The organism is Fundidesulfovibrio putealis DSM 16056, assembly GCF_000429325.1.
In the GTDB taxonomy this organism is placed as follows: domain Bacteria; phylum Desulfobacterota; class Desulfovibrionia; order Desulfovibrionales; family Desulfovibrionaceae; genus Fundidesulfovibrio; species Fundidesulfovibrio putealis.
In genome coordinates this window covers 278967-328320 of sequence record NZ_AUBQ01000006.1, presented here as the reverse complement: position 1 = coordinate 328320, position 49354 = coordinate 278967, and the positions used below count along the sequence as shown (strand labels likewise).

The following is a 49354-nucleotide window of genomic DNA, read 5'->3' as shown; positions in this document are numbered from 1 at the left end:
GGATGAGGATTTCCATGATCTGATCGCGGAGCGGTACGAGCGGTGCCCGACGATCATCACCAGCAATCTGGACTTCTCCGAATGGGGAGAAGCCTTCAACAACAAGCTCTTGGGGGCCGCGACCCTGGATCGCTTGCGGCACGGAGCATACAAGGTGGTCCTCGAAGGTCGAAGTTTCCGAAGCTCCAGGGAAGAGGCCATGATCAAAAACTGCGTTGCCGGTGCAGGGGAAAACAACTAGATGTTTAACACGTCCGAAGCCCGGAAACGCTGATCCAAGTGGCTCCATTAGGGGCGGACATGGGTGGCTCCATTAGGGCGGTCAATGACATTATCCGACATTTGGGATTCTCGAAGGGGAGTCGGCGGAAGAACCCCGCCGAACCCCGCCGAAATTGTTCTTAAGAACAAAAAGGAGGTCGGCACTGGTGGACACCCTTGGAGCTGACCTCAGTAATCCTTATGACAGAGGTAAAAACGGCGATATGACGTCTTTGAACAATTCCAGCTAGTTATGACCCAGGAATTTACGGGGTAGTCGGGGGGATGTCAAAACTAACTATGAGATAGCTTTGAACAATTCCAGCTAGTTACGGCTTCGGGGTTGCCGTAGGTGCTATCCGGCTGCCCAAGTCAAACTAGGGCCGGGGCTTCCTACCTCCCCACTCTGGAGGGATGGTGAAGTTTGGTCATCGCAGGGCAACCTGAAGAATTCTTCAGTTCCAAATGGGTTATTTACGCAGTGGAAACGGGATTGGAGATGTCCAAGTTGGGCATCTCCTAGTCCGAGGCGTTCAGGACTGATTCCCTGGAACTCTTCGCTAATAGGTGAAAAGAAGAAGGCAACCCCGAACCCCCGAAATGGAGATTATGCGGAGTTGCCTTCTGTGGGTTGGGGGTCAAGGGGAAGGAATTCCCAATACTGACAGCCGGGGGAAGGGACAGAGTTATGAGGGAATATGTTTCTTAGCCCTATATATAAGAAGAAGATATATTAATAGGGGTAAGAAACATAAACCCCCACGGGGTTATTGTAAGAACACATCCCCCTTCCTCAGTTTTGGGAACACTCGTTTTAGGGCCTCATACTCCCCCAAGCCCTTCGGGCGTTTCCCACGTTTCCCCCCTCTCTCATGTTCGGGTAGTTGGGTCTGGGTCTTTAGCATATCCCGAACTTCCATCCACTGCTTCCTGTCCAGGGAAAAGACCTCTTCATTCTTCATACCCTGCTTGATGCTATCCGCCAATTCAGGTTCAAACATTTCCCAATCATCCCCCGAAAGCCCACCTTTGATATGGACATTCAGGGCCTTAGCAAACTCCATAGTCATACATTTGTAGAGGTTAGCCCAAGGGAGGAGCCTGTTCACGGCCTTGTGTTTCTCGCTTCCATCCCCCCGATGATCCCCCGGTACAGGTGCAGTTATGCTGGGGCATCCTATGAACTCTCCAAAGTTCCACGCTCTCGTACAACTTACCAGCACCTTACGAGACAGTGAACCCCGAACACGTTGAACTCCCTGGTACTGCTCATCAATCCCCCATTTGCGAGCTATGCCTTCCCGCTTTTCAGGGGGGATGTTTAACGCCTCGCACAAGTCAACCGTGCCATTCGGATTCAGTATGTAATCTCCAATGTGTATAACAGCTTCGTAAGCCTCATACTTGTTAATTCCACGGGAGTTACCACACCAGACAATACCCCACTCAATTCCCTTAAATTCCTCTTCCGCAGTCAATTCCCGAAAGTCTTTCACATTGTCCTTCAGGCAGAGCAAGACTATCTTTGTGGGATTCTCCATATTCAACCTGACCTGTTCCAAGGATGATCGGAGAAGCAGCCGCAAATACTCCCGCCCTTTCATGAGCAAGTTGCTCTTTGTTGTCACGGCGGGTATATGAATCATCGGGCCTTGCCAACGTACCTTTAGGCGGACTTCATTAACATCCCCGAACATAGCCCTGTACTCATCCAGACAACCAGACCCATCAAGGATGAACTTCACACACCCCGGCAACCTGTCTTTGACTTTATTCTCGAATATGTGAAAAGACACACTGCCATTTCCCTGAAGTTTTGCATATGCAGAACACCTATTTTCGCTGTCACCTATGCCGAAGGCTAGGCGTAGAAACTTCAAGGCTTGGGGGTTGATTCTGTTTTGCTGCAATACTATACTCAAGGTACTTTGGACTTTCTTGTTTGGATTCTCCAGAACCAAAGCCCACAAACTCACATACATCTTCAAATATTCGTATTCTTCCTCATCCAAGTTAATGAACTGAAGGAAGGACACGCCTTTGTGCTTATCTTCGAGGGTTTCAGGTGCATGTGTGGCATAGAAACGAGTTTCCATATGCATGGATTCAGTAATCCCACCAGCTTTATCACGCTCAAAGCGTTCGTGTTGACCGTTGGATAGCTCTTTGAACCTGAAGGCAATCTTGTCTGCAATAGCCCTAAGCTTTTCCCAATCAATACGCCTTCCAGTATCACAACCGATGTCCTCAAACTTCTTGTCCTCTTCTGAAAGAATCCATACATCTGCGCTAGAAATCAGGGGGTCAATGTGTGTGAAAATGCCATCTGATATACTGACTTGATTCTTCCATTTGTTCGAAGGATTAAGGCATCCAGTAATATCACTAACACGCATTTTCTGCTCTTGGTAAAACGCCTTCTTTGGGTCTTCGTCTATGAACCAGAGATCAACCCCTTTTACCAAGCGGGGCATGGTTGCCATATGGGCATGAGTCATTAAAATAACCCCATGCTCTTTCCCTTTCAATTTCCCAAACTGCTTGAAGTAGTCACAGTTACTTGTACGATCACAGTGAGAACACCTTAAAGCTCTACCATTCCACCCTTTGCTGTAGTCCTCATTGATTAGCGAATGGAGCACACAATTCTTGTCACCACGGCTACGAAGGATGAAAAGGAAATCATCTCTAACCCCTTCGACTCCTGACAGGGCCTCTCTGAATCGCACTTCCATTTCATCCCGCATGTCATTTGTCGGGACAGAGTACACAACCAGACCGCCAGAAGCCCCCACCTCAATGGCCTTAGCAATCCCACCGTGAGACTTGCCCGCGCCACAAGAAATGTTGATGAACCATGTTTCCAAAGAGTCCAGGGCGCGGCGTAGCTCTTCCCGGCACTCTTCCAAGCTGATGAACGGACACGCGGGGGGGATATGATCCGCCTCTGCTCTTCTCATTTCCCTAGGAGGGTTGTACGCCAAGCCCCATTCATGCGGCCAAAGGGGGGTATTTGCGCGGCACTCAGTATAGAAGCAACTGAGCCTCCCCAGAGAGTCAACAGCCGCGCCGGAAGTCATCTTCTTGTGGTCTGGACATTCGGGACATTCGGGAAGTCTCAAAATCTCCATGCCGTTAGCGGTTGTATGCTTCGTGAACACCCCGCACTTACGCTCTACAGCCTCTTCGAGACTGTCAGACACAGGGGGAAGGATGTGTGATCCCGGCTGTCTTTCTACCCTGCGACTCTGCTTCTTTCCTATCTCAGAGAACACATAACCAAGGTTGCCCAAGTCCCTAATGACCTCATGCCACCTGTCAGACGCAAAACGCCCATCAGGTAGAACTTGCCAGAGCTTTAGAAACAGCCTGTCGAGGTCTGGTTCAGCGTAGACAAGCCTCTCGTACTCCTCTGAACTCAAGTTCAAAACGTCTTCGGCCTTATCCAGCCAGGTAAAGCAGCGGGGGCGACCGTCTTTGAGCTTTGTCACGGCTCCCTCTTGTTCCTGATATCCTGTTCTCATCGCAAACCGCATGGGCATACGGTTTTTCAAAGGGCTTTTGTCTGTCCCTGGAAGCAGGATGTCAAAATCAGGACTTTTGAGCATCTGAGCAAACGAACTCTCATGGGAGGGATGCACTAAGTAGGGGAAGACGAAGCGGCCACCACTCCCAGACAACCCAATCTGTAAGCCTTCGGCAAGGCTTCTCTCTTTTAGCCAGAGGTAAAAGTTCTTCATGGCCTTGATGTTGTCGGTAAGCCCCGCATGGTGGGTTGCGAAGTCCTCAACATCGAACATGAGCCAGTAAGCCCCATTCCCACCGTCTAGGCGTACAGTGCTCGATAGCCACACTCCTTCGTCACCCTTTAGGAATCGGGAACGGTCTAGTCCGGGGATTCTTACCGTTTCAGGCGTACCCCAATCAGTATCAGGAGGAAAGTAGCTACTGCCAATACCGAGCAAGTAATAAGCTAGCTGCGTTTTTGTTTGATAATTCCAGTTCTCGCCACGACTTCCGATTATTCGTTTTGATACAAACTGAAAGCTGTTATCGTTGAGCGCAGGAAAAGAAGAGGTATCAGTCATACAGGACACCTCTAGTTTAGACTAATGATGCGGGTTTCGAGAAGGTAGGACACAAAAGATTGAAGCATAAGACTCCTCCAAGGCGTTAGGGTTAAGGGCTGGACACCTCCCTTGTAAAAAACTCTAGGCTGGCTGGGGGAAAACGAGACGGACCACCAGCACGGCCCACTATGTGAACCAACTGGCGGAATCCTATATTATGCAGGGGGAATAGTCAAGACCAAATGCAGCTATGGTGAACGTCAATTCCTAGGGTCTTTTTCAAAAGCTGTCAACCAAAAATATATAAAAATCTGAAATTGAACTTGAGAACAATTTTCCGCTGCTCCGCAAAACCCCGCAAAATGCTCTCTGATTCATCGTCCATATCGAGGGCTGCGGCTTCCTCAGCCTTACGCCTCTCCTCAGCCTCAATTCGCTTCTGTTCTGCCCGCTGCTTGCGCTCCTGCTCTGCTTGGGCTTTTTGTGCTGCCTCTTCTTTCAGACGATTGGCTTCGAGGCGGGCTGCTTCTGCCTTGGCTTTTTGACGCTCTCCTCTAGCACGTAGACGGGCAGTTTGGGCTTCTGTGAGTTCTTCACGAAGAACAATCATTGAACTGGCTACAGCCTCAAGAGACCACCCCTTTCCCAGAAATTTGGAAATTAGCGAGGCACTTACGCCCTCCTCCCTCCAAATAGCAAAGGTGTTAGAGGGTACGTCCTCAATTTTTAGCATCAGGTAACAACCTGATGCTTCCGAAGTAGACTCGTACTTATCCAGCAAGTCATTCAGGAAATTGGCTGCACTGAAAACGGCTTCGTTAATGGTGGCGGGCGTTGCTGACCAATCGGACATATTTTCAGCGGCCATCACTTCCGGGGCTTGGTTGTTCCGACCAGCTTCCCTTGAGCATTGTAAATCCGGCTTGAACCATCTGGGCGTTGTACACTCCTCCCCTCAAATTTGCCGTCCTTTGAATAGGCCCTTGTCTCGCCTTTGGGCCTCTCAACAGTGTAGCCCTTATATGAGCCATCCTTCCCGTAAATTCTGGAAGACTCGGCAGCATGGGCAACAGAGGCCAGAAGAAGTAGGAAAAAAACTGTCCGCATTTGCTGGCTCCTTTTGAACTCAAGATCAACCCAAGTCGGGAAGTCCGGCGATAGCTGCGACCTTATTCTTATCAATCACATGCTGGTAGGTGTTCAAGGTCAAAGTGGGGGTAGAGTGTCCCACCATCTGAGAAACCGACTTGAGATCACCACCAGCCCCAAGGGCAGAGGTAACGAAGTAATGCCTGAGATCATACGGGCGAAGTCTTCTCGTGATCCCGGCCTTCCTCTTGGTCGATTCCCAAGCGCGTTTAACGTGCGAGACGGGCTTACCTCTAAAGTGAATAATGAACTGGCCTTCCCCGTCTTGGGCTTTCCATGCCTTCAGCAATTCCAGTAAGCGGGGATGGATCGGGACTGAGCGAACTTTAAGCCCGCCCTTCTTTGCTGATTTTACGAATATAGCGTTTTGATTCCAGTCTATTTGGTCCCATTTGAGACAATATAACTCGATAGGTCCGGGGCGTATTCCTGTATATGAAGCAAGCGCAATAGCCCTCTTCAAATGCTCTGGCGCATGTTCTAGTAATGCTTTGGCCTCATCAAGAGAGGGGGGCATAATCAGATCAGCATCGCTTTTAAGCTTATCCCAGGGAATCAAGTTCTTAACATATCCGCGCTTAAAGGCATACTTCATAATTGCTACAACAATATCCATGCGTCTGTTTATTGAAGAGTTCTTGCTAGACTTCTTAAATATGCCTGTATCTATCAGCTTGCCACTTTCTTTGTCTTTGCGAAACACTTTCCTAGTAGGCTTTTGGTACTCGCTTACTATCTTCCAAAAGTGATTTTCATTCATATCTCTAACATGAACCCCGCCAATGATAGGAATTATCACGTCATTTAAGTAAAACATATCAGTAATAACACCGGGGGAAGATTCCCCCCGCTTTTGTAGGTATTCTATAGCCACCTGTTTGAACGTCAAATCAGACGCAATCGGTCTAGTCCGTCTGGTCGGATTAGTCTTCTTGTCGTAATTGAACTGAGCTTGAAATAGTTCTGCCTCTTCCTTATTTTTGAAGAGGTGCTTTTCGCTCTTGCCTTCGGGAAGGCGGACACTGACCACCCACTTGTTGCCATGCTGGTATGCCATGCCCGGACACTATGACTGAGGCACAGGGAGGTCAATGGTTTTGTGGCACAATACTGCCTAAAATAGCCCGGAAATGGCTATTTCCGTACCACAATTTAGCATCTAAGCCATTGAAATTATTGACTGGACCAAAGCGTTCGCAACGCTGAGGTCGTGAGTTCGATCCTCATCGCCTCCACCAAGAGAACAGGGGTCACAGTGAAAAACACTGTGACCCCTTTTTCATTTCCGACTCTGTTCCGGCTTAATCTCCAGGTCTCCCGACAATCGCTCGCATCACGAGCCCGGCTGAGATGGCGAAACATGGACGAGTGGCTGCCGCCATTGCTTGTGGCGTCCTCCATGCCTTACCTTTTTACCCATCACCCAATCGACTGCCTCATCGCGCGCCTTCTCATAAGCCCAGACACGGCGAATATCAGCATCACGTCTTCTCCATGGTCCGGTCGCGTTTTGCGCGGGCCTCCTCCTCGAGTTTGTAGGCCACGTAATACTTGAAGATATTGCGCACGTACCGCACGGGTTCCTGCCCCACCGTCTTGGCCACCACCAACTCCACGTTGTTGAACCAGACCGAGGGATCGAGCCCCTCTGCTTCCGCGCGCTTGCGGGCGCGGGCAATCCTGTCAGGCCCTGCGTTGTAGCTGGCGAAAGCGAACAAGGTCCGATTCGTCTCGTTGAACGGAGTGCTTTTGAAGTGCTCATCCATCATCCTGGCCACATATTTGGCTCCGCCATGGATGTTGGGCTCCACCTGGCGGATGTCGCCCACCCGGAGCTCCCTGCCCGTGGAGGGCATGATCTGCATTACGCCGATGGCTCCCATGGGGCTCCTGGCGTTCTGATCCAGCCCGGACTCCTGGTAGCCCTGGGCCATGAGCAACAAGCTGTCGAAACCGTATTGGCTCCCGTACTTCTTGAACAGGCCGACCAGCGACTCGAAGCGGCGCATATCCGCACCGTCGCGGGCGTTGCGCATCTTTTGGGCATCCCGCGCGAACTGCTCATAGATGGCCTTCTGGAGCCCCTTGCCGGTGGAGTGAGGGATGATCTCGTCAAGGACGGCCTTGAGTTTCGGGCTGTCCTTGCGGATGGCCCAGGCGATGACGCCGTCCGTGCGCACCACAAGGTCAGGACGCGGGGTAATGTGCGGCAGGAAGTCCTTCCAGAGGTTCACCAGCCGGTCGTCCTTGACAGTCACCTGGATCAGTCCCGCATTCAGCATGTCCAGCACGTCTTCGTCCTGGAGCTCGTCCGGCAACAGGACGATGTTCACGGGTTCCCTGCCTTCACGAGCAAAACGCTCGTTCAGGGTATCGAGGCTCTGCCGGTAGCTCGTGGCTGCCCTCACATGAACCTCCCGACCGGACAGATCGTCCAGGCTTCCAATCTGCGGAGCACCGGGTCCTGTTACCACGATCTCGTTCATGGAGTCCGTTACGGGCACGGTGAAATCGACTGATTCGAGCCGTTCCCCGGTCACGGTGATGTTCCCGGCGGCGATGTCCGCCCTGCCCTCAAGCAAAGAGGGCAGGAGCCTGTCGAAGGTCATGGGAGTGACGACCACCGACAGGAATCGTCTACGCGGCAGGTGCTTGACCAGGCGGCGCTCCAGTTCGCGGATGGCGTCTGCCGCCAGCCCGCACTGACGCCCCTTGTTGTAGAAGAATTGGGTACGGCTGAAAGGCACGGCCACGCGCAGGACTCGCCGCTCGAGGATCTCGTCGAAATCGCCGGTGTAGGTCCCGGTATCGGTTTTGAATCCCCCCTTGGCGGCCTGCGCGGGCATGCCGGAAAACGCCAGGACGAACGCCAGGACGGCTATGACACGACCAAGTCTTTTCATACGGCCCCCGGATGAAAGGAATCGGCACACCTGCGGACGCGAACAGGATCCTGGTTCCAATAGCAAAACCAATGGAGTGATGGCGAGAGGCAAAACGAAGGCCGCAGCCCGGCTATCACAAGAGGAAAGACATTAGGGTCACGTATTGTTTTACGATTATTATGTTGCCAGATTCCAACAGATGTGAGACTATTGAAAGATCACGATTCCCAGGCAGCCCGCTGACTTCGTGTGCAATCATCAATACATGGACCGGATTTGGAGTTATTTTCATGAGTAAGAAACGGGACCAGAAAATTCACACTACTAACAAAGAAAACGTCGTTCCCGCAGATGCGCAGAAAACTGCTTTGGCGGCCAACCCCAAGTCATCATTCCCGATAGTCGGCATTGGCGCCTCGGCAGGGGGTCTGGCCGCCTTCGAAGCGTTCTTCTCCGGCATGCCCGCCGACGCCGACCCCGGAATGGCCTTCGTCCTGGTGCAGCACCTGGCCCCGGACCACAACAGCATCCTCACGGACCTCGTGCGGCGTTACACCCGCATGCAGGTCTTCGAGGTCGAGGACGGGATGGCGGTGCAGCCCAACTGCGCCTACATCATCCCGCCCAATCATGACATGGCGTTCCTGAACGGAACGCTCCAACTGCTGGCTCCCGCCGCCCCACGCGGGCAGCGACTGCCCATAGACTTCTTCTTTCGCTCCCTGGCCCAGGACCAGCACGAGCGAGCCATCGGCGTGGTGCTCTCCGGCACGGGCAGCGACGGCACCCAGGGGGTTCGGGCCATCAAGGGCGAGGGCGGCATGATCATGGTCCAGAATCCGGAGTCCACGGAATACGACGGCATGCCGCGCAGCGCCATCGCCACGGGGTTGGTGGATTTCGAACTGCCCCCAGCCGAGATGCCCACGCAGATCATTTCCTACGTGGCCCACGCCTTCGGCAAGCCCCCGCACCCCGCCGCCGCCCCGCCCCACAAGGCGGAGAGCGCGCTGAAAAAGATTTTCGTCCTGCTGCGGGCCCAGACCGGGCACGATTTTTCCATGTACAAGCCAAGCACCATCCATCGCCGCATTGATCGGCGCATGGCTGTCCATCAGATTGAAACGCTGAACGATTACGTCAAATACCTCCAGCAGAATCCGGTTGAAGTGGAAGCGCTCTTTCGCGACCTGCTTATCGGAGTGACATCCTTCTTCCGTGATCCCGAAGCCTTCAAGGCGCTTGAGGAGCACGTGATCCCCAAGCTGTTCGCGGGAAAACCGGCCGGAGCCAGTGTCCGTGTCTGGTCGACTGGGTGCTCCACCGGGGAGGAGGCCTATTCCCTGGCCATCCTCCTTCAGGAACGCCTGGAGACGCTGAAGCAGAGTATCAATGTTCAGATCTTCGCCACGGACATCGACAGCATGGCCATCGCCACGGCCCGCGCCGGACTGTATCCGGCCAGCATCGCCGCCGACATCTCGCCCGAGCGCCTTGGACGCTTTTTCCTGGCCGAGTCCGACGGCAGCATGTACCGCATCCACAAAGGCATCCGGGACATGCTGGTATTTTCCGAGCACGACCTGGTCCGCGACCCGCCCTTCTCCAGGCTCGACCTCATCAGCTGCCGCAACCTCATGATCTACATGGGCGGCGAACTGCAGAAGAAGCTCATCCCCATCTTTCATTACGCGCTGAATCCGGGAGGCTTCATGTTCCTGGGGACCTCGGAAACCGTGGGGGAATTCGGGGACATGTTCGCGACGTTGGACCGCAAGCTGAAGCTGTACCAGCGCAAGGACGATATCCACGGCACACGTCGCACGGCCCTGGGCCACTTCCTCCCGTTCACGTCGATGGAAGGGAAAGCCAGCCAGACTTCCGGCAAGACGCCCGCAGCAGGGAAGCTGCCGCTGCGCGAGCTGACCGAACAGGCGATCCTCAACCAGATCACCCTGGCCGGCGTGCTTGTGAACGCCCAGGGAGTCATACTGTATCTTCATGGCCGCACGGGCATGTATCTGGAACCGGTTCCAGGCGAAGCAGGCGTGAACAACATCCTGAAGATGGCCAGGGAAGGCTTGCGGCGCGACCTGACCACTGCCCTGCACAAGGCCACAGTGACCAAGGAAACCGTCCGTTGCGAGGGGTTGCGCATCAAAACCAACGGCCACTTCACCATGGCCAACCTGATCGTCTGTCCGGTATTGACGAACATCAACTCGACGCTCGAGGACACCTTATTCCTGGTCATTCTGGAAGAAACGTCAAACGCAGACACCCCGGTCGCGACCGGAAGCGCTGTGCCACCCCTCGGGATTGATTGCGACGCAGATGCGAATGTCGACGCGCGCATCACGGCACTCAAGCAGGAACTGCGGGCCAAGGAGGAGTATCTCCAGACCACCAATGAGGAGCTGGAGACATCCAACGAGGAGCTCAAGTCCTCCAACGAAGAGATGCAGTCCATCAACGAGGAGCTGCAATCATCGAACGAGGAGCTGGAGACGTCCAAGGAAGAGCTGCAATCAGTCAACGAGGAGCTCGCCACAGTCAATGCGGAATTGCAGACCAAAGTCGCGGACCTGTCGCAGGCCAACAACGACATGAACAACCTGCTGGCAGGCACGGGCATCGCCACCATATTTGTGGACCATCAGTTGCGCATCCTCCGGTTCACCCCCGCAGCCACCCAGATCATAAACATGATCCTCTCGGACGTGGGGCGGCCCGTGCGCCACATCGTGTCCAACCTGGTCGGCTACGACAGCCTGGTCGCGGACGCGCAGGCGGTGCTGGACACCCTGACCCCGAAAGAGGTCGAAGTGGAGACGACGGAAGGCAAGTGGTACACCATGCGCATCCGCCCCTATCGCACCCTCGACAACGTGATCGAGGGAGCGGTGATCACATTCTTCGACATTACTGCGACAAAGAATGCACAGGAAATGCTGAAACGGGCCAACGAGCAGCTCCGGCTGGCCATCGTTGTCCGCGACGCACAGGACGCCATCCTCATGCTCGACCTGGACGGACGCATCATGGCCTGGAACGTATCCGCGCAGAAGATGTTCGGATGGAGCGAGGCCGAGGCGCTGTCCATGAACATCCGGGACATGCTGCCCGCTGAGCTGCGCGACCAGGAACTGGACAATCTCCTGAGTGTCGCCAAGGTCGATGCCCAGGCGCCCTACGCCACAAAACGAATGAACAAGGACGGACGAACTATCGATGTTTGGCTGACCGCCACGGCAATGCTCGACAATGCCGGGCGGGTCTACGCCATTGCGACCACCGAGCGGGCTGGCCTTGTGAGAGGTGACCCATGAACGCCTCACTGCGCCAACGGGCCGAAGAGCTTGCCAGGACGGGCAAAGCTCCGGGTGTCCCGGCGTTGTCACCCCAAGAGATGCAGGAGAAGCTCCACGAGCTTCTCGTGCATCAGATAGAACTGGAAATGCAGAACGAAGAGTTGCGCCAGGCCCAGGAAGATCTGGAAGCCGTGCGCGCCCGATACTTCGACCTCTACGACATGGCCCCCATCGGCTACGTCACCCTCAGCGAACAGGGCCTGATCCTCGAAGCCAACACCACCATCGCCACCATGCTGGGGTTGCAGCGCAGTCTGCTTGTCAACCAGCCCATCAGCCGGTTCATCTTCAAAGAGGACCAGGATCGCTATTACCGGCACCGCAAGCATCTCGTCGCATCAGGCGAGCCGCAGGCGTGCACCCAGCATGGATGCGAACTGAGACTCATGAACCAGGATGGAGTTGTATTCTGGGCGCAGATCGAAACGCAATCCGCCCAGGAAGCAGACGGGGAAATGGTGCAGCTCACCACGGTCAGCGACATCTCCGCGCGCAAACAGGCGGAACAGGAGATGATCAGGGCGCAAGAATACCTCGCCAACATCCTGAACTCCATGCCCTCCATCATGATCGGGATCGACCTCAATTGCGTGGTGACGCACTGGAACAAGGCAGCGGAAGACGCCGCCGGGATTCCCGCCCGGATTGCCCTTGGCCGCCCCCTGGAAGAAGCGTTCCCCAGGCTGGCCACCCAGATGGACACCATCAGGGCTGCGCTACGCGACAGGACCCCCCAGGACACGAAACGCGACGTGTTCATACGGAACGGCGTGAGGAGCTACCAGGACGTGACGATCTACCCCCTGATCACCGAGGACATTGTGGGAGCGGTGGTCCGGGTGGACGACGTCACCCGGCGGGTCCAGATTGATGAGATGATGGTGCAGTCCGAAAAGATGATGTCGGTGGGCGGCCTCGCCGCAGGCATGGCCCATGAGATCAACAATCCCTTGAGCGGTATTCTCCAGAGCGCGCAGGTGGTGATCTCCCACCTCCAGCCGGATGTACCGGCCAACAGGATCGCTGCCGAAGCGAGCGGATGCACCATGGACAGCATCCAGACCTACTTGAATAAACGACAGATTCCCGGGTTTATGGACGCCATATGCCAGTCCGGCGCACGAGCAGCCGCTATCGTTTCCAACATGCTGGAATTCTGCCGCAAGGGAGAAGTGCGCCACCTGGCTGTGGATATCAACGCCTTGCTGGACAAGGCAGTGGAGCTGTCCAGCTTCGACTATGACTTGAAAAGAAAGTTCGACTTCAAAAACATCCGCATCGTTCGAGAGTATGCTCCGGACCTGCCGGAAGTGTACTGCACCAGCGCCGAGATAGAGCAGGTGATCCTGAACCTGCTCAAGAACGCGGCCCAGGCCGTGGTGGATCGAAACAAGACGGAGGCCGACCCGACCATCACACTGCGAACCGCCCTCGAAGGCGGCCTGCTGCGCATCGAAGTGGAAGACAACGGCTCCGGCATGACCGACGCCGTGCGCAAAAGGGCCTTTGAACCGTTCTTTACCACCAAGGGCGTCGGAGAAGGCACCGGCCTGGGGCTCGCCGTTTCGTATTTCATCATCGTCACCAAGCACGGCGGCAGCGTCGATGTGCAGTCGCAGCCTGGAATTGGAACACGCTTCATTCTGCGCATCCCTCTTTCGCCGGACCAGACGAAAGCACCGGCGGATGCGGCGGCGAATTCTTCCGAAGACTCTGAATCCCTGACTGGCCTGCCTTCCGGGTAGGTCTTCGCCCTGCGAGCCTCCTTGTCCTGTTCACACTGAGCGCGGCATGAGGCAAGGGCATCCCGCCCCGGTTCCCCTAGGAGCGGTTATCCAGCCGGGGAAAGTTCAGACTCAGGGTGGTCGCCTGATACATGAGTTCAATACTGCAGAACACGTTGATTTTGACAGGACCAATTGCCTTGGCTGGTTCAGGAGACGAACAATGACCGACATGCTGCGCAATCGTGCGGAAAACAAGCTCAAGACAATCGAGACGGCAGCCGAGAATGCGATGTCTCCCGAAGAAATGCGCCAGACGCTGCATGAACTGCGCGTGCACCAGATTGAACTGGAGATGCAGAACGAAGAGCTGCGGCGGACGCAGGTGGAACTTGAAGCCATGCGTGCGAAATATTTCGACCTCTACGACCTGGCCCCCATCGGCTACGTGACCCTGAGCGAAAAAGGGATGTTCATTGAAACCAACGTCACCTTCGCGACCATGCTGGGCGTGCCTCGGGGAACACTCGCCAAGCAGCCCTTCAGCCGGTTCATCCACAAGGAAGACCAGGACATCTACTACAAGCACCACAGGCATCTCGCGGCCACGGGCATGCGCCAGGGATGCGAATTGCGGCTGATGAAGGCGGATGCGACCCCGTTCTGGGTGAAAATCGATGCGGTTCCCGTTGTCGAGGAAGGCAGCCCCACGGTGTACCGTGCCGTCATAAGCGACATATCCGTCCGCAAACATGCCGAACAACTCCAGGCGCACATCGAGGGCGTCATCCAGCACGACCTGCGCTCCCCGGCGTGCAACGCCGTGAACGTCGCCACGTTGCTGCTCGAGGCAGCCGGCCTGAGCGCCCAACAGCGCCAGCTTCTGGCCCTGTTGAACAACGCTGGCCGACAGATGCTGGACACGCTGGATCGCTCCCTGGACATGTACAGGATCGAAACCGGACAGTACCAGGAAGTGCCAAAGATATTCAATTGCCTCCCGGTCGTCCTCGAAATCGTCCAGAACCTGCGAAACGCTCCGCAGCACAGGAACACCGTCATGCAGGTGCTTCTGAACGGTGCCCCGCCGACCGAGGACGCGGGCTTCCCATGTTCCGGGCAGGTGGAACTTATGCGCGCATCCCTGTTCAACCTGATGAAGAACGCGGTGGAGGCGACGCCGAAGGGGGGCACGGTGGTCGTCAACCTGATATCCGCGAAGGATTGCCGCATCGAGATACGCAATCAGGGCGTGGTTCCCGTGCCCATCCGGGACCGATTCTTCGACAAGTACAGCACGGCTGGCAAATCCTATGGCACGGGACTCGGCACCTACTCGGCGAAGAAGATGATCGAGGCGCAGGGCGGCACGCTCGAAATGCGCACCTCCGACGAGTCGGACGAAACAGTCCTCACGATTCATCTCCCGGAGTGCGCGCACCTTGCAGGCCGGAATCTGGGGCCGGGGGATAGCAATGTTTGACAGGTATATGGGACATCTTGACCATCGTGACCCTTTGCATGACTACCTGAAGGATCACATCGTTCCACAGCTTGGAGTCGGGTCCGCAGGGGTGGAGTTCCGCGTTTTTCAGTCAGCATGTTCCCGCAATGTCTATCTTTATGAAGAAAAACACAGCGGGGTACGCCTGGTCGGGAAATTCTACCCGCCCAAAAGCCCCTCCCAGCAGATGAAAACCGGGGAAATCGAGTTCGGCAACCTGGTCTACCTGCGCGGGCTGGGGTTCGATTCCGCGCCTCATTACGTAGTCAGGCCACTCGGCTTCAACCCCGCCATAAACAACGTCCTGATCATGGAGTTCCTGGAGGGCGGCCTGCTTGGGACGATCATCAACGAAGCCATCCATCAGCGCAAGCGCGAACGGCTCTTTCGCAAGCTGTCAGCCTTGGGACATTTCCTCGCCTCCCTGCACAATCGTACGGCGGGAGACTGGGGGGTCAACTTCGACCACAGTCACGCCTACATGGGGCGGCTCATCGGATCGCTCACGTCAAAACGAGGCATGGGGCGCGACCACTCGGACGAACTCTACCACCTGCGCGAGGCATGGCGCGGCCAGGGCATCATGTGGCAAGACCAGGGCGTGCTGGTTCATGGCGACGCCACGCCATCCAACTTTCTGTTCGGACCTGGCCATACCGTGCTGGCCATCGACCTGGAACGCATGCAATGGGCCGACAGGACTTTCGACCTGGGCAGGCTCTGCGGCGAACTGGCCCACTTCTTCTACCAAGCCATGGGGGACCCCGGTGACGCCGAGCCCTTCATTGGACATTTCCTTTGGGAGTACTGTCGCCATTTACCGGACCCCATGAGCGCATTCGGGTCAATCACAAGACGCATCCCCTTTTACATGGGCATCACCCTGCTCCGCATCGCCCGCAATTCGTGGATTGACCATCACTACCGCTGGCAACTTGTGCAGAAAGCCAAAGTGATTCTGAGGGAGCTGCCATGAACATCAAGGCTGTTTTGTTTGATATCAACGGCACACTCATCGATATCCAGACCGACGAAGGCAATGAGGAGGTCTACCGCGGCATCAGCCATTTTCTGACCTACCAGGGCATTCAAACGAGCCGTTGGGAGGTCCGCGACGAATACTACCAACTGCTGGACGCCCAGCGCAAAGCTGGTGGACAGACATTTCCAGAATTTGACGCGGTCGAACTGTGGCGCGAATACCTGCTCCGCAGACCTGAGGCCTGCCAAGCCCTGCCCCCGGAGAAACTGAAGTGGATGCCACTGTTTCTCGCCGAAATGTACCGGGGCATCTCCCGTTACCGGTTGCAACTCTACCCTGAAGTGGGAATCATACTCAACGAACTGTCTCAGCGGTACAAGCTTGCCGCATTGTCCGACGCGCAGAGCGCCTGGGCACTGCCGGAAATGCGGGCTGTGGGCATCGCAGACTATTTCAGCCCCATCATCGTCTCCGGAGACCTGGGATACAGGAAACCTGACAGCAGGATATTTCAATCAGCACTCGATGGGCTCGATCTTCCTGCAGAAAATGTCCTCTTCGTGGGCAACGACATGTACCGGGACATTTATGGCGCCAACAGTTTCGGCATGAAGACTGTCTTTTTTTCGTCCAATCAGGGAAGGAAAAAGTACAGCGGGGCAGAGCCTGACTACATCATCTATCAGTTTGCCGAACTGCGCCGAGCTATCGCGTTTTTTGAATCTCAAAATTAGCATGGAAACATAACGTACACTTCCCGAATGAAGCTGTGACCGCACACATGCTACCGGGCACGTTGCGGGACCATGCGCATCAAAACAACTCAACGCACCTGGGTGAATCCCGAGGCAGCCACACCCGGTTGAAGACAAGGAAGCAGCATGGCCAGGATTCTTATAGTTGACGATGACGAGATCACCCGCGTGGTGCTTTCGGACATCATTGGGGCGGAAGGGCACGACGTGTATGCCGAACCCTCCCTGGTCCAGGGACTCAAAAGGGCCGCGGCAATCCCCATCGACCTCGTGTTTCTAGACGTCTTCCTCCCAGACGGCAACGGTCTGGAATCCCTTGTGAAATTCACGAACCTCCCCTCCAACCCCCTGGTAATCATCATCACCAGCGCGGGCGATCCGAACGGAGCGGAACTGGCCATCCGCAACGGAGCCTGGGACTACGTCGAAAAGCCGTTTTCACCGCAGGAACTCCAACTCTCCATCCGCCAAGCCACGGCGTTCAGGGAGAAAAAGAGCGACACGCTGCCCGTGGATCGCAGCCGGATTGTGGGGTCGAGCCCCCAGTTGCTGCAATGCATACAGGAAATGTCCAGGGCGGCTCGAAGCAACGTGAGCGTTCTGTTTTACGGAGAAACGGGCGTCGGCAAGGACCTCTTCGTCAGGGCCCTGCACGAGAACTGTTCCGTGGCGAACGGACCGTTCGTGATCGTGGACTGCGCGTCTCTCCAGCCCAACATCGCAGGAAGCGAGCTCTTCGGACACAAGAAGGGATCGTTCACCAGCGCGGTGTCCGCAAACCAGGGACTTATCCAGCAGGCGCACGGCGGCACCCTCTTCCTGGACGAAATAAGCGAACTCGACCTTGAAACGCAAAAACTCCTGCTGCGCGTCCTGGAAACCCACAGGTATCGCCCCCTCGGGGAACATCACGAGGTGTTCAGCGATTTCCGCTTCGTGTGCGCCAGCAACAGGGATCTTGAAGCCATGGTCGGTGCGGGCCAGTTCCGGGAAGACCTCTTTTTCCGAATCCGGGAGGTGACAATCCGCCTTCCTCCCCTGCGGGAGCGGCTCTCCGACCTGCCTGAGCTCGTGGCGTTCTTTCTGGCGGAAGCATGCCGGAGCAACAATCTGGCCACGAAAACCGTCTCCCCGGAACTCATGCGCATGTTCCGCACATATGCCTGGCCCGGAAACGTGCGCGAACTGTCCCACCTGATCCGGGCGCTGGTCTCGTCCGCCCAAACCGACGACGTCCTCATGCCCTGGCACCTGCCGCTGGAGATGCGCGCGCTCCTCATCCGGTCCACCCTGAAGGGTACTGCGGCCTCGCAGGAGTTGTCCCTCAAGCCCGCAAGCGATACCATCGACATGAGCTGGAAGTCCTTCCGCACGGAATCATTGGACAAGATCGAACAGATCTATTTCCGGTCTCTGGTTGACTCCTATGCAGGCAATATATCCAAAATAATGTCCGTATCGGAATTGAGCCCGGCGCAATTATATCGGTTGCTGAAAAAACACGGCCTTACATCCCGCTCCAAAAGCCACGCCCCGCAAAACGACTTGTAAGCACGCAACCCGAAAATCCTGCCTGACCTGGCGGCCTGGCTTCACGCACATGCTTGAAGCCCGACCGCGCATCCCATTTTTCTGCCAAAACAATACACCAAGCCTTCCACGATTCTCTTCCCATGAGAATTTCTTCCTCGCGGATTCTTCCGGCATGAGAAAATTCCCATTGCGTGATTCCAGGCACTATTATCGACAGGTATTACAGCACATTGCGAAAACGACCGTGCGGCACACTTATTGTATATTAACAAATTATTAAATGTAGTTATTGGAAACTGCGCACCAAACAAAACTACAAACATGGCATGAATGTGAATAGCTTGCCATGCAACATAATGCAGTGTTTCTTCCGAAGAAGCACCCAAAATGGAAACAGCCATACATGGGCAAAAATTATTACAACCAACGCAAACCAAAACAATGTTGCCTAAAACAATGAAAAAAAATCTTATCGACACGTGAACATGAACAATATTCGACACAGTAAATTGAGCTCTTGCAACAGGGAAGCTCACGTCGACACTTCCAGAGCGTCGAAACCAAGGAGAATGCACAAAATGGCAACCGGACAGAACAATATGAAACTGATGGAAAAAGAAATGCACAACATGATGGAGCACGCTCAGGCGCTGATTGACGCGACCTCCGACGAGGTGGACGACCACATCAAATCGGCCCGTTCGGCTCTCCGGGAGCGGCTGGAATCAGCCCGCAAGGAATACGGCGAGATCGAAGGGAAGGTCCTGGCCAAGGCTCAGAGCGCCGATGCCTTCATCCACGAGAAACCATACTACGCCATTGGCGGCAGCTTCATCGTCGGCCTGCTCTTTGGCTGGGCCTTGTCCAGGAAGTAGCGTGAACCTGTTGCCACCCGGCATCTCCAGGCTCGCGCAAGCCGCCGGCAGGCTCGGCTGGACTTCAGTGCAAATCCTGGAAGATCGCCTGGAGCTGCTGTCCCTGGAATTGCGCGAGGCAAAGATCAGGTTCGTGCAGGCATTGGTGCTGGCCTGCCTCGGGGTGGCCTGCTTCATGTTCGGGATCGGCTTGATGGTCCTGGGATGCCTGTTCGCCCTGCCGGACGAGTGGAAGCTTCTCGGATTCGCGGCAGCGGCCATGATCAGCCTTCTGGGCGCAGGTGCAGCCTTCATGACACTGATCCGGCGAACGTCAAGCAAGCCCATGGCGTTCAGCCAGAGCCTGGCGGAACTAAAGAAGGACAGGTCATGTTTCTCGACAAGGAACTAAAGCGAATCCAGGAGAGCAAGGATCGCCTGGCCACATGCAGCGAGTTCCGCCGACACCTTGTCCAACTCGACATCAAAGGGGCCTGGAACATGGGACGAAGCACCTTCTCCAGCCTGACTCTCGGCCTGGCCCTGGCGGAACAAATACTGGATCTGTATCACAAGTACAAGCGCAACAAGAAATAAATAATGGACCCGTCAGCACAACAACACCATACAGTCCAAACAATGCACTCCAACTTAAAACACCATCAACACATAACAACACAAACACAAATCAAAACAGGAGACAAGACATGAGACTAGCAATGAATACTTCACTCGTATTGGCCATGTTCATCCTTGTTATTTCGCTCGGATGCGCATCCACCAGGACGCAAGAGGGGACCGGGGAGTATATCGACGACTCTGCCATCACGGCAAAAGTCAAAACAGCAATTCTCCAGGAACCGACTCTTTCATCTGCCGAGATAAACGTTGAAACATTCAAGGGCGTGGTCCAGTTGAGCGGGTTTGTAGGCTCAAGCGCGGAGATCAGGAGAGCTGTCGAGGTTTCACGCCGGGTAAGCGGGGTAAAGGCCGTCCGCAACGACATGCGCGTCAAGGGACAACAATAGGGAGCAGTATCTCAGCACAAGGCGGCGATCCATGCGGTTGCCGCAACCGCCCCCAAAAAAGGACGTCGAAATGAAACTCATCATCTTCACCATGGCGACACTGGCCTGCCTGAGCACCCTGGCCTTCGCCGCAGGCCCCAATTCCTACCAGTGCATCCGCCCCGACGGCACGGTCGTATGCACTGTCAACGTCCCACCGGGCGGCGACCCGAGCGTTGCCTGCAACCATGACTGCGTGGACTGCAACATGACCTGCGCGGCCAGACAACTCGTCATTCGAGACGGGAACGAGCGGATATATAATCCAGGAGCTCCTGCGGCAACTCCGCCAAGCCAGACGGGGCGAAGCGGCGTCGAAACACCTGAATATTGCAAGCAGCAGTACAGGAATTGTGAAAACACATGTCGCAGCAATCCGCGCAACAGAACACAGGTCGATATCGATGCCTGCACGTCGAGTTGCTACAGCGCCTTCTCTGGGTGTGGCAAGGCGCAATAACCGCAGCAAACAGGCCTGGGATCCTTATCACCAGTGAGGAACTCCAGCCTACCGTCGTTTGCCTGCAAACATGAAGAATAGGACGCGAGGACAATCATGCAAGAATCAAGAATTCACAGAACGATGTTGTTGTGTTTCGCGGCCATCCTGGCTGTAAGCGCAACGTATGGCTGCGCCAAGAAAAGAACGCCCCCGGAACCGACCGAGGCAACCACCACACGTGTCAATGAGAGGGCTGTCATCGTCCATCGAGGAGATGACGGGTCCAGAAGATACTACCGCGACAACAACGGGAAGCTTTACTATGTCGATACGGCCGGATCCGTGCACACCATAGACAGAAGCCCCGTGGTGCAGCAGGGTCCAGCAGGACTCTACTACATCATTGATGACGACAACGTCAGCTATTCAACAGATGACCGTGGCCGGTTGTACTACAGGGACAACTCCAACAGGACCGTCTACATAGACGACAGCAGCGCCGGCAGGGTCATAGACCCCCTGCCCATCATGCGCGGCGATTCGTATCCCAGAATCGAGCAGGTGCGCAGCCTGAGCTACTGCAACGAATCATGGAGAAAATGCACTTCCCGCTGCGATGACGACCCGGGCCTGGGAAGCAAGCGGAACTGCCTGGAAAACTGCGACTTCCAAAGAGAGCAGTGCCTCCAGCCCTACTGATTCCGCGTGGGCCTCGCGCACATGCCGACCGGAGCATGAGCGGACGCGACACCAACCGCTTATGCTCCGATTTCAAACGCAACACTCCAACCACCCTCTGCTCACCACGCAGAGCGGCACACCTGGGTGGGGTATTTTCATAACAAACCAAACAAGGAGCTCTCAATGAGAATCTTTAAAACAATCACCTGCTCACTCTCACTGCTTGCAGCTCTGAGCCTGTACATCGCTCCAGCAATGGCGATGTCCAACTCCAGCACGGTAATCGCTGGTTTCACGGACCTCCCGCTGCGCAATTGCCAGGGAACCTATTGTGGCGAACTGAAAAAGCTTGGCCTCGGCCAGGAGATGAGGGTTATTTTCAACGACACAGGCGGAGGCTGGTCCTATGTCGAAGTCGTGCAGACCGGAGAGAAGGGATGGGTGTGCAATGCCAACGTGTTTTAAGCCATCAATCTAGCTTGCCGCCGACAGCGTCAGGAGTGCTTCTCACAACGCATCACCCGAAAACCAAGAGGTTTATATGACCAATACCAGTACCAGACAAATGCGCGTCATTCCCGCACTGCTGGCCATCGCCTTGCTTGTCACGGCGATTCCCGCCGCAGCGGCAAAGCTTGTGCCCTCAGTCGACAACTTCATTCTCTTCCTGGATCATTCCAGCTCGATGAAGTTCTTCTACAAGGGCGTGCGGATCGTCGACCTTGGCGGACAATCCAAGATCGTTCTGGCCAAATCCGCCATGGTGGAATTCAACAACCTCGTCCCGGACCTGGGCTACAAGAGCGGCGTGTACACCTTCGCCCCCTTCAGGCAGTACGCAGGCATGGCCCCGTACAGCCGGGCAAATGTGGCCAACGCCATCGACCCCATCAGCATCGATTACGAAACCTATGGCCGCGTAACCCCCATGGGTCCCGGCTTGCAGGAACTCGACAAGGTGCTCGGCAACCTGTCCGGCAGGACCGCGGTCGTCCTGTTCTCGGACGGCGACGAAAACCTGGGCATCGATGCCGTGGTCGAAGCCAAGCGCCTTCAGGCCAAGTACGGCGACAAGCTGTGCTTCATGGTGGTCAGCTTCGCCGACAGCAAGCACGGCGAGAGCGTCCTGAAGCAGATCGCCGCCCTGTCCAGGTGCTCGTGCTTCGTGAAGGGTGAAGACTTCCTTCGCGACCAGGCCGCGCGCCTGAACTTCATGAGATGCGGCCTGTACCAGGAACTGTCCGACATGGGCAGCGAGACCGTGGTCTTCCGCTCCATCTACTTCGACTTCGACAAGTACAACATCAAGCCCGAATTCATCCCGGTGCTTGATGAAGGCGTCGCCATGAGCAAGTCCAAGTCCAACATGGACGTCGTCCTCGAAGGCCACACCGACTCCGTCGGCTCGGACAGCTACAACCAGGCCTTGTCCAACCGCCGCGCCAACTCGGTGAAGTCCTACTTCGTGAAGAAGGGCGTCGAAGCGGGCCGCATCACGGCCATCGGATACGGCGAGTCCCAGCCGCGCGCCGACAATGCAACCGCTGAAGGCCGCAAGCTGAACCGTCGCGTGGAGATCAAGTTCAAGCCCGTGCAATAAAACTCAACAAATCTGATTCCAGCCAGGCAGGGACCAACAACCCCTGCCTGGCGCATTGAAAACCTGGCATGCACACTCCAACATCAATAATCACGACTTATACATCACCTATTATGATTATTTCTGAAATAAACCTGGACACAACCCTCTCATAAACAGACAATGCAGGGTATTTCCCTAAAGACAACAATACTTATTCACCCATCATTACGAGGATACTACCATAGTAATCAACGCGTTTGCACTCACGGCACGCACGCGTACCGCGCTACGGGGCGACCAGGATACTGAGCTGCTGCGCTCGGAATTGTTCAGCATAAAGCAACTGGAGCGCCACGCTGTCATGCTGGCCGTCCAGCATCGAATCGACCCAAAGCCTGGACCGGACAAGCTGTTGCCACGGCTGGCGGACAACGCCCGCGTCCTGTTGGCGGCCTATGACGTCGTGACGGCGTCGGCCACGCAGGGCCAGCGGATCGTCCCTGCGGAAGTCTGGCTCCTGGACAATTTCTATCTCATCGAACAGCAGATCGTCATGGCCCGCCGCCATCTGCCGCGCGGGTACAGCAGGCAGCTGCCCCGCCTGGCCGACGGAGCATCAGCCGGTTTCCCGCGCATCTACGAGCTGGCCCTGGAGCTGATTTCGCACATGGATGGCCGCGTCGACAGCGACAACGCCCACCAGTTCATAGCCGCTTACCAGACCGTTGAACCGTTGAGGCTGGGCGAACTCTGGGCGTTCCCCATCATGCTGCAGCTTGCGTTGTTGGAAAATATCCGGCGTGTCGGCGTTCGCATAGCGCGCAGGCGCGAAGAGAGGGATGCGGCCATCCTCTGGGCAGACCGCATGCTCGCGACCGCAGAGCTCGAGCCGAAACAACTTATCCAACAACTGGCCAAATTCGCCAACGCGGACGTTCCCCTGACTGCCCCCTTCGTGGAAGAGTTCTATGCACGGCTTCAAGCCCAGGGCTCCGCCATGGCCTTTGTGCAGACCTGGGTCGAGCAGAAGCTGCGGGAACAGGGGGTCACGGCGACCCAGTTGTCGGAAGCAGCCGGAAGGACGGCTGCCGCCAACCAGATCGCCATTGCCAACAGCATCAGCAGCCTGCGCTTCATCGGCGCGATGGACTGGCGCGATTACGTCGAGTCGCAAAGCGTGGTCGAGCGGACACTGCGCGAGGACCCGGCCGGAATGCATGCCCTTCAGGATTTTTCCACCCGCGACCGATACCGCCACGTGATCGAGGAAGTGGCCAAGGGCAGCCCCAGGAGCGAACCGGAGGTGGCGCGTGAAACGCTCAGCCTCGCCAAGGCCGCTGCCCAGGCGTTTGGAACCGGGAATCGAACCGCGCACGTCGGGTACTACCTGGTCGACCAGGGCCACCACGTGCTGGAAAGGGCGGTAGGCTTCCGCCCCACTTTGAAATCGCGCCTTCGCGCAACGAGCCGACAACTCCGGCTGGCCGTCTACCTCGGCTCCATCCTGGTGCTCACGGCAATGGCAGCGTCGGTCGTGCTCGCCAGCATCTCCGTGCCCGGTCCGGATGACTGGAGGTACTGGCTGCTGGCGGTGGCTGGCGTGCTCGGGGTCTCCACGCTGGCCGTCTCCCTGGTGAACCTGCTGGTCACACTTTTCCTGCCTCCGCGCGGCTTGCCGCGCATGGATTTTTCAAAGGGAATCCCATCTGCGCACCGCACCATGGTGATAGTCCCCACCCTGCTCAGCACGCCGCAGGAAATCGATGATCTTCTCGAAGCCCTGGAGATCCGATACCTTGGGAACCGCGACCGCAATCTGTTCTTTGCCTTGCTGACGGATTACCGTGACGCCCCCGAGCGCACCCTCCCCGGAGATGAAGAGCTGCTGTCGCACGCCCGCGCGGCCGTGCAGGCGCTCAACGAGACCTACCGGGACGACCGCCCCTGCGTCTTTTACCTGTTCCACCGGCCACGGGTCTGGAATCCGTACGAACAGGTCTGGATGGGCTTTGAGCGCAAGCGCGGCAAGCTGGAGCAGTTCAACTCCGTGCTGCGCGGCGGCGACGTCGCCGCATTCTCCGACATCGTCGGAGACCTGGGCGTCCTTGGCTCGATCAAGTACGTCATCACCCTGGACACGGACACGCAACTGCCGCGCGACACGGCGCGCACGCTCATCGGCAACATCGCCCACCCTCTCAACAGGCCGGTGTACGACGCCGCGAAGGGGCGCATCGTCGACGGGTACGCCATCCTGCAACCCCGCGCGTCCATCAGCCTGACCAGCGCGGGGCATTCGCTGTTCACCAAGTTGTTCGCGGGCGAGTCCGGCATCGACCCCTATTCGCGCGAAGTGTCCGACGTCTATCAGGATCTCTTCGGAGAAGGATCGTTCATCGGCAAGGGCATCTATGATGTGGACGCCTTCCGCCAGGCCGTGGACGGGCGCTTTCCCGAGAACCTCATCCTCAGCCACGACCTGCTGGAGAGCGGCTATGCCCGCTCCGCCCTGGTGACCGATGTGGACCTTATCGAGGAGCATCCCGCCAGTTACGCAATCGAGACGAGCCGACGCCACAGGTGGATCCGTGGCGACTGGCAACTGGCCGGGTGGCTGCTCCCGAGCGTTCTTGGACCGCCGGGGCCGGATGGAACGAAATCAAGGCGGCAGCCCAATCCCCTCACCGCCCTGTCGGTCTGGAAAATTTTCGACAACATCCGGCGCAGCCTTGTGCCGCCGTCGCTGTTCGCCCTGCTGGCGGGCGGCTGGCTGCTCGGGCCGGGGTCGCCGTGGTTCTGGACCCTGCTGGTGGCGGGCGTGGTGTTCCTGCCCGACCTGTTGCGGGCCGTCATAGAACTCGTCCGCAAACCGGACGACCGCAACTGGCTGGTGCACACGGCGCTTGCGGGCAGATCAGCCGGTCGTCCTTTGGCGCTCGCCCTGCTGACGCTCACCTTCCTGCCGTACGACGCGCTCATCTGCGTGGACGCGATCCTGCGCTCGGGCCTTCGGATGCTGTTCACCCGGCGCGGTTTGCTGCTGTGGCACATGCCCAGCTATGCCCGGCGCAACGCGCGCCGGACGCTGGCGGCGTTCTGCGTTGAGATGTGGGCCGCACCGCTTCTGGCATCGGCGCTGGGCTTCGCGGTGTGGACCCTCCACCCTGCGGGCTTGATCTCCTGCGCGCCGGTGCTGCTCCTGTGGCTGCTCTCTCCCGCCGTGGGCTGGTGGATCAGCCTCCCACTCCTGCCGCCTGCGCAAGATCTGACAGAGGAACAGCGGAAATTCCTGCGGGCGTCCGCCAGGAGAACGTGGCGCTTCTTCGCGGAGTTCGTGGGGCCGCAGGACAACTGGCTCCCGCCCGACAACTTCCAGGAGTATCCATCTGCGGTCATCGCCTCGCGCACCTCGCCAACGAACATGGGCATGTCCCTGCTGTCTGCATTGGCCGCCTACGATTTCGGTTATATCCCCGCCGGAGAATTTCTGCGGCTGGCGGGCAACACCATGTCCACCATGGAGAAGCTGGAGCGCTATCGCGGCCATTTCTACAACTGGTACGACACCCGCACGCTGACTCCGCTTCGCCCGCAGTATGTCTCCTCGGTGGACAGCGGCAACCTGGCGGGAAGCCTGCTCACGTTGCAGGCGGGCCTTGCCGAGCTGAAAGACCATCCGGTGCTCTCCCCGCGCGCGTTCCACGGGCTTCAGGATACCGTGCAGGTGCTCTCCGAATGCGCGCCCGCCTCACGCATCCCCGAACTCGCGAAGAAGATCAGGCTGCTTCAGGACACCCTGCAAGCCCTCACGCGCGACGGGCTGCCGCGAACGCTGGCCGCTGTCGGCATCGCCCTGGCCGAGATTCGCCGCCATGGCGAGGGGCTTGCCTCGTCGCTGCCGCCAACAGCACTCGACGACGAACTGAATTTCTGGGCGAACGCGTTCGTCCAGCAGGCCCGCATGATTGAGGACGACATCAGGACGCTGGTCGCTGACACGCACACGGCGGGCGACATTCCAGGACTGGCGGAGCTGGCCCAGGGCGTGATCGACCCCATGCAGCCAGCCGGGTTTGCATCACAGCGTGCAGCCGCGCTGGAGCGCCTGGCGATCATCGACGACATGATGGAGCGTTGCCGGGAACTGGCCGCAATGGATTTTGAATTTCTCTACGACACGTCGCGCGACCTGCTTACCATCGGCTACGACGTGGGCGAACGCCGCCGCGACCCCTCCTGCTACGACCTGCTGGCGTCGGAGGCACGCCTGACGAGCTTCCTGCTCATCGCCCAGGGGCAGATCCCGCAAAAGCACTGGTTCTCGCTGGGGAGGCTTCTCACCAGCCATGGCCGCGACGTGAGCCTCATCTCCTGGAGCGGCTCCATGTTCGAGTACCTCATGCCGCAACTCGTCATGCCCAGCTACGAGAGCACCCTGCTGGAGCAGACCTGCAAGGCTGCGGTGTCCCGCCAGATCGAGTATGGCCGCCAGCGCGGCGTTCCCTGGGGAATATCCGAATCCTGCTACAACGCCACCGACGTGCACCACGTCTATCAGTACCGGGCCTTCGGCGTCCCCGGGCTCGGCTTCAAGCGAGGCCTGGGGGACGATCTGGTGATCGCGCCCTACGCCAGCGCGCTGGCCCTCATGGTGCTGCCCAGGGAGGCCTGCCGCAATCTGCAAACGCTGGCGAGCAGCGAATTCCAGGGCGCGTACGGCTTCTACGAAGCCGTGGACTACACGCCCTCGCGCGTGCTGCGCGGCAAGAGCCACGCAGTGGTGCGGGCGTTCATGGCGCACCATCAGGGCATGAGCCTCCTGGCTTTCGAGCATGTCCTTCTGGGCCAGCCCATGCAACGCCGCTTCATGGCCTCCCCCCAGGTGCGGGCCACGGATCTGCTGTTGCAGGAACGCGTGCCCAAGAAGGGGGCGACGCTCCACCCGCACGCAGCGGAAGTGAGCGCCTCCGCGCGCCCGGCCGCAGCGGAAGCGGACGCGATCATGCGCGCCTTCACAGACCCCAACACGCCGATGCCGGAAGTGCACCTGCTGTCCAACGGCAGGTACCACGTGATGACGACCAATGCGGGCGGCGGCTACAGCCGCTGGCACGATCTGGCCGTAACCCGCTGGCGCGAGGACGCCACCACGGATTGCTGGGGCGCCTTCATCTACCTGCGCGACACCGACACAGGCCGTTACTGGTCCACCGCGCATCAGCCGACGCTGCGCAAGGCCGATCACTACGAGGCGACCTTCGTGCAGGGGCGGGCCGAATACCGCAGGCGCGACCAGGCCATCGAAACCCACACGGAGATCAGCGTGTCTCCGGAAGACGATGTGGAAATCCGCCGCGTCACGCTCACAAACATGTCCTCGCGCACCCGCCGCATCGAGGTCACCAGCTACGCCGAGGTCGTGATGGCCCCCCTCAATGCCGACCTCTCCCATCGCGCCTTCAGCAACCTGTTCGTGCAGACCGAGATCCTGCCAGACCGTCAGGCCATCCTCTGCACCCGGCGTCCCCGCACGCCGGGAGAGCAGCTGCCGCTCATGTTCCACCTGCTGGCGGCGCCCGGCGCGACCGCAGGCGAGCCGTCCTTCGAGACCGACCGCGCAAGGTTCATCGGGCGGGGCCGCAGCGCCGCCAATCCGGCAGCGCTGGATGACGGCTCACCGGCAATGCTCTCCAACACCGGCGGTTCCGTGCTTGATCCCATCGTGGCGATCCGGCGCATCATCACCCTTGCGCCCGATGAATCGGCCAGCGTGCAGATCATTTCCGGCGTGGCCGGCACGCGCGACGCGGCCCTGACAGTGCTCGAAAAGTATGCCGACCGGCACTTCGTCGAACGCGCGTTTGAAATGGCCTGGTTCCAGAGCCAGGAAGTGCTGCGCCATCTGGGAGCGACCGAAGCCGACGCGCAGGTCTTTGGCCGTCTGGCGACTTCCGTCATTTACGGCAGCCCCACGCGCCGCGCCGCGCCAAGCGTCATCGCGCGAAACCAGCTCGGTCAGGCCGGACTATGGCGGTTTGCCATCTCCGGCGACCTGCCCATCGTTCTTCTGCGCATAAGCGACCTGAACCGCATCGGGCTGGTCAAGGAGGTGCTGCAAGCACACGCCTATTGGCGGATGAAAGGCCTGAGCTCGGACCTGATCATCCTGAACGAGGACTTTACCAGTTACCGCGCGGTTCTGCAGGACCAGATCATGGGTTTCATCAACGCGGGACCGGAGGCGCAGGTTCTCGACAAACCGGGCGGGGTCTTCGTGCGCCGCGCGGAGGAGCTCTCGGAAGAGGACCGCGTCCTGTTCCAGACCGTGGCCCGCGTCGTGCTGACAGACTCCACGGAATCCCTGTCCGAACAGGTGGAACGCCGCGTCCTGGCAGACCGGGCGCCGAAGAGGCTTGATCCCACGCTCCGACGGCCCCCCGACCCTGTCCACCCGCTGCACGCGCGCGAGCGCATCTTCTGCAACGGCCTGGGCGGCTTCACGCCGGACGGACGCGAGTACGTCATCACCATGGAGCCCGGCCAGACGACGCCCGCTCCATGGGCCAACGTCATCGCCAGCCCGCACATCGGCACGGTGGTCAGCGAAAGCGGGAGCGCATACACCTGGGTGGAAAACGCCCACGAGTTCCGCCTGACCACCTGGCATAACGATCCGCTCTCCGACACGAGCGCTGAAGCATTCTACATCCGCGACGAAACCACCGGCGCGTTCTGGTCGCCAAGCCCCCTGCCCGCCCGTGGCCGGTCCGGCTACGTGTGCAGGCACGGATTCGGCTACAGCGTCTTCGAGCATTACGAATCCGGCATCTCCTCTGAAATGCATACATACGTGGCCATGGATGCGCCGGTGAAGTTCGTGGTGGTCAAGCTGCGCAACCACTCCAAGCGGTCCCGCCGGTTGTCGCTGACCGGATACTGGGAGCTGGTTCTCGGCGAATGGCGGCACGCCAACCTGATGCACGTGGTCACCGAAACGGACCCGCACAGCGGGGCCATGTTCGCGCGCAACGCCTATGGCCGCGAATGCGCCCACCGGGTCGTCTTCGCCCATGTCAGCGAGCTCGCGCGCTCCATGACCGGGAGCAGGACCGAATTCATCGGCCGCAACGGGTCGCTGAACAACCCGGCGGCCATGAGCCGCAGGCGGCTTTCGGGGAAAACGGGCGCGAGCCTCGACCCCTGCGCCGCCATCCAGGCCCGGATCGAACTGGCCGAAGGCCAGGAGCGCGAGATCGTGTTCATATTCGGAGCGGCGCGCCACACGGACGAGGCCCAGCACTTCATCCAGCGCTTCTCCGGACCTGCCGGCGCGCGACAGGCCCTGGAGGAAGTCTGGAGCCACTGGAACCGCACGCTGGGCGCGGTTCACGTGGAGACGCCGGACGCGGCGCTCAACGTGATGGCCAACGGCTGGCTGGTCTACCAGACGCTCTCGTGCAGGGTCTGGGGGCGCAGCGGCTACTACCAGTCCGGCGGGGCCTACGGATTCCGGGATCAGTTGCAGGACACCATGGCGCTCGTCCACGCAACGCCTTGGCTCGCCCGGGAACAGCTGATCCGGTGCGCGGAGCGCCAGTTCCTCCAGGGAGACGTGCAGCACTGGTGGCATCCGCCGGGCGGCCAGGGCGTCCGGACGCATTTCTCCGACGATTATCTTTGGCTCGCCTACGCCACCTGCCGTTACGTGCTGGCCACTGGCGATACGGGGGTGCTCGACGAACAGGTGCATTTCCTGGAAGGCCGCGAGCTCGACCCCAATGAGGAAGCGTACTACGACCAGCCGCAACGCTCGACAGAGGCGGCAAGCCTCTATGAGCACTGCGTGCGGGCGCTTCGGCACGGGTTGCGCTTCGGCGACCACCATCTGCCCCTGATGGGCTGCGGCGACTGGAACGACGGCATGAACCTCGTCGGTCATGAAGGCAAGGGCGAGAGCGTCTGGCTGGCCTGGTTCCTCTACGAGAATCTTCAGCTCTTCGCAGGTCTTGCCCGCGAGAGGGGCGACGAGATTTTTGCCGAAACATTCAGCCGGCATGCGTCTCTCTTGCGCAACAACATCGAGGCAAACGCCTGGGATGGAGGCTGGTACCGCCGGGCCTACTTCGACGACGGCTCCCCCTTGGGTTCTGCCGAGAATGAAGAGTGCCAGATAGATTCGATCAGCCAGAGCTGGGCGGTCATTTCAGGCGGAGGCGATCCCCTGCGCGCCCGTCAGGCCATGGACGCAGTGGATGCGCGCCTGGTGCGGCGCGACGCGAAACTCATCCAGCTGCTCGCGCCGCCCTTCGACAAATCCGACATCGAACCCGGCTACATCAAGGGTTACGTGCCTGGCGTACGCGAGAACGGCGGCCAGTACACCCACGCCGCGATATGGGCGACCACCGCCTTCGCCATGATGGGCGACAAGAAGCGCGCCTGGGAGCTGTTTGACATGCTAAGCCCCGTCAATCACGGCAGCACGGCGGAGGACATCGAGCGCTACAAGGTTGAGCCGTACGTGATGTGCGCGGATATTTACGGCGCGGCCCCGCACACCAGCCGGGGCGGCTGGACCTGGTACACCGGAGCCTCCGGCTGGATGTACCGCCTGAGCGTGGAGACGCTGCTCGGGCTGCACCTGGAAGTGGACAGCCTGCGCATCGCGCCGTGCATGCCGGACCATTGGGATTCGTACAGATTGCATTACCGTTTCCGTGAGACTTTCTACCATATCACGGTACGGCGCGTGGACGGGAAGGCGGACCGCGTGATTCGCGTCACGGTTGACGGTGCAGTGACAGAGGATGCCGGGCCTGCGCGCATGGAGCAGATCTCCGGACGAATTCGCCTTGTCGACGATCACCAGGACCACCACGTCGAAGTGCAAATGGCCTGACAGCCTGTTGAAAAATCCTCGCTGACTGCGTTGCATGGAAAAAGCCAAACCCTCACGCATGTCAAATACGCATCGGGCTTGACTATTTCCTGCTCCTTGTCAGCGAGTTATTTGAACAGGCTGCAAGAATCGACTTTCGGGGCGGGCTGCTGAAATGAATGACGGCCGCAGCGGCACTCCAGTGTGTCGCTGCGGCCGTCATCTGGCAGGGAGCGGCCCGCGCGCGCACCCTGGTCTTGGGTGGGGCTCTCGGGGCCGTCCGCACAGCCACGAGCCTGCCACACCAAAACAGCCTATTCTCTTACTGAAGTTCCTGCCGAGGCTTGAACGAGGCGAGACATTCGCGCATCGATGTTGAGAAACAGGAACATGCCTCAACAACAAAACAAGTTTTCTTTAAGCGTACGTCTGCAGACGGTACAAACGCATCATGAAACCGTCGCACTAGAACGTCACCGCCAGGCTCACAGACCCGAGCATTTGCGGCCCGGACTGTTTCTCGAACTCCTGCGTCCTGTACACGTGGGTGTAGGTCAACTTGGCCCGGCCCAGCACCAGTCCCACCCCCGCCATGAGATCGGCCACGAAAGGCTTCTTCGTCACGCTCGGGCTGTTCTGCCAGGTGTTGCCGTCCAGGAATATGTTCCTGGCCACCGCCCTGCCCTCGGCGCCGACGAAAATGTGCACTCCGAAATCGGTGTCCTGGCGCAGACGCGGATCAGCCGGGCTTGCGGGCGCGCTCACGCCGCCGCCGGGCTGGATGAGCGAGGTGCCGAAATCCCAGGGCAGCCGGTACCCGAAGCGCGTCTCGAATCCTACCGCCCCTTGTGTCACAACGTTTCCCACCGTGGCCCGCACGTGTGGCAGGAAGTCCCAGGCAAAATCATGGCCCAGGTCTGCGCGCAGGGACCGCAAGGTGCGCTGCCAGGAGAGCATGACGCCCGGCTCGTCGTTGATCTGGTGGTCCCAACCTTCTACACGTTTCATACCCATGAGGGCGTGGTAGTTGTTCTGGGTCTCGGCTGCCCTGGATGACGGGCCGACAATGCCGATGCTCGTTTCGAAGGTATCGAGCTGCGTGCTGGTCTTGGCGTGCAGCGCCAGGGATACATAGGTCCAACCGGCATACGGGCGATCGTTGGGCAATGGCGTCTTCAGGCTTGTGTTGCGCGGGACGTACATGTTCTGGCCCAGCGCGAGCGCAACATTGTACTGCTGGTCAGGTTCGTTCACGAAAGGGAGGATGCGAAGGTAAGGTAACAGGAACGAAGGGAGCCGTTTGTCCTCAGCATAGTGCTTGAGATCGCCGGAAATCCAATTGAACTTGATCCCGTTGGTATATTGTTCGTCGGTTCCTGCGAAGAAGTCATTCTCTTCTGTGATGATGAAAGTGGAAGCGGGTCCGACTGCCTGGTCCGGTTCGGTCCCGGACACAGACGGGGGCGTGGCAAGAAGCGCCAGGGCCGTGCAGAGCAGGACAAATGACGTGATATGTCTGAATCGCATGAGGGAGGGCCTTCTCTGTCTCAGTTCCGGTTTGTGCTTGAAGAGGTAAGGGAGAAGACCCTGACCAGACGGAGTTGAAAATGGACACACCTATTAAAGCTCACCTTAAGATGAGCGAGGCAATACTGCATACAGATCAGCAACGTTGCGGAAGGGGCGATTGCATGGTCCGTCGTGGATCGCCATGGCCGAACAGGATCACTTCGGACCAGACATATCGTGCTGCATGCTACTCCTGCTGATTCCCGTAAAGCCCTCCGGCAACAGCGCCCAAACCGCCGCCAACCAGAGCGCCAACTCCAAGGGAGCCGCCGCTCAGGGCGCTAATCCCAAGACCGGCCCCAGCGCCGACGACTCCACCGGACACAGCACCCTGCTGGGTGCGGGTCATGTTTGTACAAGCGGAAAACGCCAAAAGCAGAACAAACAGCATCAGGAAGCATATACGTTGCATGACTTCGTCCTTAATTCTTCAAGTTAGGCACAATTATTTCATGCCAAATTACTGAGAACACATTTCTATCACTCTTGGTTGGGTTACTCTTGTAATAGGCGTCTATCCGCGTGACCATTTCAGTCCAGCTGACGTCACGAAGGGCATCGACCCACGCCTTGACGAACTTCGATGGTTGCTCTGAATGTTTTTCCCTGAGATGATACTCGAGAACAACCGCACTTCCTGCTCCGAATAGAAAAGCTATTTTTTCCTGTTCAGTTGACCGCATCCACACCACTCCATCAACATCAGGAGTCGGATGCGATTTGATTTCCTGGGCAGAACTCACAGCAACACTGGCCAATGCGATCGCCACAAGAAAGCATGGGAATAAATAGAAGCGCGCAGCCATAATCATCTCCTTCAAAATCCAATTGACTCGACAAGTATGCATCGTGCAGATCAACCTCCAAGCACGTCATGAATCAGCACGTATCAGCCGCGCCTTTTCCCAATGACCAGCAAGATGACTCCTCCGGCCAACGCGATGATTCCGACAACAGGAGGCAGGGGAAATGTCTTCGTGGTCTCGGAGGTCACTTCCAGTGGACCAAGATCGACGACTTTCTCTTTGGTTGTATAGGTAAACCCTTGATATCCAAGGGCAGCGATGCCAAGCACAATGAGTGCGACGGCAATGATCGTGGTTGTTCTCATAAAGCCTGCTGCGGTTAGGATTGCAAAATGATCATCAGGACTGCACGCTGGCGATAGCCCGCCGACGTTGCCGCCTACTTGCCCAGAACTTTCTTGATCTCGCCGACTTTGGATTGAATCTTCCCGCCGAGATTCTCTCCCTTGCCTTCAGCTTCCATCTTGACATCTGAGGTCACCACGCCAACGACTTCCTTGGCCTTCCCCTTAACCTGGTGCAACGTTCCTTCAACACTGTCTTTCGTGCTTGACTTCATGACATACTCCGTAGTTACAACGTTGACATTCCATCGGCGCGAGCCAAAAATGAGTAAACTTATGACCTCTTAGAGAGATATGCCGCTTTAAATCTTACCCAGCAGAAACAGAATCAACAAAACAACGAGAATTGTTCCCACCAAACCGCTCGGACCATATCCCCACGGACGACTATGTGACCACACCGGAAGCACACCAAGAAGTGCGAGCACAAGAATAACTATCAGAATTGTACCTAATGACATTCCAATTCTCCTTGATTATAAACTTATTTCAACGCAAAAACTATCGACACATCCACCGATTCCCGGGATCGCCCGCAATCATCCATGAGGTTCCCTGAGGGCGGCAACGCCAGAGCAATCGCAGGCTTATGAACCACCATGCACCACAGACGATCATGAACACTATGCTGTTTACAATTAGCATGCCGTCACAACGACCAGCACAATACCCATGACATAATTGATTAATTCTGTATAAAACCCAAGAGCCACCCATAATTCTCGCACTATGAGAACCATAAAGTGAGACGTTCTCTCTTGATGACAGCAAAACTCACCCCGCAATCTCCCAACCAATCAATACGCCAAGTAACAAAACCTCGAAATCGCCGATGCAATGTACATATTGAACACTGCTATCGAACCACGGATAATACGACACGAACAACCGTTCCCCCTGGAACGGTTGCAGGCAAATTTCTCTCTCACGGGAGTTTCCATGCCGGGGAAGCGATCTTGGGGGTTGCGATGATGAAGGAGGCCCGGAAACAGGTTTCCGCAAGACGCGGGTATACATTGGGGGAGTGATTTCCCTTGCCTTGAGGCACCCCCGCATGGACAGCCTTGGAGATCAACTTTTGGGAGAGGTTAAAAGCGGTGGACTCGCATACTGGAAGGAACAACCCGCACACGGCCGCGATTGATATTTATGTCAACTATTTCGGAAATCTTAGAAAGGACAATGCTCCATGTGCCATATCCAAACCGTACACCCAACCGTTTTCCCTGCGCGCGACCTTTCCTGTCCCCCTCGTCACAGACAATAGCGTCGACACTCCGTTCAGACGCTGGACGCCGCCGAATTCCTTCAAATACGAGAGTTTCTTGCGAGTATCTAATGGTACGTCATCAGCCACAGTCAGTTGCCCGTGCCAGTCAGACAGCCTTTTTATGAATGCTCTTGGCCTATGAACAGTTGCAGGAAGACCTCCAATGAAATTGAGCCTGTACTCGTTGACAGGCAGCCAGTCCTGAAGAGTTTCTGTGATAATTTCGCCCCCACCTGCACCGGCTAACTTGATTTCTGGTCCTTCAAGTATGGCGGCCTGTAACTTCCGATGAGTGGTTCTGCGAACGACACTCCAATGTAGTACTCATTTTGCCAGGCTACCGTATAATTCTTCCCAGCCAGGTACGGCTTGGCGTAGTATTCATTTGTTATTGTCCCCTTTCTTCCACATGTACTCTTGTCAGGGGCATCATTTAGTTTGAGCCTCGCACCACCAATGCTGATATCCATCAACATAGCCAGAAAGCATGCTCCGTCTATTTCAATTGTGTAGTCATAATATCCGGAATTATCATCCATGGAGATTCGTTCATAACGCCTACGCTCTTCCATCATTCTCTCCTGACAGATTTTTTGCGTTAAATTCATAAAGAGTACCAGGTCAATTTGAGTTGTTGTCAGGCAGACGCCTTCTGCCAGAGAGTTCGGGTATGCCTCAAGGTTGTCCGGGCATTTCCCTGACATCGTTATGCAAAATCTGTTCGTTGACACGCCGGTAAATTATTTCGGCGTGTTGGCGCAGTACAAAGCCCCTGCAAAAGCCCACTCTGTAAAGCCAGCCGACAGTCTGGCTTCAAGTTTTCCTGACAGACAAGACCTTGTTCCACAGGTTCGCGGCAGGCTTGCACGGGCGCCCTGCCGGATGAGAATGCGCTGTCAGGCTGCAAGCCGTGCGGGGCTGGAAAAAAATGGGCCTCCGGGATAGAACAATCCAGGCGCGGCTGGGCACGCACGCCTTCTCTCCCGAACCAGGCTCGAATGACCTCTTCCTGGCTCGCGCCGACAAGCCGCGAATAACGACAAGGAGTCGAACCATGGATAAACAACTTGCTGGCAAACGGGTGCTCATTCAGGTGGCGGACACCTACGAGGACCTTGAATTGTGGTACCCCAAGCTCCGCATGCAGGAAGCCGGGGCCGAGGTCGTCGTGGCTGGAATCGATCCCCTGCGCCGGGACTACAAGGGCAAAAACGGCTACCCCTGCACGGCTGACGCCACCCTGGCGGACATGAAGGCCGAGGATTTCGACGCGCTGATCATACCTGGCGGCTTCGCTCCGGACATTATCCGTCGTGACGCCAAGGCGCTCGCCCTCACCAAGGCGTTCTTCGACGCGGGCAAGCTGGTGGCTTTCATCTGCCACGCAGGCTGGGTGCCCATCTCGGCAAAAATCGTCAGGGGCTTCAGGTGCACGGCCTGCATCGCGCTGAAAGACGACCTGGAGAACGCCGGAGCCATCTGGGCCGACGCGAGCGTGGTTGTCGACCGCAACCTGATTAGCAGCCGCCGCCCGGCGGATCTGCCGGATTTCTGCGCGGCAATCATCGACTGGATGACCTCTGCGGGGAAATAGGAGTCCCACCGCGCCGGGCGGTTTCGCACCAGCCCACCTGCCCCGTGCCTCCCCTGAAGACGCCGGGACAGCCATGGGCGAATGGGCACCAGTTCTGCCGCAGGCAACATTGGTAACAGCACGCCCTTTTCGGAACCGCCTGGCAGCTCGGGCATGGCCTGCTTCCGGTACCGCGCATTCTTCGTATCTTTTGCTCGGCCTGACTTCACCCCAGGACATGAAAAACCCATCAATACCTGAACAAATGTATTTGCATTGACCGTAATGAACGTGTATTCTCCCAACCAATAAACTTTTGTGAATTTTCGGAGCAAAATTTTGGGACAGGCCGACGAAAATGAAGACCAGCTCCTCTCTCGGGTAGCCTGGCTCTATTTCAACGAAGACCTGACGCAGGCCGAGATCGGCGAGCGGTTGGGCATTACCCGTCTCAAGGTGAACAGGCTCCTGCAATCCGGCAAGGAGAAGGGGCTCATCCGGGTGGTCATCAACACTGCGTTCCGGGAGTGCGTGGACCTGGAAGGCAGGCTGGTGCGCGAATTCGGGCTGGCGCGCGCCATTGTGCTCCCCACCCCCGAAAAGGGCGGCGACAGCCTGTACCAGACCATAGGCCGCCCCGCCGGGGAGTACGTCTCCACCACCCTCCAGGACGGGCAGTCTCTGGGCGTGGGCTGGGGCAAGACCATGCGCGCGGCCATCACCGGAATCGTGGTCCGCAACTTCCGGGACCTCTCCATCACCTCGCTCTACGGCGGCGTTCCCAAAAGCCCCGTGAACCCGTTCGATTCGACCGCCATGTTCGCCCGCCAGCTCCAGGCCGAGGTCTGCAACCATCTCGCCGCCCCCATGTTCGTCTCCTCGCCCCACGTGCGCGACACCATCGCCAGCCAGGAGCTGTTCCGGACCTTCTACAAGGAGGCCCTCCAGGTGGACATGATCCTCACTGCCGTTGGCGACCTCTCCGCACAGGCCACCAACATCGCGCTCGGTGCGGTCACGCTCGAGCAGCGCGCGGAGCTGGCCAAGGTCGGGGCCGTGGGGGAATTTTTTGGCCGTTTCCTGGACGCCAACGGCGAAGTGGTCGACCATCTGGTCAACTCGTGCAGCATGTCGCCGGACTTCGAGGGGCTCTGCAAGGTCCCGCACATCGTCCTCGCCTCGGGGGGGCTGGCCAAGCTGCGCATCCTGCGGGCCGTGCTGGAGCGCGGCTACGTGCACGTTTTCGTGACGGACATGACCACTGCGGAGAACCTGCTGTTGCAATGAACCTTTCCGGAAACGGGATGGTTTCGGTCGTTGCTGTGAAGAGTGTCCAAGGTGTAGACGTTTTTTCGGTCGGTTTCTGGTCGCATGAAAGCCCTGACTCGCGGAAGGGCTTGTTGAATACGGTTGGAGACGGTCGCCTCAAGGCGATCTGAACAGGTAACGTTACAAACGAGGAGGACTGTTCATGCTCACACGTTTCGTCATGCTGACTTTGCTTGCCCTGTCGCTGTCTGTCTCCGCCGCCTTCGCGCAGACCGACTGCAAGAACCTCGGCGCGCTGGACAAGGCGTACTGCGACGAGAACAAGGACCTGGTCGCCGACGCCCCCAAGGCCGGCAAATGCCAGGACCCCGGCACGCTCGTCTTCACTTACACCCCTGTTGAGGACCCCGCCGTCTACAAGGACCTCTTCACCGACTTCCAGGAATATCTCTCCAAGGCCACCGGCAAGAAGGTGGTGTACTACTCCGTGCAGTCCAACGCCGCCGAGGTCGAGGCCATGCGCTCAGGCCGCCTGCACATCGCGGGCTTCTCCACCGGCCCCACCTGCTTCGCGGTGAACCTGGCCGGCTACGTGCCCACCTCCGTGAAGGGCTACGAGGACAAGTTCCAGGGCTACAACCTGATCGTCATCGTCAAGAAGGACAGCCCCTACCAGAAGCTTGAGGACCTGAAGGGCAAGAAGCTGGCCCACACCTCGGCCTCCTCCAACTCCGGCAACCTGGCTCCCAGGGCGCTGTTCCCCAAGCTGGGCCTCGTCCCCGACAAGGACTACACCGTGGTCTACTCCGGCAAGCACGACCAGTCCGTCATGGGCGTGGCCCACGGCGACTACGACGCCGCAGCCGTGGCCTCCGACGTGTACGACCGCATGGTCAGTGCCGGGCGCGTGGAGAAGGACTCCCTGCGGGTGATCTACCGCAGCGCCATGTTCCCCACCTCTTCCTTTGGCTACTGGAGCCAGCTCTGCCCTGAACTTGCCAAGAAGATCGTGGACGCCTTCAACTCCTACCGTTTCAACGACGCCATGAAGAAAGCCTTCGACGGCGCCGACCGCTTCTATCCCGTCACCTACGAAAAGGACTGGGCGGTCATCCGGGAGATCAACGACTCCCTGGGCATCGCCTACACCGAGGAAGGGATGAGGAAGGAAGAGGAAAAAGAAGCGGCCGCCAAAAAGAAATAAGTACTCAATGAACAGCAATCAGAATCATGGAGGGAACGGGGCCAGGCCCCGTTCCCTGTCGGTGGCGAACCTGGAGAAGGCCTACAAGCGCGGCGTGCCCGTGCTCAAGGGGATATCCTTCGAGGCGCAAGGCGCGACCACGCTGGGAATCATCGGACCGTCCGGGTCTGGAAAGAGCACGCTCCTGCGTTGTATCAACCGGCTCATCGAACCGACCGGGGGCAGCATCATCGTGGGCGGAAAGGACATCGCCAGCCTTTCCGGCACCGCCCTGCGCCATGCGCGGCGGCACATCGGCATGGTGTTCCAGGAGTACAACCTGGTGGAGCGCCTCTCGGTGATCGAGAACGTGCTGTGCGGCAGGCTGGGCTACATCTCGCCCCTGAAGGCGTGGCTCAGGAAGTATCCCCAGACGGACATCGACCGCGCCTTCGAGCTGATCGACCACGTGGGGCTGGGCGAATTCTACAACCAGCGGGCCGACAGCCTCTCCGGCGGCCAACGCCAGCGCGTGGGCATCGCCAGGGCCGTCATGCAGGACCCGGACATCATCATGGCCGATGAGCCCACCAGCTCCCTGGACCCCAAGACCTCCGTTGAGATCATGGAGCTTTTGGGCCTCTTCTCCAGAGAGCGGAACATCCCCGTGCTCATAAACATCCACGACGTGGAGCTGGCCAAGCGCTTCTGCGACAGGCTCATCGGCATATCCCAGGGAGTGGTGGTCTTTGACGGGCCGCCCAAGGATCTGACCGTGGAACACCTCAAGGCCATCTACGGTGGCGAGGACTGGCTGGCATGACCGCCACCGCCGCCATACGCACGCCCTTCAAGCCCAACTGGTGGGCCAGGCTGGGATGGCTGCTGCTCGTGGTCTATTGCTTTTACGCACTGAGCGAGCTGCAGATCACCTGGGAGCGGTTCGTCATCGGACTGGGCACCGGCGCGAAGTTCCTGTCCGAACTGTTCCCGCCCGGCATGAAACGGCTGGGCCTGCTGCTGGACAACCTCATCGAGACAGTCGAGATCGCGGTGATATCCTCGGCCTTCGGCATACTGCTCTCGCTGCCGCTGGGATTTCTCGCCGCGCGCAACCTGATGCCCGGCTGGCTCACCTGGCCGTCGCGGGCAATCATCGCGCTCAGCCGGTCCTTCCATCCGGTCATCTTCGCCATCCTCTTCGTCAAGGCGGTGGGGTTCGGGCCGCTGGCGGGCATCCTGACCCTGGTGTTCGCTTCCATCGGGTTCGTGGGCAAGCTGTTCGCGGAAGCCATCGAGGAGATTTCCCTCAAGCCGGTCGAGGCCATGAAAGCCGCCGGAGCGCCCTTCATGAGCGTGATCACCTACGGCGTGCTGCCGCAGGTGTTCAACCGCTTCATCGGGTTTTCCACCTACCAGTTCGACTCCAATCTGCGAAACTCCACCATGATCGGCGTGGTGGGCGCGGGCGGCATCGGCGGGACCCTGTTCGCGGCGTTCCAGCGCTTCGATTACGACTTCCTCTGCACCATCCTGCTCTCCATCATCGGCCTGATCATGATCGGCGAGTATCTGGCGGTCAAAATAAAGGCGGTCTTCAATGACTGATCACAGACACTGGGAGCGCTTCACCAGAGCCCAGCGCCTGGCCCGTTTCGCCGTCTACCTGGGGGCGGTGGCCCTGCTGGCCGTGTCCATGAAGACGGTGGAGGTCATCCCGGACTTCCTCTTCGACGCGCCAAAGCAGGTGGTGGACCTCCTGAACCGCATGTGGCCCGTGGATTTCGGCGCGTACCACAAGCAGGGCATCCACAAGGCGCTCATCGAGACGCTGAACATCTCCACCCTGGGCACCATCGTCGCGCTGATCATGGCCGTGCCTGTCGGCGTCATGGCGGCCAAGAACATCGTGCAGATTCCGCTGCTCAACTGGATCGCAAAGTTCATCCTGGTGTCCTCGCGCACGGTGAACACCCTGGTGTGGGCCATCCTGTTCGTCGCCGTGTTCGGGCCGGGCGCGCTGGCCGGGACCATGGCCATCGCCTTTCGGTCCATCGGCTTCTGCGGCAAGCTCCTGGGCGAGGCCCTGGAGGAGATCAAGCCCGGTCCCATCGAAGCCCTGAAAGCAGCCGGAGCGCCCTGGACCAGCATCCTCATCAAGGGATACTGGCCGCAGGTGGCCCCCGCCTTCTGGGGCATCTCGCTGTTCCGCTGGGACATCAACGTGCGCGAATCGGCGGTCATCGGACTGGTGGGCGCGGGCGGCATCGGCGTCTCCCTGGAGGACGCGCTGAACATGTTCCGCTGGACCCAGGTGTCGCTGGTGCTGGTGTGCATCTTTGCCGTGGTGGTGCTGGCCGAAGTGTTCGTGACCAAAATCCGCCAGAAACTGATCTAGTCTGGCCATGAAACCCATAGAGCATATGCAGGCGGACGTCCGGCGCGGCGTCCGCTACCTGCTGACGGACATCGACGACACCCTTACCAGCGAGGGACGCCTTCCGGCCTCGGCCTACAAGGCCCTGGAGGACCTTCGGGCCGCCGGGCTCCTGGTCGTGCCCATCACCGGGCGTCCCGCAGGGTGGTGCGACCACATCGCCCGCATGTGGCCCGTGGACGGCGTGGTGGGCGAGAACGGGGCCTTCTACTTCCGTTACGACGAGTCCGCGCGGCGCATGCATCGGCGCTACTTCAAGGACGCGCCGCAACGCCAGGCCGACGCCAAACGCCTGAAAGAGCTTGAGCGCCGCATCCTGGCCGAGGTACCCGGCGTGGCCGTGTCCGCCGACCAGGCCTACCGCGAGGCGGATCTGGCCATCGACTTCTGCGAGGATGTGCCCGCCCTCCCCATGAACGCGGCCCGGCGCGTGAAGCAAATCTTCGAACAGGCCGGAGCCCAGGCCAAGATAAGCTCCATCCACGTGAACGGCTGGTTCGGCGAGTACGACAAGCTTTCCATGACCCGGCTCTTCTTCCGCGAGGTCTTCAGGCAGGAACTGGACGAGATCAGGGAGTCCGTGGTCTTCGCCGGGGATTCCCCCAACGACGCCCCCATGTTCGCCTTCTTCCCGAACTCCGTAGGCGTGGCCAACGTCATGGACTTCGGGGCCGAGCTTGAGGCCGCGCCCGTCTGGGTAACCAGGGCCAGGGGCGGCGAGGGGTTTGCGGAGCTTGCCGCCGCCCTGCTGGCACGCTGAGCCTGGGTTTATCCTGCGCGCAATGCGGCCCGGCTCCTGCTTGCAGAGGGCCTACCAGTCCCCGCCTCTACTTCCTGAACCACGAGGGCTGATTCCTCCGGGCGCTCCTTGCAGGCAAGCCTGAACATCACGATTCCGACTCCTGGCGTAGCCCTTGCGCTCGGCTATGGCAGGGCGGCTGTTCTCCTGCCCTGCGCCCATTGGAATCCGCAAGAATCCCAGTCCGGTACCGCTCAATCGCGCTGCCCTGATGGTGGCAGGTACTGATTTTCCAAGCCTCCCTCCACGTTCCAACTCTCCCTTCCATGTCCGCTCAGGCGTCCTCAGGTGAATGCCCTCGCTTCCGGTCTTCCAAAATCATGACCGGGAATCTGCACGCCTGTCCCGCCCGGATCAAATGTAATTGCACCAACCTTTTTGTTCAAAAAAGTTGACTTCTGTCCTGTCAAAGTGCATCTAAAAAACAACAAAGTTCGCTCATTCTCCTGAATCATCGAACTTTTGAAAAAGCAAAAAAGCACATGCGTTGGCCATGGCCGTCGGGGTGAATACCATGTCCTCCCGATGCGCCCGCCGAGGGATCCGCGTCCCGCTGCTGGACGCTCTTCCTCCTCCGGGCTGCCCGGCGGGAACGGCCCGGATCATCTGGTGTGGCGTTCTCAAAACAGGTTCATACGGCTCATGAACCTAATCCGTGAGAACAATTTATTTATTGTTGAAAAGCATGTTCATGTTTTTCAAAACGCGACACTGAACAGCCGTCGCTTGTGCCATAATGAGGTTTGAGATGAACAGGGAAGCACTGCGTGAGCGTTTGAAATCCTGCCCCGAGTACGACATTCTGGTAATCGGCGGCGGAGCCACCGGTTGCGGGGTGGCGCTGGACGCCGCCACCCGGGGAATGGACGTGGCCCTGGTGGAGCGCGACGACTTCGCACAAGGCACCAGCAGCAAAAGCACCAAGCTGGTCCACGGGGGCGTCCGCTATCTTGAGAAGGCCATCATGAAGTTCGACCGCGAGCAGTTCGACCTGGTGCGCGAGGGGCTGCGCGAGCGCGGCTACCTGCTCCGGAACGCGCCGCACCTGGCCCACCCCATCCGCCTGATGACGCCCGTGGCCACATGGTTCCAGGCCTTGTACATCTTCGCCGGCCTGATTCTCTACGACCTGCTTGCCGGGAGGCTGGCGCTTGGGCGCAGCAGGCTGGTGAGCCGCCGGACCGCCAAGAAGCTCTTCCCGCAGCTGGACCTGGAAGGCTACGTGGCCGCCGTCATCTATTACGACGGCCAGTTCAACGACGCCCGCATGACCGTGTCCCTGGCCCGCACCGCCAACGCCCACGGGGCCGCCTGCCTGAACCATGTTGAGGTGCTGGAGCTGGTCAAGATCGATGGCCGCGTCCGGGGGGCGCTGGTACGCGACCGGCTCACCGGAGAGGAGTGGACCATCCGCGCCAAGTGCGTGGTCAACGCCACCGGCCCCTTCGCCGACGCGGTACGCCGCATGGACGATCCCCGGGCCGGGGACATGCTGAGGGTCAGCTCCGGCATCCACATTTTGCTGGACGCCCGGTTCACCCCCCAGGACATGTCGCTCATGATCCCCAGCACCGAGGACGGACGCGTGCTGTTCATGATCCCCTGGATGGGGCACGTGCTGTTCGGCACAACGGACGAGCCCGCAGTGGTGGAACGCGATCCCGCCCCGTCGGAACAGGACGTGGACTACCTCCTGCGCTATGCCTGCAAATATCTGCACGAGCCCGTCACCCGCAAGGACGTGCTGGCGGTGTGGAACGGCCTGCGCCCCCTGGTGTTCGCACCGGGCAAGTGCAGCACCCAGGAGCTGGCCCGCACCCACATCATCGACGTGAGCCCCACGGGCCTGGTGACCATCACCGGCGGAAAGTGGACCAGCTACCGCAGCATGTCCGAGGACGCCGTGGACTCGGCCTGCGCGGCTTCCGGCATCGGACGCGGCCGCAAGAGCGCCACGCGCCACCTGCGCCTTATCGGCTCCAGAGGCTACGTCCCCCTGGGCTGGCAGGAGCTGGCGCGGCGGCACGGGCTTGATGTGAAGCAGGCCAAATCGCTCCACGCGCTCTACGGCGACGAGGCAGGCAAGGTGCTGGCCATAGGCCGCACCCACGGCCTCATGGAGCCCATCCACCACGCGCACCCCTACATCGGTGCGGAAGTGGCTTTCGCCGTGCGCCTGGAGATGGCCGCCCATGTCGCTGACGTCCTGCTCAGGCGGCTGCCGCTGGGACTTCTGAACATGGAGCACGCCAAGGAGGCCGCGCCGGAAGTGGCGCGCATCATGGGCGATGAGCTCGGCTGGGACGGCGCCCGCCGCGAAAAGGAAATTGATGACGCCCGCGCCCTGCTGGACGCCTGGCAGCACGGGAGAAGGTCCGGGACGGCCTAGCGTGGCGCCCCGGGACGGGCAAGTCTGTTAAGTCCCTTCAATTCCTGACCAGCAATCCCAAGGCCACGCGTGGGTCGGGCCTGCATCCGCCGCTGGCCCGACCCACTCCCAACCCATCTCGCCGGAGGATACTCCGGAGATCCCGCTCATGCCCTGGCTCACGATGGCTTTGGGCCGCATGCATCCTGCTGCCCGTCGCATCCATACCGATTCGCCGACAAGCCCTCCTCCAAGCGCGTCTCATGCGCACCAGGGAGGCCACAGGCGACCTGGCACAGAAGATACTCATGCGTCCCCGCGTCCTGAGAAGCCGGTGGCATTTCCCACGACATCGGCTGCTCAGGTCACCGCAAATCTATCCTGAACAAGAATTCACTATGTGTCTGCGTAAAGCCTGTGCTTAGTTCCCATATCACGTGACGGTTCCGGCGTGTTCGGTTCCGGGCGGCTTTCTCCTGCGGGTCATGGCCACGGCGCGCCATCCTGCCGGAGCGCACATGTTCCATGAGGGAGTTGTACGATGGTGGTTTCTGTCTTCTGTTTGTTTTTCCTGCTCATCCTGGACGGGTTCTTATTTCAGGAAAGCTGCCGGGCATCGACCGTAAAACAGTGCGCTCCGTACACTGTATTCTTCGATCCGGGCGTGAAGGACATCCCCACGGAGGTGTACCTGGACACGAGTCTGGTCGGCGAAGTCGTACAGTCAGAATGGGACGGTCAGCGTCAGGGCGAAGTGACCGTGTGCATCGACAAACGGTTCTCCCGGCATGTGGAACGGGGGACCGTTTTCTATGTGTCGAAAGGCAGGATGCAGATGTACAATGTCTGGGCGACAGGCGAACGGCTGAAGGACGGCGAGACCCTCGCGGGCTTCTCCAGCAAGTTCAAGCTGTACCTGCATGAAATGAAGGTCCTGGCCACCTCGCTGTTCGGTATGTTCCGGGCGGATGCGAACTAGTGTCCCGTCTTCAGAATACACGCATACAATCTGTGCAGCTAAGCCATAATAAACACTCATATTATTGTCGATGACCATATTCACGTTGTTCCAAGACGCGATTCTGGAATCGAGGAATGAAGGTCATGGCATGGCACCCTCTTTCATTTTCCTGACCGGTTGCCCGTGATTTCGAACCGCGCTTCTGCCCTGCCCCAGGCATCTGCCCGGGCCCCGAGCACGGCGTTCTCCGAATAATCGTCCAGGCACCACAAGGGCAACACACTGAATTTACTCTGTATATCCTGGAAAACACATTCTGGCTCTTCAGGCACACAGCACCGGGCAACCGCGACGTCGAAGGCTTCTCCTGAAGTGCTTGACATCCCCTGAAGGAAATGATCTTCATTACAGAACTGAAGGGGAGTAGCTCTTTCGGGCAAGGTCAACAGTACTGGCGTCGTTACCGGCGCTTGGCCTTGCCGTCGATCCCAATCGATGAGCGAGACCTTCAGCATGAGTAATCATGCTGGAGGTCTTTTTTTCAGGACCTCCGGCCAAACCAGGCAACCCGCCAAATCTGGCAAACCGGAGGTTCCATGCGACACAGTCCAAACCGTTCCACTCTTCCTGCACAGGCCCAGGCCCTCGGCGGCCTTTCCCCCACAGACGCGCTGCGCTGGCTCCTGGCGCCGCTCATCGCGCTTGCGGTGCTGCTCATGTCCTTCGATCCCGCAGATGCCAAGCGGATGGGCGGCGGCAATTCGTTCGGCAGCAAGGATTCCTACTCCAAAAGCTACGACAAGCCCACGCCCCCGGGCAAGAACATGACCACGGAGCGCCAGGCCACGCCGAACCAACAGCCAGGTGCTGCCCCCGGCGGCTTCATGTCCAGGTTCGGCGGGATCGGCGGCATGCTTGGCGGCGTGCTGCTGGGCGGCATGCTGGGCTCGCTCCTGTTCGGAGGCATGGGCGGAGGCTTCGGGATTCTGGAAATCCTCCTGCTGGGCGTCGCCGGATTCATGCTCTTCCGGTTCATCCGTTCGCGCCGGGCGGCCCAGGCAGGCATGACGGGCCACGCAGATCAGACGGCTCACAGGGAACAGGCCGCGCCCATGGGGGGCGACAGGTTTGCCTACGCCGCCCCGACCGGAAATTACACCCCTGGCGCAGACGCGGACGGCTGGGCCTCGGTGCGCGCCACGCCCGGCGGGCAAGGAGGCTCCGCGCAGATCGCGCCTCCGGTGATGCCCGCTGGCATCGACGAAGCCGAGTTCATTTCCGGAGCCAAGGCCCTGTACGCCAGGTTGCAGTCCTCCTGGGACCGCCGAGACCTGGAGGACATCCGAGGCTTCACGAGCCCCGAGGTCTTCGCCGAGATATTCCGGCAGGCAGGCGAGGACCCGGCCCCCGGGAAGACCGACATCCTCATGATCGAAGCCCGTGTGGTCGAGGCCGGGACACAGGGAAACCAGACGGTGATCTCCGTGTTGTACGATGTCCTCCTGCGCGAGGACCAGTCCGGCCCCCGCTCCGCGCAGGTTCGCGAAGTCTGGCACATCCGCAGGGATGAGTCCGCCTCCAATCCCCAATGGACCCTTGAAGGCATTCAGCAGCTCGAAAGCTGAGCCGCTCCTGCCGCCCGGGACCGACTGCGGTCCCGGGCCGGTTCAGCCAAACCTGGCAAGTCGGGCCCGATCGGCAACAGCGATCCGGACCGCCTTGACTCGGGCGGCGCAAACAGCGAAACGATACGTTCAGACTATCCGGAACGAGCAGGAGACAACACTTGGAAAACGCATGGATGTGGATCGGCTTCAATCTTCTGGTGCTGGTTCTCCTGGCCCTGGACCTTGGCGTTCTGCACCGCAAGGGGCGTGAGATCGGCGTGCGCGAGGCCCTGCTGCTGAGCCTGTGCTATGTGGTGCTGGCGCTGGCCTTCGGAGGCGGCGTGTATCACTTCCTCGGGCCGCAGGCCGGGACCGAATACATAACCGGCTACCTCATCGAGAAAAGCCTCTCCATCGACAACATCTTCGTCTTCGTCCTGGTCTTCCTGCACTTTTCAGTGCCCCGCGACTGCCAGCACAAGGTTCTCTTCTGGGGAATCCTGGGGGCGCTCGTCATGCGCGCCTCGCTCATCCTGGCCGGTGCGGCCATCCTGGAGGCCTTTCACTGGGTCATCTACATCTTCGGGGCCTTCCTCGTGTTCACTGGCATCAAGATGCTGGTGACGGTGGGGCAGGAACCCAACCTGGACGAGAACCGCATCAACAACTTCATGCGACGCCATTTCCGGGTGACCAAGGGCTTCGAGGGACGCAAGTTCTTTGTCAGGCAGGGCGGCCAGCTCTTCATCACGCCGCTTTTCATCGTGCTGGTGCTGATCGAGTTTACCGACGTGGTCTTCGCCCTGGATTCCATCCCGGCCATTTTCGCCATCACCAAGGACCCCTTCATCGTGTACACGTCCAACGTCTTCGCCATCCTGGGCTTGCGGGCGCTCTACTTCGCCCTGGCGGGCATCATCCACCGCTTCCACTACCTGAAGTACGGCCTGTCCCTGGTGCTGGTGGTGGTGGGCGGCAAGATGATCGTCAACGCGTGGTTCAACGCGAAGATCATTCCCACCGAGATGGCCCTGCTGATCACCTCCGGGATCATCGCCGTTTCCATACTCGTTTCCATGCTCAAGACGCGCGGCGAGCCCCTCAAGGAGGAAATGGACGAAGCCATGCGCTGGTGGGTGCCGGGCAGCCCATCCAAGTCCGGGCCAGAATCCAGTAAGAAGAATGGAATCAAAGAGCCCTGACGCGCCCATGCCTGACCCGCTGCCCGAGCATGGTTAGCAACCGCATGGAGAATGAAACAATGACTGAAAAGGTCATCAAGGACGACGCCAAGCACGCCGCAACGGACGCGCCAAGCGCCCCGCCGGGCGACGCGGAAACGGTTGATGTGCATCCCGCGAGGGGCTGCGGCGATACGGGTGCCGAGGAGGTCGGCCCCCTGCATGAGAAGTTCTACCGTCCTTTTCTGC

The 49354-nt window shown here is 58.8% G+C and carries 39 protein-coding genes (1 of these 39 running past the window's edge); 28 read left to right on the top strand and 11 right to left on the bottom strand.

The window, feature by feature from the left end:
* Positions 1-241: ATP-binding protein (locus G453_RS0108820; RefSeq protein ID WP_027190768.1), on the top strand; the 241-nt coding region annotated here is incomplete at its 5' end.
* 787 nt (positions 242-1028) lie between these two features.
* On the opposite strand, the gene G453_RS0108815 is transcribed toward G453_RS0108820, so the two are convergent.
* The 4 genes from G453_RS0108815 to G453_RS23140 all read right to left on the bottom strand — a co-directional run bounded on the left by G453_RS0108815 (position 1029) and on the right by G453_RS23140 (position 8383).
* Positions 1029-4349: a hypothetical protein gene (locus G453_RS0108815; protein ID WP_156920858.1), complete on the bottom strand. Its 3321-nt coding sequence runs from the start codon at positions 4347-4349 to the stop codon at positions 1029-1031.
* 271 nt (positions 4350-4620) lie between these two features.
* On the bottom strand, positions 4621-5199 hold the full coding sequence (locus G453_RS0108810) for a hypothetical protein (RefSeq protein ID WP_027190766.1): 579 nt from the start codon (positions 5197-5199) through the stop codon (positions 4621-4623).
* 264 nt (positions 5200-5463) lie between these two features.
* Positions 5464-6537: a tyrosine-type recombinase/integrase gene (locus G453_RS0108800; RefSeq protein WP_027190764.1), complete on the bottom strand. Its 1074-nt coding sequence runs from the start codon at positions 6535-6537 to the stop codon at positions 5464-5466.
* A gap of 424 nt (positions 6538-6961) precedes the next feature.
* Positions 6962-8383: an MltF family protein gene (locus tag G453_RS23140; RefSeq protein ID WP_084502193.1), complete on the bottom strand. Its 1422-nt coding sequence runs from the start codon at positions 8381-8383 to the stop codon at positions 6962-6964.
* A gap of 272 nt (positions 8384-8655) precedes the next feature.
* On the opposite strand from G453_RS23140, the gene G453_RS0108790 reads away from it, so the two are divergent.
* From G453_RS0108790 to G453_RS0108725, 14 genes are all read left to right on the top strand, one after another.
* A complete protein-coding gene (locus tag G453_RS0108790) occupies positions 8656-11694 on the top strand; it encodes a chemotaxis protein CheB (protein WP_043645052.1) in 3039 nt (1012 codons plus the stop codon).
* The gene (locus G453_RS23135) at positions 11691-13481 is read left to right on the top strand and encodes a PAS domain-containing sensor histidine kinase (protein WP_084502192.1); all 1791 of its coding nucleotides are present in this window, start codon (positions 11691-11693) and stop codon (positions 13479-13481) included. Before G453_RS0108790 ends, G453_RS23135 begins: the two co-directional genes overlap by 4 nt.
* A 202-nt stretch (positions 13482-13683) precedes the next feature.
* The gene (locus G453_RS23130) at positions 13684-14943 is read left to right on the top strand and encodes a PAS domain-containing sensor histidine kinase (protein ID WP_051272083.1); all 1260 of its coding nucleotides are present in this window, start codon (positions 13684-13686) and stop codon (positions 14941-14943) included.
* On the top strand, positions 14936-15940 hold the full coding sequence (locus G453_RS0108775) for a phosphotransferase (protein WP_027190762.1): 1005 nt from the start codon (positions 14936-14938) through the stop codon (positions 15938-15940). Before G453_RS23130 ends, G453_RS0108775 begins: the two co-directional genes overlap by 8 nt.
* Entirely contained in the window at positions 15937-16680 is a 744-nt protein-coding gene (locus G453_RS0108770) for an HAD family hydrolase (RefSeq protein WP_027190761.1), read from the top strand. Before G453_RS0108775 ends, G453_RS0108770 begins: the two co-directional genes overlap by 4 nt.
* A 147-nt stretch (positions 16681-16827) precedes the next feature.
* Positions 16828-18252: a sigma-54-dependent transcriptional regulator gene (locus G453_RS0108765; RefSeq protein ID WP_027190760.1), complete on the top strand. Its 1425-nt coding sequence runs from the start codon at positions 16828-16830 to the stop codon at positions 18250-18252.
* A gap of 581 nt (positions 18253-18833) precedes the next feature.
* The gene (locus tag G453_RS0108760) at positions 18834-19109 is read left to right on the top strand and encodes a DUF883 family protein (RefSeq protein WP_043645179.1); all 276 of its coding nucleotides are present in this window, start codon (positions 18834-18836) and stop codon (positions 19107-19109) included.
* A gap of 1 nt (position 19110) precedes the next feature.
* The gene (locus tag G453_RS0108755; RefSeq protein ID WP_051272080.1) at positions 19111-19500 is read left to right on the top strand and encodes a phage holin family protein; all 390 of its coding nucleotides are present in this window, start codon (positions 19111-19113) and stop codon (positions 19498-19500) included.
* A 295-nt stretch (positions 19501-19795) separates the two neighbouring features.
* Positions 19796-20116: a BON domain-containing protein gene (locus G453_RS0108745; protein ID WP_043645048.1), complete on the top strand. Its 321-nt coding sequence runs from the start codon at positions 19796-19798 to the stop codon at positions 20114-20116.
* Between the two features lie 70 nt (positions 20117-20186).
* Positions 20187-20615 (top strand): hypothetical protein, encoded by a 429-nt coding sequence (locus G453_RS27870; protein WP_156920857.1) that lies wholly within the window; start codon positions 20187-20189, stop codon positions 20613-20615.
* Between the two features lie 324 nt (positions 20616-20939).
* Entirely contained in the window at positions 20940-21296 is a 357-nt protein-coding gene (locus G453_RS27865) for a hypothetical protein (protein ID WP_156920856.1), read from the top strand.
* A gap of 165 nt (positions 21297-21461) precedes the next feature.
* Entirely contained in the window at positions 21462-21743 is a 282-nt protein-coding gene (locus G453_RS26190; protein WP_051272078.1) for a hypothetical protein, read from the top strand.
* 76 nt (positions 21744-21819) lie between these two features.
* A complete protein-coding gene (locus G453_RS0108730; protein WP_027190754.1) occupies positions 21820-22878 on the top strand; it encodes an OmpA family protein in 1059 nt (352 codons plus the stop codon).
* Positions 22879-23221: 343 nt separating this feature from the next.
* Entirely contained in the window at positions 23222-31759 is an 8538-nt protein-coding gene (locus G453_RS0108725; protein ID WP_205620057.1) for a GH36-type glycosyl hydrolase domain-containing protein, read from the top strand.
* Between the two features lie 444 nt (positions 31760-32203).
* On the opposite strand, the gene G453_RS23120 is transcribed toward G453_RS0108725, so the two are convergent.
* Positions 32204-33265: a lipid A deacylase LpxR family protein gene (locus tag G453_RS23120; RefSeq protein ID WP_051272075.1), complete on the bottom strand. Its 1062-nt coding sequence runs from the start codon at positions 33263-33265 to the stop codon at positions 32204-32206.
* A gap of 184 nt (positions 33266-33449) precedes the next feature.
* Between G453_RS23120 and G453_RS29110 the strand changes: the two genes are divergently transcribed.
* Positions 33450-33746 (top strand): hypothetical protein, encoded by a 297-nt coding sequence (locus G453_RS29110; protein WP_156920855.1) that lies wholly within the window; start codon positions 33450-33452, stop codon positions 33744-33746.
* Here G453_RS29110 and G453_RS0108710 read toward each other — a convergent pair.
* The 5 genes from G453_RS0108710 to G453_RS23115 all read right to left on the bottom strand — a co-directional run bounded on the left by G453_RS0108710 (position 33730) and on the right by G453_RS23115 (position 36299).
* Positions 33730-34113 (bottom strand): hypothetical protein, encoded by a 384-nt coding sequence (locus G453_RS0108710; protein WP_027190751.1) that lies wholly within the window; start codon positions 34111-34113, stop codon positions 33730-33732. The two genes, G453_RS29110 and G453_RS0108710, sit on opposite strands and share 17 nt — an antisense overlap.
* 83 nt (positions 34114-34196) lie before the next feature.
* Positions 34197-34418 (bottom strand): hypothetical protein, encoded by a 222-nt coding sequence (locus G453_RS0108705; RefSeq protein WP_027190750.1) that lies wholly within the window; start codon positions 34416-34418, stop codon positions 34197-34199.
* A 74-nt stretch (positions 34419-34492) separates the two neighbouring features.
* A complete protein-coding gene (locus tag G453_RS0108700) occupies positions 34493-34672 on the bottom strand; it encodes a CsbD family protein (protein ID WP_027190749.1) in 180 nt (59 codons plus the stop codon).
* An 87-nt stretch (positions 34673-34759) separates the two neighbouring features.
* Positions 34760-34918, bottom strand: coding sequence for a DUF3309 family protein (locus G453_RS27120; protein WP_084502189.1), 159 nt, complete (start codon positions 34916-34918; stop codon positions 34760-34762).
* Positions 34919-35969: 1051 nt separating this feature from the next.
* On the bottom strand, positions 35970-36299 hold the full coding sequence (locus G453_RS23115) for a PilZ domain-containing protein (protein ID WP_051272071.1): 330 nt from the start codon (positions 36297-36299) through the stop codon (positions 35970-35972).
* A gap of 482 nt (positions 36300-36781) precedes the next feature.
* On the opposite strand from G453_RS23115, the gene G453_RS0108690 reads away from it, so the two are divergent.
* From G453_RS0108690 to G453_RS0108650, 9 genes are all read left to right on the top strand, one after another.
* Positions 36782-37321 (top strand): type 1 glutamine amidotransferase domain-containing protein, encoded by a 540-nt coding sequence (locus G453_RS0108690; RefSeq protein WP_027190748.1) that lies wholly within the window; start codon positions 36782-36784, stop codon positions 37319-37321.
* A gap of 318 nt (positions 37322-37639) precedes the next feature.
* Complete coding sequence (locus G453_RS0108685) at positions 37640-38587, top strand: sugar-binding transcriptional regulator (RefSeq protein WP_043645045.1); 948 nt, start codon at positions 37640-37642, stop codon at positions 38585-38587.
* Between the two features lie 184 nt (positions 38588-38771).
* Positions 38772-39773 carry a phosphate/phosphite/phosphonate ABC transporter substrate-binding protein gene (phnD, locus tag G453_RS0108680; protein ID WP_027190746.1) on the top strand — a complete coding sequence of 334 codons (1002 nt, stop codon included), beginning with the start codon at positions 38772-38774 and terminating at the stop codon, positions 39771-39773.
* A gap of 7 nt (positions 39774-39780) precedes the next feature.
* Positions 39781-40575 (top strand): phosphonate ABC transporter ATP-binding protein, encoded by a 795-nt coding sequence (phnC, locus tag G453_RS0108675; protein ID WP_027190745.1) that lies wholly within the window; start codon positions 39781-39783, stop codon positions 40573-40575.
* Complete coding sequence (gene phnE, locus G453_RS0108670) at positions 40572-41360, top strand: phosphonate ABC transporter, permease protein PhnE (RefSeq protein ID WP_027190744.1); 789 nt, start codon at positions 40572-40574, stop codon at positions 41358-41360. Before phnC ends, phnE (G453_RS0108670) begins: the two co-directional genes overlap by 4 nt.
* Positions 41353-42150 carry a phosphonate ABC transporter, permease protein PhnE gene (phnE, locus tag G453_RS0108665; RefSeq protein WP_027190743.1) on the top strand — a complete coding sequence of 266 codons (798 nt, stop codon included), beginning with the start codon at positions 41353-41355 and terminating at the stop codon, positions 42148-42150. The genes phnE (G453_RS0108670) and phnE (G453_RS0108665) overlap by 8 nt, the downstream gene beginning before the upstream one ends.
* 7 nt (positions 42151-42157) lie before the next feature.
* Entirely contained in the window at positions 42158-42949 is a 792-nt protein-coding gene (locus tag G453_RS0108660) for an HAD-IIB family hydrolase (RefSeq protein WP_027190742.1), read from the top strand.
* A 787-nt stretch (positions 42950-43736) separates the two neighbouring features.
* A complete protein-coding gene (locus tag G453_RS0108655) occupies positions 43737-45377 on the top strand; it encodes an FAD-dependent oxidoreductase (protein ID WP_027190741.1) in 1641 nt (546 codons plus the stop codon).
* A 520-nt stretch (positions 45378-45897) separates the two neighbouring features.
* Positions 45898-46335: a hypothetical protein gene (locus tag G453_RS0108650; protein ID WP_027190740.1), complete on the top strand. Its 438-nt coding sequence runs from the start codon at positions 45898-45900 to the stop codon at positions 46333-46335.
* 143 nt (positions 46336-46478) lie between these two features.
* On the opposite strand, the gene G453_RS27855 is transcribed toward G453_RS0108650, so the two are convergent.
* A complete protein-coding gene (locus tag G453_RS27855; protein WP_156920853.1) occupies positions 46479-46832 on the bottom strand; it encodes a hypothetical protein in 354 nt (117 codons plus the stop codon).
* Between the two features lie 81 nt (positions 46833-46913).
* On the opposite strand from G453_RS27855, the gene G453_RS0108640 reads away from it, so the two are divergent.
* From G453_RS0108640 to G453_RS23110, 3 genes are all read left to right on the top strand, one after another.
* A complete protein-coding gene (locus G453_RS0108640; protein ID WP_051272068.1) occupies positions 46914-47942 on the top strand; it encodes a Tim44 domain-containing protein in 1029 nt (342 codons plus the stop codon).
* 161 nt (positions 47943-48103) lie between these two features.
* A complete protein-coding gene (locus G453_RS0108635) occupies positions 48104-49126 on the top strand; it encodes a TerC family protein (RefSeq protein WP_027190738.1) in 1023 nt (340 codons plus the stop codon).
* Positions 49127-49185: 59 nt separating this feature from the next.
* Positions 49186-49354, top strand: partial view of an AI-2E family transporter gene (locus tag G453_RS23110; RefSeq protein ID WP_051272061.1) — the 5' end (the start) only. Its footprint extends 1022 nt past the window's final position; the window shows 169 of its 1191 coding nt (coding positions 1-169); its start codon is at positions 49186-49188; the stop codon falls past the right edge of the window.

Bases quoted from the DNA above. Each gene is read 5' to 3' on its own strand.
- G453_RS0108815 (WP_156920858.1), bottom strand. From the start codon at position 4,349: ATGACTGATACCTCTTCTTTTCCTGCGCTCAACGATAACAGCTTTCAG.
- G453_RS0108810 (WP_027190766.1), bottom strand. From the start codon at position 5,199: ATGGCCGCTGAAAATATGTCCGATTGGTCAGCAACGCCCGCCACCATT.
- G453_RS0108800 (WP_027190764.1), bottom strand. From the start codon at position 6,537: ATGGCATACCAGCATGGCAACAAGTGGGTGGTCAGTGTCCGCCTTCCC.
- G453_RS23140 (WP_084502193.1), bottom strand. From the start codon at position 8,383: ATGAAAAGACTTGGTCGTGTCATAGCCGTCCTGGCGTTCGTCCTGGCG.
- G453_RS0108790 (WP_043645052.1), top strand. From the start codon at position 8,656: ATGAGTAAGAAACGGGACCAGAAAATTCACACTACTAACAAAGAAAAC.
- G453_RS23135 (WP_084502192.1), top strand. From the start codon at position 11,691: ATGAACGCCTCACTGCGCCAACGGGCCGAAGAGCTTGCCAGGACGGGC.
- G453_RS23130 (WP_051272083.1), top strand. From the start codon at position 13,684: ATGACCGACATGCTGCGCAATCGTGCGGAAAACAAGCTCAAGACAATC.
- G453_RS0108775 (WP_027190762.1), top strand. From the start codon at position 14,936: ATGTTTGACAGGTATATGGGACATCTTGACCATCGTGACCCTTTGCAT.
- G453_RS0108770 (WP_027190761.1), top strand. From the start codon at position 15,937: ATGAACATCAAGGCTGTTTTGTTTGATATCAACGGCACACTCATCGAT.
- G453_RS0108765 (WP_027190760.1), top strand. From the start codon at position 16,828: ATGGCCAGGATTCTTATAGTTGACGATGACGAGATCACCCGCGTGGTG.
- G453_RS0108760 (WP_043645179.1), top strand. From the start codon at position 18,834: ATGAAACTGATGGAAAAAGAAATGCACAACATGATGGAGCACGCTCAG.
- G453_RS0108745 (WP_043645048.1), top strand. From the start codon at position 19,796: ATGAGACTAGCAATGAATACTTCACTCGTATTGGCCATGTTCATCCTT.
- G453_RS27870 (WP_156920857.1), top strand. From the start codon at position 20,187: ATGAAACTCATCATCTTCACCATGGCGACACTGGCCTGCCTGAGCACC.
- G453_RS26190 (WP_051272078.1), top strand. From the start codon at position 21,462: ATGAGAATCTTTAAAACAATCACCTGCTCACTCTCACTGCTTGCAGCT.
- G453_RS0108730 (WP_027190754.1), top strand. From the start codon at position 21,820: ATGACCAATACCAGTACCAGACAAATGCGCGTCATTCCCGCACTGCTG.
- G453_RS0108725 (WP_205620057.1), top strand. From the start codon at position 23,222: ATGCTGGCCGTCCAGCATCGAATCGACCCAAAGCCTGGACCGGACAAG.
- G453_RS23120 (WP_051272075.1), bottom strand. From the start codon at position 33,265: ATGCGATTCAGACATATCACGTCATTTGTCCTGCTCTGCACGGCCCTG.
- G453_RS29110 (WP_156920855.1), top strand. From the start codon at position 33,450: ATGGCCGAACAGGATCACTTCGGACCAGACATATCGTGCTGCATGCTA.
- G453_RS0108710 (WP_027190751.1), bottom strand. From the start codon at position 34,113: ATGGCTGCGCGCTTCTATTTATTCCCATGCTTTCTTGTGGCGATCGCA.
- G453_RS0108705 (WP_027190750.1), bottom strand. From the start codon at position 34,418: ATGAGAACAACCACGATCATTGCCGTCGCACTCATTGTGCTTGGCATC.
- G453_RS0108700 (WP_027190749.1), bottom strand. From the start codon at position 34,672: ATGAAGTCAAGCACGAAAGACAGTGTTGAAGGAACGTTGCACCAGGTT.
- G453_RS27120 (WP_084502189.1), bottom strand. From the start codon at position 34,918: ATGTCATTAGGTACAATTCTGATAGTTATTCTTGTGCTCGCACTTCTT.
- G453_RS23115 (WP_051272071.1), bottom strand. From the start codon at position 36,299: ATGGAAGAGCGTAGGCGTTATGAACGAATCTCCATGGATGATAATTCC.
- G453_RS0108690 (WP_027190748.1), top strand. From the start codon at position 36,782: ATGGATAAACAACTTGCTGGCAAACGGGTGCTCATTCAGGTGGCGGAC.
- phnD (WP_027190746.1), top strand. From the start codon at position 38,772: ATGCTCACACGTTTCGTCATGCTGACTTTGCTTGCCCTGTCGCTGTCT.
- phnC (WP_027190745.1), top strand. From the start codon at position 39,781: ATGAACAGCAATCAGAATCATGGAGGGAACGGGGCCAGGCCCCGTTCC.
- phnE (WP_027190744.1), top strand. From the start codon at position 40,572: ATGACCGCCACCGCCGCCATACGCACGCCCTTCAAGCCCAACTGGTGG.
- phnE (WP_027190743.1), top strand. From the start codon at position 41,353: ATGACTGATCACAGACACTGGGAGCGCTTCACCAGAGCCCAGCGCCTG.
- G453_RS0108660 (WP_027190742.1), top strand. From the start codon at position 42,158: ATGAAACCCATAGAGCATATGCAGGCGGACGTCCGGCGCGGCGTCCGC.
- G453_RS0108655 (WP_027190741.1), top strand. From the start codon at position 43,737: ATGAACAGGGAAGCACTGCGTGAGCGTTTGAAATCCTGCCCCGAGTAC.
- G453_RS0108650 (WP_027190740.1), top strand. From the start codon at position 45,898: ATGGTGGTTTCTGTCTTCTGTTTGTTTTTCCTGCTCATCCTGGACGGG.
- G453_RS27855 (WP_156920853.1), bottom strand. From the start codon at position 46,832: ATGCTGAAGGTCTCGCTCATCGATTGGGATCGACGGCAAGGCCAAGCG.
- G453_RS0108640 (WP_051272068.1), top strand. From the start codon at position 46,914: ATGCGACACAGTCCAAACCGTTCCACTCTTCCTGCACAGGCCCAGGCC.